This window comes from Hamadaea sp. NPDC050747, from assembly GCF_040654195.1.
In the GTDB taxonomy this organism is placed as follows: domain Bacteria; phylum Actinomycetota; class Actinomycetes; order Mycobacteriales; family Micromonosporaceae; genus Hamadaea.
Window position 1 is genome coordinate 1 of record NZ_JBFAHM010000023.1, and the last position, 57671, is coordinate 57671.

At 70.0% G+C, this 57671-nt stretch carries 49 protein-coding genes; 23 read left to right on the forward strand and 26 right to left on the reverse strand.

Going from position 1 to position 57671, the window contains the following annotated elements:
• Nucleotides 1-4256, reverse strand: a 4256-nt coding sequence (locus AB0H43_RS37020; protein WP_360007762.1) for a LamG-like jellyroll fold domain-containing protein, incomplete at its 3' end; no start/stop codon positions are given.
• A gap of 184 nt (nt 4257-4440) precedes the next feature.
• Here AB0H43_RS37020 and AB0H43_RS37025 point away from each other — a divergent pair.
• The 3 genes from AB0H43_RS37025 (at nt 4441) to lysS (ending at nt 7258) form a co-directional block, all read left to right on the forward strand.
• The gene (locus AB0H43_RS37025) at nt 4441-4896 is read left to right on the forward strand and encodes a MarR family transcriptional regulator (RefSeq protein WP_360007765.1); all 456 of its coding nucleotides are present in this window, start codon (nt 4441-4443) and stop codon (nt 4894-4896) included.
• Between the two features lie 2 nt (nt 4897-4898).
• Nucleotides 4899-5351 carry a hypothetical protein gene (locus tag AB0H43_RS37030; RefSeq protein ID WP_360007768.1) on the forward strand — a complete coding sequence of 151 codons (453 nt, stop codon included), beginning with the start codon at nt 4899-4901 and terminating at the stop codon, nt 5349-5351.
• Nucleotides 5352-5551: 200 nt separating this feature from the next.
• Nucleotides 5552-7258 carry a lysine--tRNA ligase gene (lysS, locus tag AB0H43_RS37035; protein WP_360007771.1) on the forward strand — a complete coding sequence of 569 codons (1707 nt, stop codon included), beginning with the start codon at nt 5552-5554 and terminating at the stop codon, nt 7256-7258.
• A gap of 75 nt (nt 7259-7333) precedes the next feature.
• Here lysS and AB0H43_RS37040 read toward each other — a convergent pair whose 3' ends face one another.
• The 6 genes from AB0H43_RS37040 to AB0H43_RS37065 form a co-directional block, all read right to left on the reverse strand.
• The gene (locus AB0H43_RS37040; RefSeq protein WP_360007774.1) at nt 7334-9529 is read right to left on the reverse strand and encodes a TIM-barrel domain-containing protein; all 2196 of its coding nucleotides are present in this window, start codon (nt 9527-9529) and stop codon (nt 7334-7336) included.
• Nucleotides 9526-10599 (reverse strand): glycoside hydrolase family 15 protein, encoded by a 1074-nt coding sequence (locus tag AB0H43_RS37045; RefSeq protein WP_360007776.1) that lies wholly within the window; start codon nt 10597-10599, stop codon nt 9526-9528. The genes AB0H43_RS37040 and AB0H43_RS37045 overlap by 4 nt, the downstream gene beginning before the upstream one ends.
• A gap of 72 nt (nt 10600-10671) precedes the next feature.
• Nucleotides 10672-11952, reverse strand: a complete 1281-nt coding sequence (locus AB0H43_RS37050; protein WP_360007779.1) for a sugar ABC transporter substrate-binding protein — start codon at nt 11950-11952, stop codon at nt 10672-10674.
• 52 nt (nt 11953-12004) lie between these two features.
• Complete coding sequence (locus tag AB0H43_RS37055; protein ID WP_360007782.1) at nt 12005-12817, reverse strand: carbohydrate ABC transporter permease; 813 nt, start codon at nt 12815-12817, stop codon at nt 12005-12007.
• A complete protein-coding gene (locus AB0H43_RS37060; RefSeq protein WP_360007785.1) occupies nt 12810-13691 on the reverse strand; it encodes a sugar ABC transporter permease in 882 nt (293 codons plus the stop codon). Before AB0H43_RS37060 ends, AB0H43_RS37055 begins: the two co-directional genes overlap by 8 nt.
• Nucleotides 13688-14893, reverse strand: a complete 1206-nt coding sequence (locus AB0H43_RS37065; RefSeq protein ID WP_360007788.1) for an ROK family transcriptional regulator — start codon at nt 14891-14893, stop codon at nt 13688-13690. Before AB0H43_RS37065 ends, AB0H43_RS37060 begins: the two co-directional genes overlap by 4 nt.
• A 265-nt stretch (nt 14894-15158) precedes the next feature.
• Here AB0H43_RS37065 and AB0H43_RS37070 point away from each other — a divergent pair, with 265 nt between their 5' ends.
• Nucleotides 15159-15854 (forward strand): HAD family hydrolase, encoded by a 696-nt coding sequence (locus tag AB0H43_RS37070; RefSeq protein ID WP_360007791.1) that lies wholly within the window; start codon nt 15159-15161, stop codon nt 15852-15854.
• Between the two features lie 9 nt (nt 15855-15863).
• Here AB0H43_RS37070 and AB0H43_RS37075 read toward each other — a convergent pair whose 3' ends face one another.
• The gene (locus tag AB0H43_RS37075; protein WP_360007794.1) at nt 15864-16592 is read right to left on the reverse strand and encodes a GrpB family protein; all 729 of its coding nucleotides are present in this window, start codon (nt 16590-16592) and stop codon (nt 15864-15866) included.
• A gap of 86 nt (nt 16593-16678) precedes the next feature.
• On the opposite strand from AB0H43_RS37075, the gene AB0H43_RS37080 reads away from it, so the two are divergent.
• Nucleotides 16679-17671 (forward strand): NAD-dependent epimerase/dehydratase family protein, encoded by a 993-nt coding sequence (locus AB0H43_RS37080; RefSeq protein WP_360007797.1) that lies wholly within the window; start codon nt 16679-16681, stop codon nt 17669-17671.
• A 274-nt stretch (nt 17672-17945) separates the two neighbouring features.
• Nucleotides 17946-19463: an ATP-dependent DNA ligase gene (locus tag AB0H43_RS37085; protein WP_360007800.1), complete on the forward strand. Its 1518-nt coding sequence runs from the start codon at nt 17946-17948 to the stop codon at nt 19461-19463.
• 148 nt (nt 19464-19611) lie between these two features.
• On the opposite strand, the gene AB0H43_RS37090 is transcribed toward AB0H43_RS37085, so the two are convergent.
• Entirely contained in the window at nt 19612-20784 is a 1173-nt protein-coding gene (locus AB0H43_RS37090; protein ID WP_360007803.1) for an ROK family protein, read from the reverse strand.
• A gap of 108 nt (nt 20785-20892) precedes the next feature.
• On the opposite strand from AB0H43_RS37090, the gene AB0H43_RS37095 reads away from it, so the two are divergent.
• The 4 genes from AB0H43_RS37095 to AB0H43_RS37110 are packed head-to-tail and all read left to right on the forward strand — an operon-like array spanning nt 20893 to nt 24849.
• Nucleotides 20893-22209: an extracellular solute-binding protein gene (locus AB0H43_RS37095; RefSeq protein ID WP_360007804.1), complete on the forward strand. Its 1317-nt coding sequence runs from the start codon at nt 20893-20895 to the stop codon at nt 22207-22209.
• Nucleotides 22194-23039: a sugar ABC transporter permease gene (locus AB0H43_RS37100; protein ID WP_360007807.1), complete on the forward strand. Its 846-nt coding sequence runs from the start codon at nt 22194-22196 to the stop codon at nt 23037-23039. Before AB0H43_RS37095 ends, AB0H43_RS37100 begins: the two co-directional genes overlap by 16 nt.
• Nucleotides 23036-23836: a carbohydrate ABC transporter permease gene (locus AB0H43_RS37105; RefSeq protein ID WP_360007809.1), complete on the forward strand. Its 801-nt coding sequence runs from the start codon at nt 23036-23038 to the stop codon at nt 23834-23836. Before AB0H43_RS37100 ends, AB0H43_RS37105 begins: the two co-directional genes overlap by 4 nt.
• On the forward strand, nt 23833-24849 hold the full coding sequence (locus tag AB0H43_RS37110) for an ABC transporter ATP-binding protein (RefSeq protein ID WP_360007811.1): 1017 nt from the start codon (nt 23833-23835) through the stop codon (nt 24847-24849). The genes AB0H43_RS37105 and AB0H43_RS37110 overlap by 4 nt, the downstream gene beginning before the upstream one ends.
• 57 nt (nt 24850-24906) lie before the next feature.
• Here AB0H43_RS37110 and AB0H43_RS37115 read toward each other — a convergent pair whose 3' ends face one another.
• Nucleotides 24907-25062: a hypothetical protein gene (locus tag AB0H43_RS37115; RefSeq protein ID WP_360007814.1), complete on the reverse strand. Its 156-nt coding sequence runs from the start codon at nt 25060-25062 to the stop codon at nt 24907-24909.
• Between the two features lie 62 nt (nt 25063-25124).
• A complete protein-coding gene (locus AB0H43_RS37120; RefSeq protein ID WP_360007817.1) occupies nt 25125-26006 on the reverse strand; it encodes a helix-turn-helix transcriptional regulator in 882 nt (293 codons plus the stop codon).
• Between the two features lie 77 nt (nt 26007-26083).
• Here AB0H43_RS37120 and AB0H43_RS37125 point away from each other — a divergent pair, with 77 nt between their 5' ends.
• Both AB0H43_RS37125 and AB0H43_RS37130 read left to right on the forward strand, forming a co-directional pair.
• The gene (locus tag AB0H43_RS37125) at nt 26084-27469 is read left to right on the forward strand and encodes an MFS transporter (protein ID WP_360007820.1); all 1386 of its coding nucleotides are present in this window, start codon (nt 26084-26086) and stop codon (nt 27467-27469) included.
• A gap of 23 nt (nt 27470-27492) precedes the next feature.
• Nucleotides 27493-28230, forward strand: a complete 738-nt coding sequence (locus AB0H43_RS37130; protein WP_360007823.1) for a PIG-L deacetylase family protein — start codon at nt 27493-27495, stop codon at nt 28228-28230.
• Between the two features lie 81 nt (nt 28231-28311).
• Here AB0H43_RS37130 and AB0H43_RS37135 read toward each other — a convergent pair whose 3' ends face one another.
• The 3 genes from AB0H43_RS37135 to AB0H43_RS37145 all read right to left on the reverse strand — a co-directional run bounded on the left by AB0H43_RS37135 (nt 28312) and on the right by AB0H43_RS37145 (nt 33861).
• On the reverse strand, nt 28312-31065 hold the full coding sequence (locus AB0H43_RS37135) for an AAA family ATPase (protein ID WP_360007826.1): 2754 nt from the start codon (nt 31063-31065) through the stop codon (nt 28312-28314).
• 95 nt (nt 31066-31160) lie between these two features.
• Nucleotides 31161-31334: a hypothetical protein gene (locus tag AB0H43_RS37140; protein WP_360007829.1), complete on the reverse strand. Its 174-nt coding sequence runs from the start codon at nt 31332-31334 to the stop codon at nt 31161-31163.
• A gap of 106 nt (nt 31335-31440) precedes the next feature.
• Nucleotides 31441-33861 carry a glycoside hydrolase family 3 C-terminal domain-containing protein gene (locus tag AB0H43_RS37145; protein WP_360007831.1) on the reverse strand — a complete coding sequence of 807 codons (2421 nt, stop codon included), beginning with the start codon at nt 33859-33861 and terminating at the stop codon, nt 31441-31443.
• A 98-nt stretch (nt 33862-33959) separates the two neighbouring features.
• Here AB0H43_RS37145 and AB0H43_RS37150 point away from each other — a divergent pair, with 98 nt between their 5' ends.
• Nucleotides 33960-34535, forward strand: a complete 576-nt coding sequence (locus tag AB0H43_RS37150) for a TetR/AcrR family transcriptional regulator (protein ID WP_360007834.1) — start codon at nt 33960-33962, stop codon at nt 34533-34535.
• 154 nt (nt 34536-34689) lie between these two features.
• Here the strand turns inward: AB0H43_RS37150 and AB0H43_RS37155 are convergent, their stop codons facing one another.
• The 4 genes from AB0H43_RS37155 to pseB all read right to left on the reverse strand — a co-directional run bounded on the left by AB0H43_RS37155 (nt 34690) and on the right by pseB (nt 38690).
• Nucleotides 34690-35721 (reverse strand): spore coat protein, encoded by a 1032-nt coding sequence (locus tag AB0H43_RS37155; protein WP_360007836.1) that lies wholly within the window; start codon nt 35719-35721, stop codon nt 34690-34692.
• Nucleotides 35718-36461, reverse strand: a complete 744-nt coding sequence (locus AB0H43_RS37160) for a glycosyltransferase family protein (RefSeq protein ID WP_360007839.1) — start codon at nt 36459-36461, stop codon at nt 35718-35720. The genes AB0H43_RS37155 and AB0H43_RS37160 overlap by 4 nt, the downstream gene beginning before the upstream one ends.
• 71 nt (nt 36462-36532) lie before the next feature.
• Nucleotides 36533-37657, reverse strand: a complete 1125-nt coding sequence (locus AB0H43_RS37165; protein WP_360007842.1) for an aminotransferase class I/II-fold pyridoxal phosphate-dependent enzyme — start codon at nt 37655-37657, stop codon at nt 36533-36535.
• Nucleotides 37658-37712: 55 nt separating this feature from the next.
• Complete coding sequence (gene pseB, locus AB0H43_RS37170) at nt 37713-38690, reverse strand: UDP-N-acetylglucosamine 4,6-dehydratase (inverting) (protein ID WP_360007919.1); 978 nt, start codon at nt 38688-38690, stop codon at nt 37713-37715.
• A gap of 260 nt (nt 38691-38950) precedes the next feature.
• On the opposite strand from pseB, the gene AB0H43_RS37175 reads away from it, so the two are divergent.
• Genes AB0H43_RS37175 through AB0H43_RS37195 form a run of 5 tightly spaced genes read left to right on the forward strand, consistent with a single transcriptional unit; the run spans nt 38951 to nt 43604 of the window.
• Nucleotides 38951-39190, forward strand: coding sequence for an acyl carrier protein (locus AB0H43_RS37175; RefSeq protein ID WP_253763631.1), 240 nt, complete (start codon nt 38951-38953; stop codon nt 39188-39190).
• On the forward strand, nt 39174-39944 hold the full coding sequence (locus AB0H43_RS37180; protein ID WP_360007844.1) for an SDR family NAD(P)-dependent oxidoreductase: 771 nt from the start codon (nt 39174-39176) through the stop codon (nt 39942-39944). Before AB0H43_RS37175 ends, AB0H43_RS37180 begins: the two co-directional genes overlap by 17 nt.
• On the forward strand, nt 39941-41326 hold the full coding sequence (locus AB0H43_RS37185) for an AMP-binding protein (protein ID WP_360007847.1): 1386 nt from the start codon (nt 39941-39943) through the stop codon (nt 41324-41326). The genes AB0H43_RS37180 and AB0H43_RS37185 overlap by 4 nt, the downstream gene beginning before the upstream one ends.
• The gene (locus tag AB0H43_RS37190) at nt 41323-42375 is read left to right on the forward strand and encodes an acyl-protein synthetase (RefSeq protein WP_360007850.1); all 1053 of its coding nucleotides are present in this window, start codon (nt 41323-41325) and stop codon (nt 42373-42375) included. The genes AB0H43_RS37185 and AB0H43_RS37190 overlap by 4 nt, the downstream gene beginning before the upstream one ends.
• Nucleotides 42372-43604 carry an acyl-CoA reductase gene (locus AB0H43_RS37195; protein ID WP_360007853.1) on the forward strand — a complete coding sequence of 411 codons (1233 nt, stop codon included), beginning with the start codon at nt 42372-42374 and terminating at the stop codon, nt 43602-43604. The genes AB0H43_RS37190 and AB0H43_RS37195 overlap by 4 nt, the downstream gene beginning before the upstream one ends.
• A 109-nt stretch (nt 43605-43713) precedes the next feature.
• On the opposite strand, the gene AB0H43_RS37200 is transcribed toward AB0H43_RS37195, so the two are convergent.
• From AB0H43_RS37200 to AB0H43_RS37215, 4 genes are read right to left on the reverse strand one after another with little or no spacing between them, the layout of a single operon-like run.
• Nucleotides 43714-44508, reverse strand: a complete 795-nt coding sequence (locus AB0H43_RS37200) for an SDR family oxidoreductase (protein WP_360007855.1) — start codon at nt 44506-44508, stop codon at nt 43714-43716.
• Entirely contained in the window at nt 44505-45389 is an 885-nt protein-coding gene (locus AB0H43_RS37205; RefSeq protein WP_360007857.1) for an aldo/keto reductase, read from the reverse strand. Before AB0H43_RS37205 ends, AB0H43_RS37200 begins: the two co-directional genes overlap by 4 nt.
• A gap of 8 nt (nt 45390-45397) precedes the next feature.
• Complete coding sequence (gene pseI, locus AB0H43_RS37210; RefSeq protein ID WP_360007921.1) at nt 45398-46438, reverse strand: pseudaminic acid synthase; 1041 nt, start codon at nt 46436-46438, stop codon at nt 45398-45400.
• A 5-nt stretch (nt 46439-46443) separates the two neighbouring features.
• Nucleotides 46444-46959, reverse strand: coding sequence for a GNAT family N-acetyltransferase (locus AB0H43_RS37215; protein ID WP_360007860.1), 516 nt, complete (start codon nt 46957-46959; stop codon nt 46444-46446).
• Nucleotides 46960-47080: 121 nt separating this feature from the next.
• On the opposite strand from AB0H43_RS37215, the gene AB0H43_RS37220 reads away from it, so the two are divergent.
• Genes AB0H43_RS37220 through AB0H43_RS37235 form a run of 4 tightly spaced genes read left to right on the forward strand, consistent with a single transcriptional unit; the run spans nt 47081 to nt 50517 of the window.
• Entirely contained in the window at nt 47081-48010 is a 930-nt protein-coding gene (locus AB0H43_RS37220; RefSeq protein ID WP_360007863.1) for an ABC transporter ATP-binding protein, read from the forward strand.
• Entirely contained in the window at nt 48003-48881 is an 879-nt protein-coding gene (locus tag AB0H43_RS37225) for an ABC transporter permease subunit (protein ID WP_360007866.1), read from the forward strand. The genes AB0H43_RS37220 and AB0H43_RS37225 overlap by 8 nt, the downstream gene beginning before the upstream one ends.
• Nucleotides 48878-49789 carry an ABC transporter ATP-binding protein gene (locus AB0H43_RS37230; RefSeq protein ID WP_360007869.1) on the forward strand — a complete coding sequence of 304 codons (912 nt, stop codon included), beginning with the start codon at nt 48878-48880 and terminating at the stop codon, nt 49787-49789. Before AB0H43_RS37225 ends, AB0H43_RS37230 begins: the two co-directional genes overlap by 4 nt.
• Before the next feature lie 14 nt (nt 49790-49803).
• Nucleotides 49804-50517, forward strand: coding sequence for an ABC transporter permease subunit (locus AB0H43_RS37235; protein WP_360007872.1), 714 nt, complete (start codon nt 49804-49806; stop codon nt 50515-50517).
• A gap of 75 nt (nt 50518-50592) precedes the next feature.
• Here AB0H43_RS37235 and AB0H43_RS37240 read toward each other — a convergent pair whose 3' ends face one another.
• The 4 genes from AB0H43_RS37240 to AB0H43_RS37255 form a co-directional block, all read right to left on the reverse strand.
• Nucleotides 50593-51981, reverse strand: a complete 1389-nt coding sequence (locus AB0H43_RS37240) for a GH1 family beta-glucosidase (protein WP_360007874.1) — start codon at nt 51979-51981, stop codon at nt 50593-50595.
• Nucleotides 51978-52802, reverse strand: coding sequence for a carbohydrate ABC transporter permease (locus AB0H43_RS37245; RefSeq protein WP_360007924.1), 825 nt, complete (start codon nt 52800-52802; stop codon nt 51978-51980). Before AB0H43_RS37245 ends, AB0H43_RS37240 begins: the two co-directional genes overlap by 4 nt.
• A gap of 83 nt (nt 52803-52885) precedes the next feature.
• Nucleotides 52886-53785, reverse strand: coding sequence for a sugar ABC transporter permease (locus AB0H43_RS37250; RefSeq protein WP_253763634.1), 900 nt, complete (start codon nt 53783-53785; stop codon nt 52886-52888).
• Between the two features lie 130 nt (nt 53786-53915).
• Nucleotides 53916-55187, reverse strand: a complete 1272-nt coding sequence (locus AB0H43_RS37255; RefSeq protein WP_360007877.1) for an extracellular solute-binding protein — start codon at nt 55185-55187, stop codon at nt 53916-53918.
• 327 nt (nt 55188-55514) lie between these two features.
• On the opposite strand from AB0H43_RS37255, the gene AB0H43_RS37260 reads away from it, so the two are divergent.
• The gene (locus AB0H43_RS37260) at nt 55515-57368 is read left to right on the forward strand and encodes a ricin-type beta-trefoil lectin domain protein (protein WP_360007879.1); all 1854 of its coding nucleotides are present in this window, start codon (nt 55515-55517) and stop codon (nt 57366-57368) included.
• The last annotated feature ends 303 nt before the right edge of the window (nt 57369-57671 follow it).

A 57671-nucleotide genomic window follows, 5' to 3' on the forward strand; every position in this document is an offset into this window, starting at 1 on the left:
GACGCGTTCTTGCTCGCCGCCACCTGATCGGCGACCTGCGCCGCGGTCAGCTGCGTCTTGTAGAACGCGAACTCGCCGATCGACCCAGGGAAGTACCCAGCGTTGTCGCCGTCGCTCCCCGTCCAGCCCGCCGACCACTTGCCCGCGCCCAGGTAGGCGTAGGTGGCGGTGGTCGCCACCAGCGCCGCGTTGCGCGTTCCGACCAGCGTCCCGTCCAGGTAGAGCGACTGGCTGCTGCTGCTCGCCGCCAAAGCCACGTGATGCCACTTGCCGTCGGCCACCGAGGCCGCGGTCGTCAAGACATTCGCGGCGCTCCCGGTCCAGAAACCGCCGCGCAGCTTGCCGTCCACACCCACGTACAGCGCCGGGGTCCAGTAACCGCTCACGCTCAGGTCGCCGTTCATCGGCATGCTTTGGTACGCGTAGAGCACGCCGCCCGCCGTGGAGCCCGAGGGCACGCTGAACCACATTGAGATGGAGTTCGGGCCGGTGGTGGGGACGTCGGTGGCGGGCAACTCCACATAGGAGGAGGTTCCGTTGAACTTGCCGGCCGTAGCGTCCGTGAACGGGCCGGTCGAGCCGAGGGTCACCGTGTTGTAGGTGCCGACTCCACCGTTGACCTCGTTGACCGCCTCGGTCACCCCGGACTCGTTCATCCGCAGGTAGTCGGCCGGGCCACCGGACAGCACCGACGCGGCGTACACCTGAGAGGAGCCGGCGACCGTCGAGGGGCTGATCTTCCAGGTTCCGTTGTGCTCGTCGATCACCTGCGTCACGACCCCGCTGACCGGGTCGTAGGTGATCTGAGCCGCCGTCGCACCCGACGGGCGGACGATCTTCGTCAACGGGTGCGCGGCCACCGAGGCCGCGCCGCGCAGGCTCGCCACATCGGCGGCGGTCAGCGTCCGGTCGAACAGCGCCACGTCGGAGATCGTGCCGGTGAAGTAGTTCGCGTAGCCCTCGCTGGAGGTGCCCGACTGGTGCGACTGGTCCGGCCAGGCGCCGCCGAGGAAGCCCGCCCCGATGTACTCATGCGTCGCGCTGTACGCGTCGATCAGCGTGATCAGCCCGCTGCGGGAGCCGACGACCTGCCCGTCGAGGTAGAGCGTCTGGGTGTTCCCGGCCGCCGCCAGCACCAGATGGTGCCAGGCGCCGTCGGTGACGGGGTTGGCCGAGACGATCGAGGCGTTCACGTTGTTCGTCCAGAACGCCGCCCGCAGCTTGCCGCTGCTGCCGATGTAGATGCCCGGCGTGTAGTTGCCCGCCGTCGTGCCGGCGGTGATCGGGTCCTTCTGGTAGCTGAACAGCACCGAGTCCGGGGTGGTCGTCTTGAACCACATGCTGACCGACTGGTAGCTCGCCGAGCTGACCAGCTTGCCGGGTACCTCCACATAGGAGGAGGTGCCGTTGAACGCGGCGGCGGTGGCGGCCGACCCCGGCAGCGGGCCCGGCTGGCCGAGCTGCACGTTGGCGTACGTCGCGGCGTCGGTGCCGCCGTTGTCGAGGACGTCGCTGGTCGCCTTCACCGCGCCGGCCGGCTCGGACAGTCGCCAGTAAGAGTGCGGACCCGCATCCAGCAATGCCGTCGGGTACTGCGATCCGGTGCCGTACTCGTAGGTCGTGCAGTGCGTGGCGTCGGTCGGCGGGCACACCTTCGTCAGCTGGTCGCCGCTGTACGCGTACGACCAGGTGGAAACCGTGCTGGCGTCCCCGGCGGTGGCCGGGTCGGTGAAGACCGTGGCGACGTGCGCCTTGCTCGCCCCCGCGGGCGTCGACCACGTCAGATGCAGCGCCCGCCCGGAAGCCGACGTGATCGTCTCCACCTGACCCGACGCGTTGTACGCCAACGTCAGCGTCCGCCCGGCGGCGTCCTTGATCGCCGTGATCGCATAGACCGCGTCGATACCGGCCGTGCCCGCGACCTGCCGGGTGAACAGATACGTCGTGCCGTCCTTGTCCACCAGCGAATAGCCGCCGGTGACCGCGGTGAACACCGAATATCGGCCGGATGGCGGGTTGAAGCTGCCGTCGGCGTTACGCCCGAACGCGACCTCCGTGCCCGTCGGGTAGGTGATGACGGCGGTCTTGCCGCTGGGGCTGGCCATCCGCTCGGTGATGTTGGAGTCGACCACTGTGGACCAACCGGCCCCGAACGCCAGCCCGGTACGCGGATCCCGGCTGTTGTACGACCGCTGCACCGCCAGCGCCGGACCGACCGTGGCCACCTGGGCGTCCATCGCCTCCGTCGTGTAATTGCCCGCACTGGGCTCGAACCCGCGACCGCCGCCGTCCTGCGACAGCCCGGACGTCACCAGCGGCTGCGGCGGCGGCGTCGACAACGGGAAGTAGTACGCCACGTTCAACGGATCCGGGCTGGTCGCCCAGCCGTCGTACGACACGACCCACCAGTAGTAGGTCTTCGACCACTGCAACTTGCCGTCCGGCACCGTCCAGCTCGACGACGACGTCCACCCGGAGGTGGCCACCAGCGCACCCGACGCGTCGTTGACCTTGTAGTTGTACTGAACCGCCGCCTTCGGCCACACGTCCGGGTCGTGGCCCTTGGCCAGCAGCTCCGGCGTCAGCGTGGTCGCCTGATAGTCCCGCGGCGGATACTGCGAGTCGATCTGCGGAGCGATGTTCGGGGTGTAGGTCACCGACAGATACGGCGCACACGTGTGCCCGTCACACACCGCCCCGGACGGCCCGTTCCGCGACGTGAACCGCTTGAAGTCCGTCGTCTCGGTCTGCGAGGCGGAGATGCCCAGACCATTGTTGGTCAGCGTCCCGTTCAGCCAGCCGTCGAGGGTCGCCTTGGTCAACGGCACCGTCACCCACGAACCCACAGCCCGGTTGCCCGCCGTGTTGGCACACGCCTCCGAGTAGTTCGTCGGGGTCGCGGTGCCGATCTGCGAGCCGAAGGCCGGGCCGGTATAGCTCACGCTGCCGTAGCGGGCGGTGTCGACCTCCCAGGAGGTCGTGATCGGATGCACCGTGAACGGCTGCGCCGAGCAGCTGCCCTGCCATGTGAGGAACAGCTTGAGGCTGGCCGACGTGATCCGCAGCCCGGCGAACGTCCCGGCGAAGTCGGTGAAATGCATCAGCGCCTTGGCCCGGTGCGCACCGCTGTCCCAGGTGCCGACGGCCAGGTCGTCCTCGCCGGAGTGGTCGACGTCGTTCCCGTAGTACACGAAGGTGTCGCCGGTCGTCGCGAACTCCGTCGTCGGATCGATCGTCACGGGATAGACCCGCTCGGGCGCGTTCAACCACCGCTCGTCGACGCTGACCTTCAGACCGATCCCGCCGTCCACCTGAACGAGTTCGTAGCGCACGGCGTTCGACGTCGTGAACTCACCGGTCGCCCGATCGAACCTCGAATCGTGCATCAGGCCCGGCGGAATACGGCCCTTGACCGTCCCCTTCTCGTCGGCGAGCACCACACCGCCGCTGTCGTCCAGCGCCGGCGTAAGCCCGCTCAACCGAAGCGGGAACACCCACTCGGTCGTGCTGCCCCGCTCCCGCAGGACGATCGACTCCTTGACCCCGCTCTCCCGCGACTCCAGCACCAGATCCGTGCCCGGAAACACACCGGGATACGTCACCGCGTACGCCCCGGTCTGCGCCGGAACCGCAGCCGCGCCCAGCAGCGAATAGCCGAACCTGAGACCGTCGAACGACGCCGAGACGAGCTGCCGGTCGTCAGCCCGCTTCGCGAACTGCAGACCCAACCGGTTCGCCCGCTGCCCCAGCCGATCCCCCGCCGGAGTGACCTGGGCGTCGATCTTCTGCCAGGCGCCCTTGCCGTCCTGGTAGTTGACCGTGCTCTGGGAGACTTCCCGGGTGTAGCTGCCGTCGGGGTTGGCGAACAGATCCGAGCCGGCGGTGGACCCGTCGGCCTTCCGGGTGCTCTTGCCGGGTGCGTACCCCCGGGTGCCGGGCGTCGTGATCTGTTGCGTCTTCCCGTCCTGCCGTTCGGCGGGCGTCTTGTCCGGAGCCCGGCCCGCCCCGCCGGACGCCTTCGTGTCGGCGTACCCGACGTAATGGCCCTTCCCGGCCGCCGACCCACTCTCCTGCGCCGGACCGATCGGATGGCCGTCGGCGAAGGCGGACGGCGCGGTCAACCACGACCACAACCAGCTCACCTTCAGATCCACCGGGCCGAAGATCGTCGCGGGCTGCGGAGTGGCGGTGACCAGCAGCATCACTGCCGTGAGGAGGAATCCCGCGAGTACGCGGCGGCGGCCAGGACGGTCCATCGTGGACTCCTCTCGACGGCCCTCCGAGTGGAGGTGTCTGCGAGTGTCCTGTAAACCTTTCCATTTAGCAATAGGTCGATGTAAGGCCTTCACGTCGTTGGCACATGACGCGTTTCTTCTTCCCGCCGAGGTCTGTCGTCGCCATTAGTTGCCATGGCTATAGTTGCCATATAAAGTATCTGGCATGGCGTACGACGACACCGCGACCGGACGGCTCCTCTGGCAGGTCACGACGAGGTGGCGGACGGCCGTGGACCGCGCGATCGCACCGCTGGGTCTCACCCACGCGCAGTACGCCCTGCTCGGCTCGCTCTACAGCCTCACCCGCGCCGGGCGGCAGCCCAGCCAACGGGAACTGGCCGACGCCGCCGGGCTCGAACCGATCTACGTCTCCAAGCTCATCCGGAGCCTGGAGGCCGCCGGCCTGGTGACCCGTGAGGCGCACCCGGCCGACACCCGGGCCCGGCAGCTCGGCCTGACCGACCAGGGCACGGAGTCCTTCCTGGCGGCGGTAAAGATCGTGCACGCCCTCCAGGACGAGCTGACCGCGCCGATCGGCGGGTCCGGCTCCGAGCGCAACCGGGAACTCATCCGCACCCTCCGTGCTCTCCTCGGCGGGGGGCAAGCCAACGAGGAGTGATCATGACGCAGTCCACGCCGACGCTGACCGGTCAGGACATCGCCGAGGCCCAGGGCGCGCTGCGCGCCCTGCTGGAGACGATGCTCGCCGGCACCGACGCCACCGCCAACGAATTCATCGCCCTGCGAGTCCTGGCCGTTCGCGGGCCCTATGAGGATCCCGCGGTTCTGCACGACTTCCTCGCCGCTCAGCGACAGCTCGACCTCACCCCGGCCGAGGCGGCCGAGCTGCTGGCCGGGCTCGAGGAGGCCGGGCTGGCCGAGGGCACCGCCCGAGCCGCCGGACCGGCCCGGATCACCGCCACCGGCACGGCCGTCCTGGCCCGGCTGACCGAGCTGACCAGCCCGGCCACCCGGCAGGTCTTCGGTGACCTCGACCCAGCAGACCTGGCCACGGCGCATCGCGTCCTCGCCGAGGTGGCGCAGCGGGCCGACCAGCTGCGCGCCGAGATGTGACGCCGGCCGAGACGTGACCAAGCCGGCCCGCACGCTAACCCGTGTGCGGGCCGGCAGTGTGACTTGGCGGCCCGCACGGCTAACCCGTGTGCGGGCCGGCAGTGTGACTTGGCGGCCCGCACGGCTAACCCGTGTGCGGGCCGCCGGGCCCATCAGGAACAATGGACCGGCAGCGTTTACGTGGGAGAAGGACCGGACGAATGACGCAGAGCACGACCGAAGCCGACTGGGTGTCCCGTTTCGCCGACGAGGTGATCGCCGCGCACGAAAAGCGTGGCTCCCAGAAGCCGATCGTCTGCGCGTCCGGGCTCAGCCCGTCCGGCCCGGTCCACCTCGGCAACCTCCGTGAGGTGATGACCCCGCACCTGGTCGCCGACGAGATCCGCCGCCGCGGGCACGACTGCGTACACGTCTTGTCGTGGGACGACTTCGACCGGCTGCGCAAGGTGCCGCACGGCATCGACCCGGCCTGGGAGGAGCACATCGGCAAGCCGCTGTCGGCCGTGCCGGCCCCGCCCGGGAGCGCGTACTCGTCGTGGGCGGAGCACTTCAAGGCCCCGATGAAGGCCGCCCTCGCCGAGATGGGCATCGAGGTACGCGAGATCAGCCAGACCGAGATGTACACCTCGGGGGCGTACCGGGAGCAGATTCTGCTGGCCATGCGGGAGCGGGCCAAGATCGACGCCGTCCTCGGCCGCTACCGGACGAAGAAGAAGGCTCTGGTCGATGAGGCCACCGATGAGAACGAGCGGGAGCAGGCCGAAGGCTCCGGCGCCGCCAGCGAGGACGACGGCGGCACCGCCGCGGGCTACTTCCCCTACAAGCCCTACTGCTCGGCGTGCGACCGCGACCTCACCACCGTCACGGCATACGACGACGACACGACCGAGCTGACCTACACCTGCCAGTGCGGGCACGGTGAGACCGTGCTGCTGTCCCAGTTCAACCGGGGCAAGCTGGTCTGGAAGGTCGACTGGCCGATGCGGTGGGCGTACGAGGGGGTGGACTTCGAGCCGTCCGGCGTCGACCACTCCTCGCCCGGCTCGTCCTTCGTCGTGGGTACGCAACTCGTCCGCGAGGTCTTCGACGCCGACCCGCCGATCGGCCCGATGTACGCCTTCGTCGGCATCTCCGGCATGGCGAAGATGAGCAGCTCGAAGGGCGGGGTGCCGACGGCGGCCGACGCTCTCCAGATCATGGAGGCCCCGGTCCTGCGCTGGCTGTACGCCCGCCGCCGCCCGAACCAGTCCTTCACCGTCGCGTTCGACCAGGAGATCCACCGGCTCTACGACGAGTGGGACGCCACGTCGCGCAAGGTGGCCGACGGGTCCGCCACACCGGCCGACAGCCTCGCGTACGACCGGGCCGTCCGCACGGTCAGCGCCGGTCGCCTCCCGCTGACTCCGCGCCCGTTCACCTACCGGACGCTGGCCTCGATCGTCGACGTCACCACCGGCCACGACGAGCAGACCCTGCGTATCCTGCGCGACCTCGACCCGGCGAACCCGATCGAGTCCCTCGACGAGGCCCGGCCCCGGCTGGACTGCGCCGACCACTGGGTCACCACTCAGCTGGCCCCGGAGGAGCGCACGATCGTCCGGGACGAGCCGGACGCCGAGCTGCTCGACTCGCTGGACGACGGTCAGCGCGAGTCGCTGCGGCTGCTCGTCGCCGGCCTCGACGACAACTGGTCGCTGGACGGCCTCACCACGCTCGTGTACGGCGTACCGAAGCAGCTGCTCGGCCTGCCGATGGACGTCAAGCCGACGCCCGAGCTGAAGGTCGCCCAGCGGACCTTCTTCGCCCTGCTCTACCGCCTGCTGGTGAGCCGGGAGACCGGCCCCCGGCTGCCCACGCTGCTGCTGGCGGTCGGAGCCAAGCGCGTACGCACCCTGCTCGGCGGCTAACGCCGCGGCGCTGGATCAGGGTTCGCGGTCGAATCTTGACCCAAGATTCGACCTGGAACCCTGATCCAGCGCTGATCAGGAGAGACGACGGTAGACGGGGATCTCGTCGAGCGGCACCGCCCGGGTCACCACGGCGGGTCCCGTGTGGCGTACGCCGGTGAAGTAGTCCTCCCATTCCCCGGCCGGCAGGTAGACCTGCCATTCGGTGACATCGGGCGACGTCACCGGGGCCACGAGGAGGTCGTCGCCGAGCCGCCATTGCTGCGGCCAGTTCCAGATCTCGGGGTCGCCGGGGTGGTCGAACAACAGCGGGCGCATCAGCGGGCGTCCGGTCTCGATCGAGCGAGCCGCTTGTGCGGCGAGGTAAGGCACGAGTTCTTCGCGGAGCTGCGCGAACCGCCGGTAGACCTCGACGACGTCGGCAGAACCCGTGCGGGAGGCGATGTTCCACGGCGTCCGGTCGACCGAGGGTTCGCGGTGGTGGTTGAACTCCGAGTGGTACTGCATGATCGGGGCGAAGCAGGCCGCCGCGGCCGACCGCAGGTACAGCTCGGGCTCCGGGATGTCGCCGGAGAACCCGGCCAGATCCCAGCCCCAGAAGAAGATTCCGCCGACGCCCGCGGTCAGACCGGCCGTGATGGACGCACGGAACGCCTCCCAGGTCGAGTTCTCGTCGCCCGCCCAATGCGCTGGGAAGGCGGCCGCGCCGGTGAAACCCGCGCGGCTGAAGGTGACGCCGTCGGTCCCGCTCTCCCGCATCAGGTCGTGGTACGCCTCGGCGTACCGCACCGCGAAGAGGTTGTTGGCGGCGTCGCCTCGGCTGCCGTCGAAGTACCGGAGGTCGTGGCCCCAGGCGTGCTCGCCGCCGTCGGTCTTGAACCCGTCGATGCCGAGGTCTTCGAGCAGGTAGCGGCGCTTGTCGAGCCACCAGCGCCGAGCGTGCGGGTTGGTCCAGTCGGGCAGGAGCGCTCCTGGGAACCACCAGCCTCGGTTGCGGTGAGGACTGCCGTCGGCCTCCTTGATCGCGTACTCGCGGTCGATCATGGTGGCCGCGTCGGCGGCGACCTGCTCGGCGGCCGACTTCGAACCGGTCAGGTCACCCCGATCGGTCGGCACCAGCGGGATCTGCCAGAGCAGCACCTTGACGCCGGCCTGGTGTAGTTCATCCACCATGCCCTTGGGGTCTGGCCAGGCGCCGTCGGCCGGGAAGGTGAAGTCGTCCAGCCGGTGCGGAGCCCCGTCGGCGTGCGGCTCGTAGGAGGCGTCGCGGAACGCCACGAAGGTCGCCTCGTCACTCCACGCCTCGATGACGATCGCGCCGACCGGAATCTGCTCGGCCAGGCTGCGGCGTACTTCGGCGAGGACCCGCTCCTGGGTGTTCCACTCGTTGCCGCTCATCCACGGCCGGAAGATCCACTCCGGCGGCTGCGGCGGTAGGCCGGTCTCCGCCAGAAAATCCCGCACGATCGACCCGGGTTCACCGCGATAGAGGCGCAGGCCCAGGACCGGATCGGCCGGATCGATCTCGGCCTCGACGATCAGCTTGCCGGGATCTGCGGCGCCGACGTCGTACCAGGTGCGGCGGGTGGTCTGGACGTGGAAGCCCCAGTCGCCGCCCGAGCCGCCGGTGACGATCGCGAACGGCATCGGGAGGTAGGTCCGGTGCCCCTGGCGTTTGTACTGCTCGAAGACGGTGGCGTCGAGCACTTCGCCGCGTTGGTCGAGGGCGTGGTAACGCTCGCCGAAGCCGACGACGTGCTCATCGGCCGACAGCCGCAAGGCGAACCGTGCCCGACGGGGTCCGTCCGACCCGACGAGCCACTCGACGTCTTCCACAGTGGATCCGGAGCCCGATACCCGCAGCGTGCCGCCGGATGGCTGCCACGTCAACGGGAACACCGGGAACGGTCCCAGCCGTGACCCGCCGCCTTCGACCTCATAGGACGTGTCGGCCGCCGACGTCACGGTCGCGACGAAGACCGTCCGGCCGTCGGTGTCGGGTACGGCGCTGGCCGCCTCGGTGAGATGGCCGGCCGCACCGGCGGGGGGCGCGGGCTGCGCCCCGAAATCGCAGACGACCGAAGCCGGATCGACCGGCTGGGCCGGCAGCCGCGTGCCGTCGGCGAAGACGATGTGCACAGCCGGCACGGACGGGTCGGCCAGGACGCGGATCTCGTAAGCCTCGCCGGAAAGCGGCCGGGCCGGCACCCGCTGGTCGAGGTCGTACCGGTAAGGGTGCTCCGTGCCGAAGGGGCGATGGGACAAGGTCACAGCGACTCCCCGAGTTCCAGGGCCAGGATCACGAACAGGGCGTGGGACCACAGCAGAGGCGTGGCGACCGGTCCCCACTTGGCGGTCCACTCGGCGATGTACGCCGGGTCCTGCGTATTCCCGCTGACCTGTTCCGGCAGCCAGCCCTCGGCCGTCGCCTGGTCGGTCACCCAGGCCAGTCGTTCCCGGGCCAGGTCTGCCCGCCCGGTACGCGCCTCGTGCCAGCCGAGCCACGCGGTGAGGATCAGCCACTCGCCGCCGCCGTAGAAGGTGTCGCCGAGGTATCGGTAGACCCCGGCGCGACGCAGCTCTGTGCGTACCCTCTGGTAGGTGCCTTCGGCGACCTCCGGCGTGACCAGCCCGAAGGGAGTGAGACACGCGAGCAGACTGCCGTCCACGGCGGTGGAGCCCAGCCACTTGACCAGCGAGCCGTTCACGGTGCCCGGACCGGCGATCAGCTCGCGCAGCCGCGCGAGCATCCGTGCGGCCGCCTCGGCCCGATCCGCGTCGAGGAGGCCGATGGCGAGTACCGCTTCGAGGCCCGCCGCGACCGAGCCGAGGGTGGCGACGTGCTGATGCTCGGAGTGCTCCTCCCACCAGTCGTAGCAGGCGTCCGCGCCGAACGTCGCCAGATAGTCCACAGTGATCTCGACGGCCTCACGGTAGGGGGCCGGGTCGATCTCGTGCCGTCGCGTGTGTTCCACCAGCGCCCACAGCCAGGTGCCGTAGCCGTCGAGCTGGTAGTCCCACCACGGCTCGTCGCCGTCCCCGCCGTCCAATGTGTAGCGAGTCGGGAGCATTCGCCGGGGATCGATCTCCTCGCCGCGGCGGGCCGCCTGGACCAGATCGGCCACGTGCCCGGCCCGAGCCGTGATCACCCGGGCGCACCAGCCGTGGAACGCGTCCGCGCTCTCGGTACGCCCGGCCCGGCTCATCGCCTCGGCGATGAACGAGCCGTCGCGCAGCCAGCAGTAGCCGTAGACGGGATAGGTCGGACTGGCCGGGTACGCCCCGCCGGGATGCTGGTGGCGGGCGATGAGGTCGACGCTCGCCCCGACAGCGGTCTGCACGGTGTTGCTCCTCGTTAAGCTAGGGCGGGGACGCGGCTGAGGTCTAGACAGCCGCGCCCCCTTTCGAAGCAGTTACTTGATCAGCGCGGTGACCGCGGCGGCGGCCTCGTCCAGCGCCTGCTGCGCGGTCGCCTGGCCGGACGCGGCCTTCTCCAGGGCCTTGGTGACCAGGTCCTGCATCTGCGCTTGCTGGTCGCCGATGACCGGCGGCAGCGCGACGGCGTTCAGTGAGTCGAAGACGGCCTGCCGGTTCGCGGGCGGCGTCTGCTTGAGGTAGCTGTCGAAGGCCGCCTGATCGTTGACGGCCGGCAGTTCCCAGCTCGACGCGAGCCGCGTCTGCACGGTCGTCTCCGAGGTGCTGAGGAACCGGGCCCACTTCCAGGCCGCGGTGCCCTTCTTCGTCTTCGCCGACACCGCGGTGGCGTTGAAGAAGACCGCGCTCGCCTTCTGCGCCTTCCCGGGTTCCACGACGATGTCGTAGCCGAGGTCCTTGGCGTCGGCCAGCGAGCTGAACATCCAGATGCCGCTGTGCCACATGGCGAGCTTGCCCGACTTGAACAGGGCGGTGTCGTAGTCGGCCTTGCCGCCGATCTCGGCCACCGTCGGCTGAACCTTGCCGGGCTTGCCGAGCAACCACTGCGCGGCCTCCAGGCCCTTCGCGTCGTTGAAGGTGGCCTTCTTGCCGTCCTCGGACAGGAAGGAGCCGCCGTTCTGGGCGAGCGCCTTGTAGAACTCGTAGAAGGTGACCGGCTGGTAGTCGCCATAGACGCCCTTGGCCTTGTCGGTCAGCTTCTCGGCGGCCGCCTTCTCGTCGTCCCAGGTCCACGACGCCGTCGGGTACGCCACCCCAGCCGCGTCGAACAGCTTCTTGTTGTAGAAGAGCACGACATCGGAGAAGGTCGAGGGCATGCCGTACTGCTTGCCCTTGAGCTGGAAGGCTTGCAGCGCCTTGGGGTAGACCCGGTCGGCCTGGTAGTCGGCGTCGGCCTTCGCGACGTCGTCCAGCGCCAGCAGCGCGCCGGCCTTGGCGTACGTCACGAAGTTCTCGTAGTTCAGCTCGAAGGTGTCCGGTGCGTTGCCACCGGCGATCGAGGTCTGGAGCTTGGTGAAGTAGTCGGCGTACGCGGCGGTCTGGACCTCCACCGTGATGCCCGGGTTCTGCTTCTCGAACTCCGCCTTGAGCGCGTCCAGCTCCTTGAGGTGGTCGGGCGCGGCCGAGAACGTGAAGTAGGTGATCTTGCCGGTGGCGGACTCCGCCGACGTGCCGGAGTCGCCACCCCCGCAGGCGGCGAGCAGACCGGCCACGGTCACTGCCGCGGCGGCCGCCGCCAGGAGGCGTCGGGTAGTTCTCATCGAATCTCCAACTGGTGAGGGACGGGTACTTCTTGGTGCGGTGTACGCGTGGTCAGCCCTTCATGCCGGTGAAGGCGATCCCCCGGACCACGTAGCGCTGGGCGAAGACGTAGAGGACGAGGATGGGCACGATGCTGGCCGTCGACCCCGCCATGACGACGTTCCAGGCCGGGCCGTAGCGGCCGAGGAGCAGCGACAGGCCGACCGGCAACGTCGTGTGCGCCTCCGTCTGCGCGATCACCAGTGGCCAGAGGAAGGCGTTCCAACTCGCCATGAAGGCGAACACGGCGAAGGTGGCCAGGGCCGGACCCACGAGGGGAAGCAGCACCCGCCAGAACACCCGGAACGGACCCGCTCCGTCCACATAGGCGGCCTCGTCCAGCTCCCTCGGCAATGCCATGAAGGCCTGACGGAGCATGAACACGCCGAAACTGGAGACCGCGGTCGGCAACAGGAGCCCGGCGTACGTGTCGACCAGGCCCAGCGAGCGCATCTCGATGAACAGCGGCACGATGATCACCTGCATCGGGATCATCATCGTGGCCAGATACAGCACGAACAGGGCGTTGCTTCCCTTGAACCGCAACCGGCTGAAGGCGTACGCCGCCGTCGCGCTCGTGAACAGTTGCAGCAGAGTCGACACGATCGCCACGCCGAGGCTGTTCGCGGCGAACCGCCAGAACGGGAAGGCGCTCGCCAGCCTCGCGTACGGGTCGGTGGTGACCGGATCGGGCAGCAGCCCGGCGTCGGCGTTCCCCAGTTGCGCGTCGCCGGTCAGCGAGGTGGCCAGCATCCACAGGAACGGGCCGATCATCGCCGCCGCGCCCAGCGTCAGCAGCGCGTACCGCAGGACTCGTCTAGTCATACTGCACCCACCTGCGCTGCAGTCTCAGCTGCGCGACCGTGACGACGAGGATGATCCCGAACAGCACGATGCTCATCGCGGAGGCGTAGCCGACCCGGCCGTAGCTGAAGGCGTACCGGACGATCTGCTCGACGACGACGCTGCTGGCGCCACCGGGGCCGCCGCCGGTCATCACCCAGACCTGGTCGAAGACCTGGAACCCGTTGATCAGGCTGATCACCGTCACGAAGAACAGCGACGGGCTGAGCAGCGGCAGTGTGATGCTGCGCAGCCGACGCCACGCGGACGCCCCGTCGAGGTCGGCCGCCTCCAACAGGTCCTTCGGAATGGCCTGGAGGCCGGCGAGCAGGATGACCGAGACGAACCCGACGTCCTTCCACACCGAGGCCAGAATGACCGACGGCATGGCCCAGGTGGGATCGGTCCACCAGCCCGGCCCGTCCACGCCGATCAGCCCGAGCGCCTGGTCGACCAGCCCGCCCGCCGGGTTGAGCAGCCATTTCCAGAGCAGCGAGACCGCTACCCAGCTGCTCACCACGGGCAGGAAGAACATCGCGCGGTACAGCGTCATCGCGGGCAGCTTGGCGTTGAGCAGCAACGCCACCGCCAACCCCAGGATCAGGACGAGCGGCAGATAGCCGGCGAGGTAGAGCAGCGTGTGCAGCAGCGCGGCGTGGAAGTCGGCATCCTTGGCCAGCTCGGCATAGTTGTCCAGGCCGACGAAGCTCGGCACGCCGATCAGGTTCCAGTCCTGCAGGCTCACCCAGACCGTGCCGATCATCGGCCCGATCCAGAACGCCAGCAGGGTCACCAGGCTCGGCGCCAAGAAGATCGCGGCGACGCCCGCGTTTCGCCATCGCCGTCGCGCGCTCACGCCGTCGCCTCCACCGAGAAGGCCGCGAGCCGCGACCGGACCGCGTCGGCCTGCGGGTCCGCGTTGAAGGTGAAAGGGGTACGCAAAACGAGAGCGGCCGCGCCCAGGGCCCACTTGGTGTCATCCCAGGGATCGACGTGCACCGAGATCCGGTCGGCGAACCCGGGGAACACGCCGTCGGTGAAGGCGGGCTCGAATCCGGCGGCCAGGTGCGGCCAGGCCCGGCTGCCCTCGCCGCTGACCAGGATCGCCTGCGGGTCGAGGACGACCGAGAGGCCCGCGACGGCGAGACCGAGCCGTCGGCCGGCCTCCGCGTAGATCTGCTTGGCCTTCGCGTCCCCCTGGTCGGCGGCGGTCCGCAGATCGTCCGCCGTCGTGATCCTCGCGTCGTCGGCCTGGCGAACCAGGGCGTCGTCGGAGAGGTAGGTCTCCAGGCAACCACGTCGCCCGCAATGACAGGGCAGCCCGTGCTCGGGATCGACCGGCAGGTGGCCCAGCTCTCCCGCCGCACCGTGCCCACCCCGGCGAAGGTCACCGCCGGAGAACACGGCCGCGCCGACACCGCGGCCCAGGGTGACCGTGAGGAAGTCCTCATAGGGACGGCCCAAGCCGTAGAGGTGCTCATAGGCGGCGAGGGTGTTGACGTCGTTGTCCACCAACACCGGTACGCCGACCAGCTGAGACAGGTAGTCGGCCAACGGCATCCGCTTCCAGCCGAGCAGCTGCGCCTGCACCAGCCCGGTGCCGATGTCGACGAATCCCGGGATGCCCACTCCGACGCCGAGCAAGGTCGGGCCGGCCACCGCGGCGATGCGCGGCGCGAGCAGCTCGGCGAGGGCGTCGAACGGATTCGCCTTGAGCGCGTCGACCGGAGCGGAGAAGGCGTCGAGCACCGTCCCGTCCAGATCCGCGTGCACGCCGGTGACCTGCCCGGCCGCGACCTTGACGCCGATCGCCGACGCCGCTGACCCGGCCACCGCCAGCAGCTCGCCCGGCCGGCCGCCCCGCGAGGCGTCGTCGTCGACCTTGTGCAGCACCCCCGCCTCGATGAACGACCGGGTCACGGCCGTCACCGTGGGCGGGCTGAGCCCCAGCCGCCGGGCGATGTCCGCCCGGGAGATCGGCCCGTGCCGCCCGACCAGCGCCAGGATCGCCGTCCGGTTGACGTCCCGCAGCCGGGGGCCGGAGGTCGCCGAGACCATTCGAGCACTTCCTTCCGAGACTATGTTTCGTCGCTGAATTAACGTAGGCGCGCTGGTCCGCCGGTGTCAAGACGTCCGTTCGTCCACCTGCGGCTCGCCGCCAATCGTCCGCTGGACTCGCCGCCAGTCGCGCGCTGGACTCGCCGCCAGTCGCGCGCTGAACTCGCCGCCGTGCGCTGGATCAGGGTTCCCGGTCGAATCTTGGCCGATAATTCGACCGCGATCCCTGATCCAGTGGTGATCTTGGGGCGTGCGACCATGGCGCATGCGCGCGATCGTCTTCGACTACTACGGAACCCTGTCGAACCCGGCCGGCGAGAGCGAGCGCCGCGAGCTGTACTCGCGTACCGGTGAAGTGCTGGGGATCGACGGCGGCGTCTTCTGGGCCGCGATGGTCGACAGCTTCCGCGAACGGATCGTCGGCGCGTACGGAGACACTCGGGCCACCCTGCTCGCCATGGCGCGCCACTGCGGGATCGAGCCCTCCGACGAGGTGCTCACTGCGGCACTCCAGGCGCAGCTGGACGGCGCTCGGCAGACGCATCGCCCCCGCCCGGACGCGGTGAAGACGCTGACCGCGTTGCGGGAGCGAGGATTCCGGCTCGCGCTGATGAGCGACTGCAGCAGCGAACTCGTCGAGGACTGGCCGAACAACCCCTTCGCGCCGCTGATCGACGCGCCCGTGTTCAGCTGGCGCGAACAAGTCCGCAAACCGGCGTCGGCGCTGTACGCCGCGGCTGCCTCCCGCCTAGGCGTGACGCCCGCCGACTGCTGGTACGTCGGCGACGGCGGCGGCCGCGAACTCCGGGGCGCGTACGACGCCGGGATGCGGCCGGTCCTGGTCACGAACGCCGCGCACCCGGAGGCCGCACAGCATCGGGCCGACCCGGACGAGCACATCCCGGATCACTCGGTGGACGACCTGCCCGAACTGCTCGACCTCTGCGGCTGGGCCGCCTAGGCGCAAGGCCTAAGGCAGCCAGCCGGTCTCGGCGGCCCACTGCTCGGCCACGCCGATCACCAGGTCGACCACCGGGTCCTTCACATCCGTGTACGCGATCCGATCCGGGACGCTCTCCGCGAGCACTCGCTTGAACTGGGCGTACGCCGGGACTGCGGACGGGTGCGCCCGGAACCAGTCCCGGAACAACAACGCGAGGCGTTCATTCGGCGAGCCCGCGACGCGTACGTGGAGATTCACGTCGCCCGCCGGATGCTCCCGTCGTCGCCAGAAGCGCTTCGCCCACCGAGCCGGATCGTCGGCGCTCCCGGCCGGCACGTGGTCCTGATTGAACGACGTCCGCTCGAAACCGAGCATGGCCAGCGGCCCATGGAACGCCTCGGCGACGGAGTCGAGGTCGTCGACGCTGACCTGCAGGTCCAGGAGGTCCTTCGCGGCCATCCCCGGGATGGCGGTGCTGCCGATGTGCTCGATCCGCAACGCTTGCGGGCCAAGGCTTCCGGCCAGTTCGCCGATCAGCGTCCGAGCCCGAGCCGGCCACCGGTCGTCGTAGTCCACGACGACGGCCCGGTCACGCGGAAAGGTGATCGCCTGGGCGACGACGACCCGGTCCCCGTCGAACGTCAGCGCCGGCGAACCGTGCAGCCGGTAGCCGTCGGCCAGGGCCGCGCTCACCCGCTCGCAGAACGCGGAGTCGTCAGGTCCGGTCAACACCCGATACGGCAACGGCTGGCTCATGACAGCAAATGGTATCGGCCGGCCGATCTTGCGCTGTCGGCGAACTGCCTTGGGCGTACCAGGTGGTGGGGTGTTGAGTGGGCCGCATGGAGATCCTTGTTCTGGGCGGCACGGCCTTCCTCGGCCGGGAGTACGCGCGCCAGGCGGTGGCCCGCGGGCATCGCGTGACGTGCCTGGCGCGCGGCGAGAGTGGCGCGGTGGCCGAAGGTTCGACGCTGGTCGTGGCGGACCGGAGCGAACCGGGAGCGTACGACGCCGTTGCCGACCGCGAGTGGGACGCGGTGCTGGAGGTGTCGTGGCAGCCCGGAATGGTACGCGGCGCGCTGGCGGCGTTGGCCGGCAAGGCGAAGCACTGGACCTATGTCTCGTCCGGCAACGCCTACGCGTCCTTCGGTACGCCCGGCGCCGACGAGTCGTTCCCGTTGCGGGAAGCCACCGAGTCGGACGTCGTGGAGCAGGAACTCTACGGCGAGGCGAAGGTCGCCTGTGAGCAGGCGTCGCAGGAAGCGCTCGGCGATCGGCTGGTCATCGCGCGGGCCGGATTGATCGGCGGCCCCGGCGACCGCAGCGATCGAGCGGGCTACTGGGTCGCACGGGCGGCTCGCGCCCCCGAGGAGCCGCTGCTGGTGCCGGGCACCCCCGAGGTGGCGACCCAGGTCGTCGACGTACGCGACCTCGCCGCGTTCTTGCTGGACAACGTGGCTTCGCGGACGACGGGCGTGTTCGACACGGTCGGCCCGATCGTCCCGTTCGCGGAGTGGATCGAGCTGTGCCGGCAGGTCGGCGGGCACACCGGACCGGTCGTGCCGGCACCGGCCGACTGGCTGCTGGCGCAAGAAGTCGGCGAATACATGGGACCCGAGTCGCTGGCGATGTGGCTCGTCAACCCCGACTACGCGGGATGGTCCCGGCGTACGGGGGCGGCCGCGATCGCCGCCGGGCTGACGCACCGGTCGCGCGCCTCGTTCCTCTCCGATGTGCTGGAGTGGGAACGGTCGCTGGGGCTCGACCGGGATCGGCGCGCAGGGCTGAGCGCTGAGCGGGAACGCTCGCTCATCTCTTCCCTCGCTGCGGGCTGAGCGCGCAGGACGGGCGCTTGCGCGTTATCCGGGATAACGTCCCCTTCCCGTCGCCGCGAGACCGCGTTATCCCGGAACTTGCGCAAGCCCGGGCGCGGGCGGGCGGGCGCGAGCGGGCGGGCGCGAGCGGGCGGGCGCGAGCGGGCGGGCGGGCGCGAGCGGGCGGGCGGGCGCGAGCGGGCGGGCGCGAGCGGGCGGGCGCGAGCCCGGGGGCGCGAGCGGGCGTACGGGCGATTCGGGGGCGGGTGTCGTACGCCGGTGACACCATGGGGACGTGCTGTTCGCAGAGGTGGCCGCGACGTCGGAGGCGGTGGCGGCGACGTCCGCCCGCAAGGCCAAGATCGAGCTGCTGGCGAAGACGCTGCGCGGGTTCGCTCCGGAGGAGGCCGCGCCCGGCGCCGCGTTCCTCGCCGGTGAGCTGCGGCAGCGTACGACCGGGGTGGGGTGGGCTTCGCTGCAGAAGCTGCCACCACCGGCCGAGGTCGCGACGCTGACGGTCGGGCAGGTGGCGGCCACCGTCGACCGGCTCGCCGGGATCAGCGGCGCGGGTTCGCAGGCGCGGCGTAAGGACGAGGTTCAGGCCTTGTTCGGGGCGGCGACCGCCCCCGAGCAGAAGCTGCTGCGCGGGCTCTTCACCGGCGAGGTCCGGCAGGGGGCGCTCGCGGGGATCCTGGCCGACGCCATCGCGCAGGCCGCGGATGTTCCGGCCGCGGCGGTACGCCGTGCGCTGCTCCTCAGCGGGGATCTCGCGATCGTCGCCGCGACCGCGTTGCAAGGCGGTGCCGCCGCGCTCGGCGAGTTCACCCTGTCCGTCGGCCGTCCGCTCGCCCCGATGCTGGCTCAGTCGGCGGCCGGGGTCGACGAGGCGCTGACCGTCACCGGCGTCCCCGCGATGGCCGACGTCAAGCTCGACGGCGTACGCATCCAGGTGCACAAGTCGGGCGACGAGGTGGCCGTCTTCAGCCGCAGTCTCGACGACCTGACCGCCCGGCTGCCGGAGATCGTGGCCGCCGTCCGCTCGCTGCCCGCTCGCGAGCTGGTGCTCGACGGCGAGGCGCTGGCCTTGGACGAGCAGGGGCGGGCGCACCCGTTCCAGATCACGGCGTCGCTGGCCGCGACCCGCTCGGGCGCGCCCGGCGGATTGGTCGCGAAGTTCTTCGACCTGCTGCACGCCGACGGCCACGACTACCTCGACGAGCCAGGGCACCGGCGCTGGGCGGCGCTCGCTTCCCTGCTGCCGGAGGAGCTGCTGATCGACCGGCAGGTGGTCACCTCGACGGCCGACGCGGAAGCATACTTCGCACGCGCTGTTCGCGAGGGCAACGAAGGGCTGGTCGTCAAGGCCGTCGACGCGGCATACGACGTCGGCCGGCGGGGCGGTGCGTGGGTCAAGGTGAAGCCCCGGCACACCCTCGATCTCGTCGTGCTGGCCGTCGAGTGGGGCCACGGGCGTCGGTCCGGACTGCTGTCCAATCTGCATCTCGGCGCGCGGGATCCGCGTACGGGGGGCTTCGTGATGCTGGGCAAGACGTTCAAGGGGCTCACCGACGAGATGTTGCGCTGGCAGACGCAGCGGTTCCTCGAGCTGGCCGTCGACCGCGGCGACTGGGTCGTCACCGTACGCCCGGAGCAGGTCGTCGAGGTGGCCTTCGACGGAGTGCAGACGAGTCCTCGCTATCCGGGTGGGGTGGCGCTGCGGTTCGCCCGGGTGCTGCGCTATCGGGACGACAAGCGAGCCGACGAAGCGGACACGATCGACGAGGTGCTGCGCATCCACGCCGGCGCCGCGTAATCCGCTGTTGGTCGGCGAGGCCCATGATCAGGGGAACTTTCATGTCGCTATAGCGACGTGGAATTGACCATGATCATGCGACGACCCCGCGACCGAGCGACCCCGCGACCGCGCGACCGAGCGACCGAGCGACCCCGCAAGCCCGCGATCATAAGGCGAGGGCGTCGACGGCGTCCGGTGACAGCACCCGGCGTACGACCAGTTCGACGAGTCCGGCCGTCCCTGCTTCCGTCTCCGGCGGCGAAGCCACTACCCGTAGCTCCCCTACGCTGTGCGGCATCGCCACCGCCCGGACGACTTCATCCACTGTCGACACAACGGCGGGCTGCGCGCCGATCGAGCCGCCCAGCACGAGCGTACGCGGGTTCACCAGAGCGATCAGCGAAGCGAGCACTTCACCGACCCGGCGCGCGGCGACGACGGGCGAGGCGCCTTGGAGGGCGTACCCGGCGGCGAAGGCGGCGAGGCAGCCGCGCCGCCCGCAGCGGCACAGCGGACCGGACGGGTCGACCCGGATGTGCCCGATGTCCCCGGCCGCCCCGTCGGCGCCGGTGAGGCATCGGCCGTCGACGACGACGCCCGCACCGATCCCGCTGGACCACTTCACGCCGAGCACCACGCCCTCGGAGCCCAGCGCCACGCCCCCGGACCCGGAGGCGAGGGAGAGCTCCGACCTGGAGGCGAGGGAGACCTCCGACCCAGACGCGAGGGAGACCTCCGACCCAGACGCGAGGGAGACCTCCGACCCAGACGCGAGAGAGAGCGCCGAGCCGAGCGCGAAGGCCCGCGCGTCGTTCTCGAACACGACGGGGACATCCCAGAGCCCTCGCATCCGCGCAGCGGGAAACGAGGGCAGCACCGTCGACGGCGACGGCAGTCCGGTCAGGGGCGAGATCGGCGCGGGCAGCCCGACCCCGACTCCGATCAGCCGCTCCCCTTTCCTGAGGCCGAGGTCGGCGGCCGTCTTCGTCAGTACTGACACCGCTGAAGCAGGCGAGCGCGCGGCGAGGTCCAGCGCGAGCGAGGCGGACCGCAACGGCCGCCCGTGTACGCCGCTGTAGCAGACCCGAGCCCGGGTATGCCCGACGTCGAAGGTCAGCACGACCATCGACCGGTCGTCGAACCGGATGAGTTGGGCCGGGCGGCCGCCTTCGGACCGGGTCGGCCCGGCTTCGTGGACGAGCCCGGCCGCGAAGAGGGGAGCCAGCCGCTCCAGCAGTGTCGGCCGCGACATCCCGGTGGCGTCGAGCAGTTCTCGCCTCGTCCAGTGTGGACGCGTACGGATCAGGGCGAGGAGGTGACCGGGTCCGCCCACCGACATGTGTTCACCTCTTGACAGCTATGTGAACGATTTGGACACTTGCGTCAGCCCGTTTGACAAAACCCCCATGAGGGTACCGGCGACCGCCGGGACGACCTAGGGAGTGCCATGAGCAACGAGGCCAGAGCCACCCGCCGTACGCTGCTCCAAGCCGCGTTGGCCGCACCAGTGCTGGCGGCGTGCGGAGGAGTGTCCACAAGCGGCGCCGGCGGCGCGGGTTCGGTGAACTTCCTCTCGACCCAGTTCACCCCGGTCGAGGAGCGCCAGCGGTTCGAGAAGATCCTCGCCGACAAGGTGACCAGCGCCAAGGTGGGCTACAACCCCGTCGACAACTCCACCTTCGCCACCACTCTGCGTACCCAGGTGGAAGCCGGAAAGGTGCAGGTGAACCTGGTCGGCGGGCTGCACGGTGACCTGGCGCCGCTCGGCGACAAGCTGATGGACCTGGACGATCTGGCCGGTTCCCTCGCGGACCGGGGGTTCGCCGCGGACCTGATCGAGCTGGGCAAGCTCGGCGGGACCACCGCGAAATACATCCCCTGGATGCAGGCCACGTACATGCTCGCCGTGAACAAGAAGGCCTTGCAGTGGCTGCCCGCCGGGGCGGACGTGCAGAAGCTGACCTACGACCAGTTCCTGAGCTGGATGACGGCGGCGAAGGCCGGTAACGGCGGCAAGCCGGTGTTCGGCCTGGGCGCCGGGCCGAAGGGGCTTTACCACCGGTTCTTCCAGGGCTTCCTGCTGCCGAGCTTCACCGGTGGGCAGATCACCACGTTCCGCAGCCCCGAGGCGGTGACGGCGTGGGAGTACATGAAGGAGCTCTGGGGGCAGACCGCGCCCGCGTCGACCAACTACGACTTCGTCCAGGAACCGTTGCAGCGCGGCGAGGTGCTCGTCGGCTTCGACCACGTCGCCCGGCTCGCCAGCGCGCCGAAGGACAAGCCGGACGAGTGGCTCATGGTGCCCGCGCCGAGCGGCCCGAAGGGGCTGGGCTACATGCTGGTCATCGCCGGGTTGGGCATCCCGAAGGGTGCGCCCGACGCCGACAAGGCCAAAGAGGTCATCCGCACGCTGACCACGCCGCCGGTCCAGACCGAGGTGTTGCGGCAGAACGCGTTCTTCCCCGTGGTGAAGGCCGATCTGCCGGGTGACCTGCCGGCCGCGATCGGGCTGGAGGCCAAGGCGGTCGCCGCGCAGCAGTCCGCCACGGGTGCGATCGTGTCGCTGCCGCCGGTCGGGCTCGGCGCCAAGGACGGCGAGGTCAGTCAGATTTTCAAGGACACGTTCAAGGCGATCTGCCTCGACGGCAAGCCGGTGAAGGCGACCCTGGACGCGCAGGCGACCAAACTCAACGGGATCCTCGACGAGCTGAAGGTGAACTGCTGGAAGCCGGATCCCACCGGGTCGCCGTGCCGGGCGGCGTAAGGCCGCGTGGGCCGCTCCTGCTCATCGCGCCCTCGCTGATCTTCCTCACGGCGCTGTTCGCCTGGCCGCTGGTCGCGGGCATCGGCCAGGCGCTGACCGGCCCGGACGGCTTCACGCTGGCCAATGTGCGCCGCATGCTGGACGACGCGTACTTCTGGCCCGCCGCACGCAACACGGCGCTGCTCATCGTGGTGCTCATCCCGCTGCAGTTCGCGCTCGCGATCGGGATGGCGCTGCTGCTCCGCGCCCGCCCGCGGTTCGCGGGCGTCTACTTCTACATCTGGGTCATCCCGCTCGCGATCAGCGATCTGGCCGCGGGCCTCGTCTGGCTCGCGGTGTTCACAGATCGGGGCTACCTCAACTCCGCGCTGGCCCATCTTCAGATCGAGGGGTACGCCTGGCTCAGTTACCAGCATCCGGTCACGATGTTCCTGGCGGTGGTGGTGGCCGAGCTGTGGCGGTCGACCTCACTCGTCTTCGTCATCGTGGTGGCCGGGATGCAGGGGATTCCGCGGGACTACGACGAGGCGGCGGCGGTCTTCGGGGCGAGCTATTGGCAGCGGCTGCGCAAGGTGATCCTGCCCCAGTTGCGGCCGAGTCTCCAGGTGGCGTTGATCCTGCGGACGATCCTGGCGCTGGAGACCTTCGCCGTAGCGCAGGCGCTGACCGGGCGCAACCTGCCGCTGCTCGTGGGCGAGACGTATCAGTGGTACAGCGTGCTCCAGAATCCGAACGTGGCGACCGCGATCGCGCTCGTCATCCTCGCGCTGTCGATGCTGGCGGCGTTCGGCTATCTGCGGGCGCTCCGAGAGCCGGGTGGGCAGCCGTGAAGCGTACGTGGGGAGTTCAGCTCGCTTGTCTCGCGGTCACCGCGTTCTTCGGCATCCCGCTGTATCTGATCGCACTGGCCGCCTTCGCCAGCCGCGAGTCGCTCGACCGGTTCCCGCTGCCACTGCTGCCGACCGAGGTGTCGGCCGAGACCATCACGACGTTCCTCGGCTCGACCGGCGTCGTCGGCGGCTACCTCAACTCCCTCATGGTCGGGCTGAGCACGGTCGTGCTCGCGCTGCTGATCGGCGTCCCCGCCGGGTACGCCCTGGCCCGCTACGCCTTCCGGGGACGTGACCCCTATCAGCTGTTCCTGCTGCTGACCCGGGCGCTGCCGATCGTCGTCCTGTCGGTGCCCCTGGCCCGGATCTTCCTCCAGACCGGCCTCTACGACACGACGTACGCCGTGACCCTGCTGCACACGGCCCTCGCCCTGCCCACGACGGTGCTCATCACGTCGGCCGTCTTCGTCGGGGTGCCCCGGGAGCACGAGGAGGCGGCCCAGGTCTTCGGGGCGTCACCGCTGCGGGCCTTCGCCCGGGTGGTGCTGCCGCAGGCGCTGCCCGGCATCGCGGCGGTCGCCATGTTCACCTTCGTCCTGTCCTGGAACGAGGTCCTGGGCGCGACGATCCTGACGCTCAACCAACGGACGCTGCCCGCGCACGTGCTGACCACGCTGTCGGACTCGCCGCTGGCGTACCGCTTCGCCGGTGGCCTGGCCCTCGTCCTGCCGGCGATCCTCTTCGTCGCCGTGATGCGCCGCTACCTGCTCAACATGTGGGGGACCACGCTGCGATGAAGATCACGATCAGCGATCTCGTGAAGACCTATCCGGGCCAGGCCCGACGGGCCACCGACGACGTCTCCCTAGAGGTCGCCGACGGCGAGTTCCTGGTGCTCGTCGGGCCGAGCGGGTGCGGGAAGACCACTCTGCTGCGGATGGTCGCCGGACTGGAGACACCCGACGCGGGCACCATCCACATCGGAGATCGGGATGTCACCGGAGTGGCCGCCCGCCACCGGGGAATATCCATGGTCTTCCAGTCGTACGCGATCTTCCCGCACTTGAAGGTACGCGACAACATCGGCTTCGGGCTGGCCATGCGCAAGGTGGACCCGGCCGAGATCCGTCGCCGGGTCGACCAGGCGGCCGAGTTGCTGCAGCTGACCGAGGTGCTCGACCGGTTCCCGGCTCAGCTGTCCGGCGGGCAGCGGCAGCGGGTGGCGGTGGCCCGCGCGGTCGTGGTCGACTCGGGCGTCCTGCTGATGGACGAACCTCTGTCCAACTTGGACGCGTTGTTGCGCCTCCAGTTCCGAGCCGAACTCAAGAAGATCGTCCGCGAGATCGGCACCACCACGCTTTACGTCACGCACGACCAGGCGGAGGCGATGTCGCTCGGCGACCGGGTGGCAGTGATGCGCGACGGCCGGATCGCCCAGCTGGGCCCACCGCTGGAGGTCTACGACGCGCCCGCCGACCAATTCGTCGGCGGATTCCTCGGCTCACCGCCGATGAACTTCCTCCCCGGCCCCGCCCTCGGCCACGCCCCCGACGTCCTGATCGGCGTACGCGCGGAGAAGGTCGCCGTCGACGCCGAGCGCGCCGACGACACGGTGCCGGCGACGGTCGAGGTCGTCGAACCGACCGGGGCTTCGATGCTGCTCACCGTGCTGCTCGACGGGCACCGCCTCAAGGTGTCCGCGCCGCCCACCTTCCAGACGTCGCCGGAGCAGCAGATCTGGCTGCGTTTCGACCCCGCGTCGTTGCGCTTCTACGACCCCGAGACCGGCCTCGCCTTGCTGACACGCTGAAAAAGCGGGCGGCGTCCCGCGAGGGAACGCCGCCCGCTCACAGGGAGACGGGCCGCACTACCAGTAGTGCCGGCGGCCGGCCACGGGGCGGCCGACCGCACCGAGCAGGTAGAGGACAGCTCCGACCACCAGCAGGATGATGCCGAGCGTCTGCAGGATGCCGACGTGCAGCAGCCACCCCAGGAGAAGCAACACCACACCAGCGATAAGCATCGGGTTCCTCCTTCGATGTCGACGATGGAGTACCCGGAACGCGAGATTTCTACACGGCGCGGCTAGACCAGGGCGAGTTCCTGGAACTTCGGCAGCACGATCTCCTCCGGCGTCACCGACGCCAGTTTCTCCATCGCCCGTTGAGCGTCGTCGTCCATCGGCGTGTAGACGCTGAACCGCACCTTTCGCTGGTCGCCTAGGTAGGAGTGGACGACTTCGGCGCGGATGGTGCCCGCCTCGTCGTGGCGCAGAGTTTTGAGGACGCCGTCGAGGCTGGCGACCTCCTGCCGCCGCCAGATCTCGGCGAACTCCGGCGAATGCGCCTCGACCAGTTTCACGAGCCGCTGCCAGCCCGGGTCGGCGACGTCGGCCGCCATCGCCACGCGCATCTTCGCGACCAGCCGCGGCGCGGTCTCCGCCCAGCCGCCGATGATCGTGCGCATACGCGGGTTGGCGAAGAAGAGCAGCAGAGAGTTCTGGTACTCGTCGGGCAGGCTCCGGTAGTCACCGAACATCGCCATGTAGGAATGGTTCGAGGCCAGAATCTCCCAGCGCGGCCCGACGACGACCGCCGGATAGGGATCGACCTGGCTCAGCATCAGCTCCACGGCCCGGCCGACCTTCGGCTCCCGCGTGGCGGGGTGCGGCTCGTTCAGCTCGGCCAGGGTGAACAGGTGCTGGCGCTCGGCGTCGTCCATCCGCAGCACCCGGGCCACCGCGCCGAGCACCTGCGTCGACACGTTGATCGGCCGGCCCTGCTCCAGCCAGGTGTACCAGGTCACACCGATGCCCGAGAGCATCGCGACCTCCTCCCGGCGCAGGCCGGGCGTACGCCGCCGCAGGCCGTCAGGAAGCCCCACCATTTCCGGGGTGGTGCGCTCTCGACGGGATCGAATGAACTCACCTAGGGCTTGTCTGCGCTGCTCTTCCCGACCCTGGTTCACCCGGATAGCCTAGCAGCCGCGGTACCAGTATCACCGGGCTCTAGGTACCAGGCTTGAGCGCGTACCAGGGTGATCGTATGACCACTGCGACGCTTCCCGCCGCCACCGCCGTCACCCGGCCGACGGCGCCGTGGCGGGCACTGCCGATCTTGTTGCTCGGCGCGTTCCTGCCCATCCTCGACGCCTTCATCGTCAACGTCGCCCTCCCGACCATCGGGCGTACGCTCAACGCCGGTCCGGCAGCACTGGAGCTGACCGTGTCCGGCTACGGCGTCGCGTACGCCTGCACGCTGGTGGCCGGGGGTCGCCTCGGCGACCGCTTCGGCCGCAAGCGGATGCTGCTCATCGGCATGAGCGCGTTCACCATTGCCTCGGCCGCCTGCGGGCTGGCCCCGACCGCCGGTGCGCTGATCGCCTTCCGAATTCTCCAAGGACTGGGCGCCGCTCTGCTCTTCCCGCAGGTACTGGCCTCGATCCAGGCCGGTTTCGAGGGCGCCGACCGGCAGAAGGCGCTCGGCCTGTTCGGGTCGATGGCCGGGCTGGCCGGCGCGGTCGGCCAGATCCTCGGCGGCGCGCTGCTCGCCTGGGACGTCGCCGGACTCGGCTGGCGGCCGCTCTTCCTGATCAACGTGCCCGTCGGCATCGCCGCCGTCGTGCTCGGCCGGCGGTTCGTCCCCGAGTCCCGGGCTCCCCGCGCGACCGGCATCGACGTGTGGGGCGCGCTTCTGCTGGCCGCCACCATCGCACTTCTCCTACTCCCGGTCACCCTTGGGCGTACCGAGGGATGGCCATTGTGGACGTGGCTGAGCCTGGCCGCGGTCGTGCCGGCCGCGGTGGCGTTCTTCTGGACCCAGGCCCGGCAGGAACGGCGCGGCGGCAACCCGCTGTTGCCGCCGAGCCTGCTGAGCCTGCGCCTGGCCCGGCGCGCGCTGCTCGCGATCCTGCTGTTCGCCACGCTCATCGGCGGCTTCCTGTTCACCGTCGCCGTGACCCTGCAGATGGGCCACGGATTCGGGCCGATGGCCGCCGGGCTGGCGATGGGGCCGTGCGCGATCACGTTCCTCTACGTCTCGCTGCGCGTCGGCCGCTGGGTCAGCCGGTACGGCGTCCGGGTCCTGATCGGCGGTGCGCTGATCTTCGGCCTCGGGATCGTGGCGTTCGCCGCCGTGATCAAGTACACCGACCACCTGACCGTCATCGAGGCGGCGGTGCCGCTGGTGGTCGTCGGAGTCGGCTGGGCGATGGTGCTGTCGCCGGCGATCGGCTTCGTGCTGTCGGGGCTGCCCGCAGATCGCGCGGGGCTGGCCGGGGGCGTGCTGTCGACGGCGATGCAACTGGGCCTGGCGCTCGGCGCCTCGCTTCTCGGCTCGCTCCTGTTCGCCACGAGTCAGCTGGTGGCCCTGGGCTGCTGTCTGATCCTGGCGGTGTCGACCGCGATCGCGTACAGCCGCCTGCGCTCATGATCGCGCGGAATATGCTGGCAGGCATGAGCTTTCCACCGTCCGCACCGCCGATCGAGGACGTCAAAAAGGTCCTCTGCGTGTTCGCCCACCCCGACGACGTCGACTTCGGCAGCGCCGCCACCGTGGCACGCTGGGTCGACGAGGGCCTCGAGGTCGCGTACGTGCTGGTGACCCGGGGTGACGCCGGCGGCTTCGACGACACGCCCCGCGGTGAGATGCCCGGCCTCCGCGAGGCCGAGCAGCGGGCCGCGGCCGCGGCGATCGGCGTCACCCAGGTCGAGTTCCTGGAAGGCTACTTCGACGGCAGGCTCACGCCGTCCCTGGAGCTGCGGCGCGACCTCGTCGCGGCCATCCGCCGCCACCGCCCGGACCGCATCCTCACCAGCTCGCCGCTGCGCCGGTGGGAGCGGATCTCGGGCCCGAGTCACCCGGACCACCTGGCCGTGGGCGAGGCCACGACCTGTGCGGTCTACCCGGACGCCCGCAACGAGTTCGCGCTGCCCGAACTGATGGCGGCCGGGCTGGAACCGTGGACCGTCCGGGAGGTGTGGTACTCGGGCGGCCCCAACCCTGACCACGCCATCGACGCCACCGACTACTTCGACCGCAAACTCGCCGCCCTCCACGCACACGCCTCGCAGACCCGGCACATGGAAGACCTCGAAGGCATGCTGCGCGGCTGGATGGGGACGACGGCGGAGGCCGCCGGGCTGGCGGAGGGGCGGCTGGCGGAGGCCTACACCATCATCCGCACCGAATAGCGTGATCATCGCGTCAGCCATGCTGGTTACTCGGGCATTTCGCCGCCGGAAGCAGCATGGCTGGCGCAATGATCACGCGCGTCAGCGGGTGAGCGCGCCCGCGACCTCGGTCCGCGAGGCGACGCCGAGCTTGTGCAGGATGCTCGAAACGTGCACAGCCGCGGTCTTCGGCGAGATGTAGAGCCGCCGGGCCAGCTCGGCGTTGGTCAGCCCTTCGGCGACGAGGAGGGCCACTTCCCTTTCGCGGGGCGTCAGCGGCACCACGCCGTTGGCGGCCGCTCGGCTCTGCGCCGGGGCCAGGCCGAGCTGCGCCCGGACCTGGTCGAGCTGGGCGACGCGCCAGCCACCCCAGCGACTCAGCAGGTCGGCCGCCTTGTCGGCGAGTTTCGTCGCGGCGGCGGTCTGCCCGGCGGCGAGCAGCCGGCGGGCGGCGAGCGTGTGCGCCGTTCCGCGTACGCTCGGCGGCAGGATCGCCGAGTCGAACACCGCCCGGTAGCCGCGCAACGCGCGGTCGTCGTCGCCGGCGAGTTCGGCCAGTTGCGCCGTCACGAGTTCTCGCCAGTCGTCCCAGAGTTGCCCGTCGAGCATCACGTCGCCGAGGTGGCGTACGCGATCGCGGGGCAGCCCTGCGTACAGGGCGGCGGTGATCAGATCGTGCGCTTGTTCGCCGCTACGCCAGGGCTGCTGTGCCAACGCCGCCAGGACGACGTCGAGCAGGTCGATCGCCCGGTCGTCACCGGAGCGGCAGGCGAGGTGGAACTCCAGCCCGGGCAGGACCAGCGGCGACAACCCGGGCTGGGAGCGCAGCTCGGCCAGGATCGCCGTGACCCGGCGGAGTTCACCGGCTTCGAGGCTGAGCCCGGCGAGGAAGACGGAGTGGTAGTCGGCACGCCGGCCCCGCAGCGCGTAGCCCCGGTCCCGCGTACGTCCCTCGTCGAGGGCGGCGATCCCGGCGGCGAGGTCGCCCTCCCGCATCGCGATGCGCGCCCGCCCCTGGAAGTACGCCGCCACGGCGAGCGACTCGAACCCGGCCCGCTCGGCGTCGACGCGCATGCGTTCGAGCACTTCGGCCTGGTCGGCGAGGGACTCCGAAGGCGGCATCTGCACAAGGTTGTAGAGGGCGCGGGCGGACAGCACCCACTCCCCCAGCTTCTCCGCCTCGTCGATCAGCCCGGCCAGGATGGCGCGCCCCTCTTCGGCCGTCGCGGGCTGCTCGGCGAGCGTCGAACCCTTCTCGACCAGGGCGGCCAGGCGTACGGCGGGCAGGTCGAACTCGGCCGCCAGGGCGAGCGCCCGGTCGGACCAAAGCAGCGCCTCCTCGACCCGGTCGCGCAGCATCGCCGACTGGGCGACGGCGGTCATCGCCCGCGCCTGGTCGGCTCCCGGCGGCAGGGTCGCGAGGAGTTCCTGGATCTCCGTCGTCCACGACTCCATGCCGGCGGTGTCGTCGGACTCCCAGGCCAGCCGGATCAGCAGGTAGAGCGCGTCGGCGCGATCGGTCGAGGTGGTGGCCAGATCGCGCCACTTCCGCGCGTACTCCGCGGCGTCGTCGAGCAGCCCGGCCAGCCAGGCGGCCCGGGCGGCCGCGCTGAGCAGTTCGAGGTCGTCGCCCTCCTCCTCCAGGCCCATCTCGGCCAGCTGCAACGCCTGGTACGCCGATCCGATGGACAGGTAGAGAGCGGCTCCCCGCCGGGCGGCGGCGACCATGTCGTCGTAGCGTCCCGCGGCTGCGGCGTGGTGCGCCACCAGCGCCGGGTCGACCTCGTCCGCCGAGAGCAACGCCTCCAGGGCGGCCTCATGGAGGCGGCGGCGTTGGCGGCCGAGCATCTGACCGGTGATCGCCTCGCGCAGCAACGCGTGCCGGAAGGTGAACTCGTCCTCGCCCGACTCCACCAGCACGCCGCGCTGGACGAGTTCCCGTAGGACGTCGATGAGGTCGTCCTCACCGGCTTTGGTGACCGCCGCGAGCAGGTCGAACGGGATGCGGTGACCGAGCAGGGCGGCCGCCTCGAGGATGCGCTGCCCCGCCGGGTCGAGCCCGGTCGCCTGACGACGGAGCACCTCGGCGAGGCTCCACGGCAGGGGCTGCTCGCTGACCGCTTCGAGATCCTGCCCCGCGTATGCCCGCAGCAACTCCTCCAGGAAGAAGGGATTGCCGCCGGTGCGGTTGTGCAAGGTGACGGCGGTTCGATAGGACACGGGCCGCCCGCCCGCGATGGCCAGCATGGCCGCGGTCTCCGCGGTGGTCAGCCGCTCCAGTCGCAGGTGCGTCACGGCATGCCGGCGTTCCATCCGCTCCAGCAGCGCTGACACGGGATGACGGCTGGTGACCTCGCCCGGACGATAGGTCCCGATGAGCACATGGGCGCCGGGCCGGTCGGCGAGGCGCTCGAACAGAGCGGCGCTCTCGGAATCGGCCCAGTGGAGGTCCTCGAAGACGAGGACCGACGGGGCGTCGCCGACCAGCCGGGAGACGATGTCCAACCCCGCGTGCAGCCGCTCGACCGGGCTGCGGCCGGGGTCGACCAACGCGGCGACCTCCGCGTCCACCCCGAGCACGCCCCGGGAGGCCAGCCACCCCGCCCCGTCGATCGCGTCGAGCAGCAGCTCATAGGGCCGGGCGAGGGAACCCGGCTCGGCGTGGCCGACCAGCACGACGGTGCCCTCCGGCAGCGTCGGCAGGAACTCCTGGATCAGCCGGGTCTTGCCGATGCCGGGCTCACCACCGACGATCGCGACCTGCGGACGGCCGGACGCGACGAGACGCGTCAATTGACGCAGCTCGTGGTCTCGGCCGATCATGCTCTGGCTCGCGCCGTCGCGCAGGAAACGCACGCCACCAAGATACCGGCGACGTGGGACAGGCCCTAGACCGTTGTGAGCCGCCCCTCGGTGGAGGAGCGGCTCACAGCAGACGGTCTCCGGCGCGATCACTTGTGAGATCGCTCCGCGCGCTTGCTCCGGCTCCTGCGAGCCCGGGCGAGGACGCGGGTGCGGTCGGCCTCCGCGATCAGCTCCTGCTGGTGGAGCTTGGCCATGTCGAACAGGGTGTCGGGCGAGGTGAACATCTTCGGCTCCTTGGTGATGTCTTGTTCTTTCGTCACCACCTATGTTCCGCTGGTAAGGAGTCAAAGCCATCAGGAGCGATGACGTATCTTGCCCGGACCGGCCTACCTACCCCTCCCGGAGCCCGCCTAGGTATACCTAGGCTCAGGATCGGCGGACCTCGGCGACCAAGGGGCGGACGGCGCTGCTCGGCCCGGCCTCCACCCGATAGTCGCCGGGCGGCGTACGCCAGCCGCCGTCCCAGCTCTGGAACGCCCGCTCGGGCAGGTCGACGGCGACCGTGACGGTCTGGCCGGGCTCGGCGGCGACCGACGCGAAGCCGGCCAGCCGGCGTACGGGCCGATCCGGGTCGGGCTCGGACGGACCGACATAGACCTGGACCACCTCGCGCCCAGCCCGGGAGCCGGTGTTGCGTACGGTGACCTTCACCGTCCCGTCCTCGATGGACAGCGACTCGTACGCCCACGTCGTGTACCCGGAGCCGTGGCCGAACGGGTAGCGCGGGGCGACCCCCGACCGGTCCCAGGCGCGGTATCCGATGTAGACGTCTTCCGCGTAGTCGAGGACCCCGTTGTCCGGCGTCGTCGACAGGACCGGGCAGTCCGCCGCGACGACCGGCCAGGTGGTGGGCAGCCGGCCACCCGGTTCGGCCCGGCCGAACAGCACGTCGGCGAGGGCGTGGCCGGCTTCCTGGCCGGGGAACCAGGTGAGCAGCACGGCCGCCACCTCGTCCGCCCAGGGCAGCTCGACCGGCGATCCCGCGTTGACCACGACGACGGTACGCGGATTCGCCGCCACGACGCGGCGGACCAGTTCGTCCTGGCGACCGGGCAGGGCGAGGCTCGTGCGGTCGAAGCCTTCCGACTCGACCTCCTCGGTGGTGCCCACGACGACGATCGCGACGTCGGACTCGGCGGCGACCCGCTCGGCCTCGGCGAGCAGTTCATCGGCGGTCGCGATCGGGTCGGCGTGGCCGAGGAGCAGGGCGACCACGGGAAACTCCTCCGCCATGGCCACCTGGTGGCGGAGGCTGACCTCGACGGTCTCGCCCGCCGCCAGCTCGATCGGGAAGCGCCGCTCCGGCGGGGCGAGGAAGAGCGCCGCCAGGTCCATGTTCTCGGGCACGATCGCATCGTCGAAGAGGGGTTTGTCCGCCACCGCCAAGGTGAACTGCCCGACACCCCGGATCGCGAGGTGGTGCGTACCGGTGGCTTCGGGGGTCAATCGGCCGGTGAGGTCCACCGTGGCCAGCTTCGCCGGGTCGACGGCCGCCGGCATCTCCATCCACACCCCGATTGCCGCCGGCAGCGTCTCGACATGCAGCGTCCGGCCGTCGGCGTCCCGGAACGTCGCCGTCAGGTCCGCCCACTGCGGACCCGTCGCCGCCGGGATCTTCTCGCGCGGGTCCGCGCCGATGGCGTACGTGAGCTTGGTGGTCTCCGGCAGGGCGGCGGTCAGCCCGTCCAGCGGGGAGACGACGTGCGCCGGGAAGACCTGGGCGCTGCCGCCGCCGAGGATGCGCGCGTCCTTCGCCAGGACGCCGAGCAACGCCACGCGGCCCACGGACGGCAGCGGCAGGATGCCGTCGTTCGAGGCCAGCACGAAGGACCGGCCCGCGATCTCCCGGGCGAGCGCCTCCCCGTCGATCGGGGCGGGCCGATCCGCGACGGCCACCGCCGGGGCCACACCGTCGAGCGCGCCGACTCGGGCGGCCAGGCGCAGGACGCGGCGTACGTGGTCGTCGATCAGCTCCTCGGCGACCGCGCCCGACCGCACCGCGTCCACCAGGCGGGCGCCCCACGGGCTGCCCGCACCGGGCATCGCCAGGTCCAGGCCGCCCCGCACGGTCGCCTCGGTGTCCCGGGCGGCGTACCAGTCGGAGACGATGAAGCCGTCGAACCCCCACTCCCCCTTCAGCACGCCGTTCTGCAACTCGTCGTGCTCGGTCATGGTCACGCCGTTGACCTGGTTGTACGCCGCCATGACGCCCCACGCGCCCGCGTCGACGATGGTCTCGAACGGGGCGAGGTACAGCTCGCGCAGCGCCCGGTCGGAGACCTTGTTGTCCACCGTGAACCGATCGGTCTCGGCGTCGTTGGCGACGAAGTGCTTGACCGTGGTGCCGACGCTGTGCGCCTGCACCCCCTGCACGTACGCCGCCCCGATGGCGCCGGTGAGCAGCGGATCCTCCGAGTACGCCTCGAAGTGCCGGCCGCCGAGCGGGCTCCGGTGGAGGTTCACGGTCGGGGCGAGCAGGACGTGCACCCCCTTGCGGCGGGCTTCCTGACCGAGCAGCTGCCCGGCGCGGCGGGCCAGCTCGGTGTCCCAGGTGGCGGCCAGCGCCGTCGGGCTCGGCAGGGCGATCGACGGATCCTCCGCCGTCCACCGCGTTCCGCGTACGCCGATCGGCCCGTCGCTGACCACCAGCGAGGCGAGCCCGATCTCGGGGACGCCGGGCACGGTCCAGCTGTCCTGCCCGGACAGGATCTTGACTTTGGTCTCCAGGTCGAGGCGGCTGAGTGCCTCCTCGACGGCGGCCTCACGATCGGTACGCAGCGCTGACATACGGCCTCCCTCGGGTTGGAGCCATCGTGCACTAACTACCGAGTGATCGGTAGGCAACGTTATTGTTTCGAGATCTTTGCGGCGGCTATCCTGCCTCCATGACACACCCTCGGCGCAGGCTGAGACCCGAACAACGGCGAAGCGAGATCCTGGACGCCGCCCTGGAGGTCTTCGCCGAACGCGGCTACCGCGGCGCCACCCTGGCCGCGGTCGCCGACAAGGTCGGCCTGACCCAGCAGGGCCTGCTCCACTACTTCCCCAGCAAGGACGCGCTGCTGATCGAGGTGTTGCGGCGGCGCGACGAGATCGACTCCGGCGCGTACACGCCGTCCGGCAACGGCCTGGAGATGATGGAGAAACTGGTCGCCCACAACGCGACGCTCCCGGGGCTGGTGCAGTCGTTCACCGTGCTCTCCGCCGACAGCGTCACCGACAACCACCCGGCCAAGGAGTTCTTCACCGAGCGTTATCGGCGTACGCGGGAGACGCTCGCCGAGTCGATCCGCCGGGAGTTCGGCGACGACCTGCCCGGCGGGCTCACCCCCGAGCAGGCGGCCGCCCTGCTCGTCGCAGTCATGGACGGGCTGCAACTCCAGTGGCTGCTCGACCCCGACGAGGTCGACATGGCCGCCGTCTTCCACGCCTTCGCCGGCCTCCTGCGCTCCGCCCCCTGACGCTCCGCTCCAATCGTTCCGCCGCCCGAGGTGGATCAGGGATCCCGGTCGAATCACGCTCCAAGATTCGACCGGGATCCCTGATCCAGCGCCCAAAGACGGCAGCGCGGCAGAGGGCAGCGCGGCAGGGGGTAGCGCGGCAGGGGGTAGCGCGTCAGAGCAGCGCGAGGAAGGCGTCGGCGACGCGCTCCCGGCCCCGCCCGTCGACGACGGCCATCGCCCGCGTGGACAGCTCCGTGCGTACAAGCGGGGTGGTCAGAAGCTCGCGGAGCACGACCACCGCGGACTCGGCGGCGGGCGACGCGGGATCGGCGAGGTCGCTGAGCAGGCCGATGCCGGCGGTGAGCCCACGGGCCATGACCCGCTCGTAGCCCAGCCACTGGTTGTCGACGACCCAGACCATCGCGGCCGCCGCACCCAGGCACAGCAGCTCCCAGGTGGAGGTGCCGGAGGCGCTGACCACGACGTCGGCGGCGGCGATGTGCTCGGGCAGCCGGTCGGTCGGGTCGATGATCCGCAGCTCCTGGCCCGGCCCCGGGGTCAGCTGCGCCAGCTCCTTGCGAAGCTGCTCGGAGCCCGCGACCACGGTGGCGTCGACGGGGACCCCGGTCGCGAGCACCAGCCGGACGACGACCGGCGCGGCCCCGAACGCGTCGGTGCCGCCGAAGAAGGCCAGCAGCTTCGGCCGGCCCTCTTGGGCGGACTTGGGCCGCTCGGGCCGCAGGCGCCGCACCGAGTCGCGCAGGAGCACGTAGTTCAGGCCCGCGAGGCGCGGCACGCTGGTCGGCACCTCGGCCAGCTCCGCGTCCAGGTTCTGGTCCAGGAACAGGTCCGGTTCCTGACCGCGGGTCTCACCGTCCACAATCGCCAGGACTGGTACGCCGGAAGCCCGGACCGCGCCCGCACACTTCGGGTCGAGAGTGTACGAGTCCACGACGAGCCCGCTCAACTGGAGGTCCCGTACGGCCGCCACCAGATCGGCCGGCGTCTCCGGGCCGGGCAGCAACGGCAGGTCGCGTTCGCGCAGCTCCCGTTCGGCCCAGCCCACGCCGCCGACGTCACCGAGGAACACGACGCGTACGCCGCGCGAGGTGAGCTCCTCGGCCAGCGCGATACCCCGGACCAGGTGCCCGACGCCCGTCGTGGGGCCGGCGTCGCACCGGATCCCGATCCGGATGTCGCTCACCCCTGATTCAGAGCCTTCTGCTCGACGTGGGCGTTGATCTGGGCGACCTCCGGGTTGGCGGCGAGCCACTCCACCATCTTCTGCAGCGAGACGCTGGTGTCGCCGAAGTGCGCCACCGCCTCCTCGACGAGCCGCCAGTCGTCCTCGGTGTCGACGGTCAGCCGCAGCGACGATCGGTCCGGCGGCAGGGTCAGGCCCATCACGCGGAACTGGTCCGGGTTCGAGTACGCGTACGACGTGACGTGGATGCGGTGGAAGCCCTCGGCGATCTGCCCGATGCGCCGCAGCGTAGCGGCGTCGATGATCTCGACGTCCATCCCGAGCGGCAGCATCCGCTTGATCGAGGTGCTGAGGTAGTCGAGCCCCGGCACGCTGCGGAACACCCGGCAGGCCAGCGCGACGATCTCGGGGTCGATCAGCGGATTGTCGGCGGAGAACCGCATGACGGCGTCCGCCGGGTGCTCGTCGAGCGCGCCGATGAACCGCGTTAGCACGTCGTCGACCGGACCCCGGTACGCCGCTACGCCCAGCCGCTCGCACTCGGCGACGATCTCATCGTCGATGTCCTCGACGGTCGTCGCGACGACCACCTTGTCCAGCGCGCCGCTCTCATGGGCGGCCCGCACGACCCGGCCGAGCACCGTGCGCCCGGCCAGCGTCTTGAGGACCTTGCTGGGCAGCCGGGTGGAACCCATCCGCGCCTGGATGATGCCGACGACGCCGACGCGACCTGCGCTCACCCTTCCTCCTGCTCCTCGCCGTTCCGACGGGTTACCCGCCTGTCTTTCCGGTAGTCACGCTCGCACGGGGGTCAGCCGAGGATCGTACGCAGAGCTTCCACGACCCTATCCTGATCGTCTTCGGTCAGCGCCGGGAAGAGCGGCAACGACAGCTCCTCGGCGTAGAACTTCTCCGCGTTCGGGCACATCCCCCGCCGGTAGCCCAGTTCCGCGTACGCGGGGTGCCAGTAGACCGGGATGTAGTTGACCTGCACCAAGATCCCGGCCGCCCGCAGCTTGTCGTAGACCTCCCGGCGGCGGCCGTCGAGCACGCGCACCGGATACAGGTGGTACGCCGGGTCGACCCAGTCGCGTTCGACCGGCAGCCTCAGGCCCGGCACGTCGGCGAGCAGCTCGTTGTAGCGGGCGCGCAATGCCGTCCGGCGAGCCTTGAAGGCGCCGAGCCGGGTCAGCTGGGCTCGGCCGAGCGCGCAGAGCACGTCGGGCAGCCGGTAGTTGACGCCGAACTCCTGGACCTCGTAGTACCAGCCGCCGTCGGTCGGATTCGCGAAGTCCTCCTCCTCGCGAATCATGCCGATGCCCTTGAACCGGCGCGCCCGCTTCATCAGCTCCGGATCGGCCGCCGCGACCCCGCCGCCCTCGGCGGTGGTGAGGTTCTTGGTCGGGAAGAAGGAGAAGGTCGTCAGGTCGGCCAGCGAACCGACGAACCGGCCCTTGTAGGTGCCGCCGATCGCGTGGGCGGCGTCGGCCAGCACCAGGGCCCCCACCTCGTCGGCGACCTTGCGCAGCTCGTCGTACTCGGCCGGGTGACCGGCGTAGTCGACGGCCGCGATCACCTTCGTCCGCTCGGTCGTCATCGCGGCGGCGGCGGCCGGGTCGAGGTTGGCCGTGTCCTCCTCGACGTCGGCGAAGAGGACCTTGGCCCCGAGGATCGTCGCGCACGAGGCGGTCGCGACGAACGTCATCGGCGTGGTGACCACCTCGTCGCCGGGCCGGATCCCGGCCGCGGCGTACGCCACGTGCAGCGCGGCGGTGCCGTTGCTGACCACGGTGACCGGTACGCCGCCGGTCCACTCGGCGAGATCCCGCTCGAAGGCGTCGACCTGAGGCCCGGTCGTGAGCCAGTCACTACGCAGCGCCTCGGTGACGGCCGCGATGTCGGCGTCCTCGATGGTCTGCCTACCGTACGGGATCATCGCGCCTCCTGGGCCTAGAGCTGCGTCAGCTGGCTTCGAGCTGCGGGACGGCAGGTCAGGCCTGGATCCCGAGGATCTCGCGCAGCTGCTCGACCGACAGCCACATGTCGTTGTTGTCCGACCGGTAGTTGAAGTCCTCGGCGACCGGCTCGGCGTCGACCGGCGGGATGTAGCCCCACTCGGCGATCGTGGGCTGCACGACATAGCGGTCGGTGAGGCGTACCGTGCGGTGCGCGTCGTCGATCGCGATCATCTCCTCGTGCAGCTTCTCGCCGGGGCGGATGCCGATCTCGTGCGTCGCGCTGCCGGGAGCGACGGCCTCGACGAGGTCGCCGATCCGCATCGAGGGGATCCGCGGCACGTAGAGTTCGCCGCCGTTCATCAGGTCGAACGAGTCGACGACGAACTGGACGGCCTGCTCCAGAGTGATCCAGAACCGGGTCATCCGCTTGTCGGTGATCGGCAGGCTCTCGCCCTCGGCGGCGAGCTTGCGGAACAGCGGGACGACCGAGCCCCGGCTGCCCATCACGTTGCCGTAGCGGACCACGGAGAACCGGGTCGGGTAGGCGGCCGCGTAGTGGTTGGCCGAGACGAAGAGCTTGTCGGCGACGAGCTTGGTCGCGCCGTAGAGGTTGATCGGGCTGGAGGCCTTGTCGGTCGAGAGCGCGACGACCTTCTTCACCCCGTTGTCGATCGCGGCCTCGATGACGTTCTGCGAGCCGGCGACGTTGGTGCGGACGAACTCGAACGGGTTGTACTCCGCCGTGTCGACCTGCTTCAGCGCGGCGGCGTGCACGACATAGTCAACCTTGTGCATCGCCCGGGTCAGCCGCTCGCGGTCGCGAACGTCGCCGATGAACCAGCGCAGCCGCTCGTCGTTGCCGAACATCTGGCGAACCTCGTACTGCTTCAGCTCGTCCCGGGACAGGATCACCAGGCGAGCCGGGTCGAGGTTGTCCAGCGCGTAGCGCAGGAATGCCTTGCCGAATGAACCCGTCCCACCGGTGATGAGGATGGACGAACCCCGCAGCACGCTCACAATACGCTCCTTGCCGTCTTCATTAACCCAAGCCGCATTATCCGAGGTCAACCCGGATCGGTCCACCGAAGGCGGCCGCGTGGCTCGCGCGCGGCACCTTCTACCCCGCTGCGGCCCGTGCCAACATACACGGCGTACCCCCTGGTGGGGGAAACACCGTCCGGGCGGGGCGGCCGCCGGTCTGGGCTAAACTCGCCGAGCGCCGTCCGCGCTTCTCGCGGGCACCGCTGTGGCTTCCTGGAGGGACGTAAGTGATCGAGATCGACCGGCTGCGCAAGGTCTTCCGCTCCTCGCTCGAGTTGCCCGAGGACTACGACGTCGACGGCCTGGAGTACCGCGGGATCGAGAAGTGGGACTCGCTGGCCCACATGTCCCTGGTCGCCGCGATCGAGGACGAGTTCGACGTCATGATCGACACCGATGACGTGATCGACATGAGCTCCTTCGGCAAGGCCCGCGAGATCCTGGGCAAGCACGGTGTCGAGTTCGCCTGAAGTTCACTCGCCGGACTCCGGCGCCCGTGTGGCGCTCGTCACCGGCGGGTCGCGCGGCATCGGCCGAGCGGTCGCCGAGCGGCTGGCCGCGGACGGGTACGCCGTCGCCGTCCACGCGAGCACGGTCGCGAACGCCCAGGGCGTCGCGGACGAGCTGGCCGGCCGGTACGCCGTGCCGACGCTGGCCGTCGGGGCGGACGTGAGTGACCCGGCCGCCGTGAAGGCCGCCGTGCGGTCGGTGTTCGAGCAGTTCCGGCGGCTGGACGCGCTGGTCGTCGGGGCCGGTACGCACGAGGCGGGCCTGCTCGGCATGCAGTCCGACGCCAGTACGCAGCGTCTCTTCGACGTCAACGCGGTCGGCGCCGCGCATACGCTGCAGCACGCGACCCGGCTGCTGCGCCGCGGCCACTCCCCCGCCGTCGTCCTGATCGCCTCGGTCATGGGCCGGGTCGGCGGGGCGGGTCAGGCGATCTACTCCGCGACCAAGGCGGCCGTGATCGGGCTGACCCTGGCCGCGGCCAAGGAACTCGGGCCGGCCGGCATCCGGGTCAACGCGGTCGCGCCGGGCTTCATCGAGACCGACATGCTCAGCACCCTCGACGAGGCGGGCCGGGCCGAGGTCGTCGCGGCCACCCCGCTGAACCGGCTGGGCCGCCCACAGGACGTGGCCGACGCGGTCGCGTTCCTGCTCTCCCCGCAGGCCTCGTTCGTCACCGGACAAGTCCTCGGCGTCGACGGAGGCGTACTTCGATGATCAGCTTGGTCGGGCCGGGCGCCCGGCTGGTCGACGCCGCCACCGGCGACGTCCTGGCCGGCGAGGAACTGGCGGACCGGGTCGCGGCGGCGGCCGAGCAGGCGGCGACCTGGCCCGGGGTGCTGTTCGCACACTTCCCGGCCACGATCGACGCCGTCGTCGGCTACCTGGGCGCGCTCCAGGCCGGCCGGCCGATCTGTCTGCTCGACCCCGACCTGCACGCCGATCTGCGGGACCGCCTCGTGGCCCGGTTCGAGCCCGGCGCGATCACGAACGGCAAGGGCGACCTGCCGCCCGGCTACCACGCCGAGGGTGACGTCTGGCTCCGGGACGAGCCGTCGGCGGTCACCCCGCACGCCGACCTGGCGCTGCTGCTCACCACCTCCGGCTCGACCGGTGACCCCAAGCTCGTCCGGCTGACCCCGACCGCGGTGGAGTCCAACGCCCGCGCGATCGCCGCGGCGCTCGGCATCGACGGCGGCGAGGTCGCGATCACCAGCCTGCCGCTGTTCTACTCGTACGGGATGTCGGTGCTGAACTCGCACCTGATCAGCGGCGCGACGGTGGTGGTGTCACCGCGGACGTTCCTGGAACGCGAGTTCTGGAACGACGTGAACACCTATGGCGTCACCGGTCTCGCCGCCGTCCCGTACCAGTACGAGATGCTCAAGCGGCTGCGCTTCGACCCGGCCAAGTACCCGTCGCTGCGTACGCTGACGCAGGCGGGCGGGCGGCTGAAGGCCGAGCTGATCGTCGACTTCCACGGCCGCATGTCGGCCGTCGGCGGCCGGATGTTCGTCATGTACGGGCAGACCGAGGCCGGTCCCCGGATGACGACGCTGCCTTCGGCGTACCTGCCGGCCAAGGTCGGCTCGGTGGGCCCGGCCCTGCCCGGCACCGAAGTGCTCATCCGGACCGACGACGGAGCCGAGACCGCCGAGCCCGACGTCGAGGGCGAGGTCATCTTCCGCGGCCCCAACGTCATGATGGGGTACGCCACCACCGCCGCCGACTTCGCGGGCGGCGACGAGCTCGGCGGCCGGTTGTCGACCGAGGACCTGGGAAAGCTCGACGCCGACGGCCATTTGTGGATCACCGGGCGGCTGAAGCGGATGGGCAAGATCTTCGGCATCCGGGTCAACCTCGACGATGTGGAGCGGCTGCTCGTCGACAGCCCGCCGGTGGCGGCCATCCCCGGCGACGACCGGCTGACGGTCTTCGTCGAGTCCGATGAGGAGCAGTGGCCGGCCAAGATCAAGGCTCGGCTCGCCGAGGCGCTGGGCATCCACTCCAGCGGCTTCGACGTGCGCAGCATCACCGCTCTGCCGCTCCTGGCCAACGGTAAGGTCGATTATCGGAAGCTGGCGGAGGAGGGCGCGTGAGCGAGGAAGTCTTCACGCTGAAGCAGCCGGAGAAGGACGAGCGGCTGCTGGAGCAGCTGAGCGCGCTGACCCGGCACCACCGCGAGAACAGCCCTGAGTACGACCGGATCCTGCGGGCCAGCGGCCAGGCGCACGACTCTTACGCCAGCGTCTACGACCTGCCGTGGCTGCCGGTGCGGATGTTCAAGAACCACCACTTGAAGAGCATCCCGGAGGACCAGGTCGTCAAGGTCCTCACCTCCAGCGGCACGACCGGCGACGTGAGCCGGATCTACCTCGACCGTGACGCCGCCGCCGCGCAGACCCGGATGCTCTCCCGGACGCTGCAGACCGTGCTCGGCCCGAAGCGGCTGCCCATGCTCATCGTCGACAGCCGCGGTGTGGTCGCCGACCGGCGCAGCTTCAGCGCCCGCGGCGCGGGCATGCTCGGCCTGATGAACTTCGGCCGCGAGCACGTGTGGGTGCTCGACGAGAAGGGCGAGCCCGACGTCGAGGTGCTCAAGCAGTTCCTCGCCAAGCACGGCGACCAGCCGTTCCTGATCTTCGGCTTCACCTTCATGGTGTGGCTCTACCTCTACGAGGCCGCCCGCGACGCCGGGCTGGACCTGTCCAACGGCATCCTGATCCACTCCGGCGGCTGGAAGAAGCTGATCGACCGGGCCGTGGACAACACGGAGTTCCGCCGCCGCCTCGCCGAGGACGTCGGCCTCACCAAGGTGCACAACTTCTACGGCATGGTCGAGCAGATCGGCACCGTCTACCTGGAGGGGCCGGACGGCGGCGGGCTCTACTGCCCCGACTTCGCCGACGTCATCATCCGCGACCCGGAGACCTGGGAGGTCGCCCCGGTCGGCACGCCCGGCCTCATCGAGGTCACCAGTACGCTGCCCACCTCGTATCCGGGACACGTCCTGCTGACCGAGGATCTCGGTGTGGTGCACGGCGTGGACGACGGTGCCTGGCCAGGCAAGCGGTTCAGCGTCCTGGGCCGGCTCCCTCGCGCCGAGGCACGTGGCTGCAGCGACACCTTCACTGGAGGCGACCGATGAAGATCGAGGTACGCTTCCCGGCCGGTCCGCAGGCCGAGATCGACGACGTCATCGCGGGGGTGACCGCCGAACCCGAGGGCGGCCGGCTGGTTCCCGGCGATCCCCGGGTCGTCGACTTCCTCACCGCGCTGGCCCGGCGGCTGCTGGCTCCGTCGATCGCCCGGCGCCACCCCGAGCTCGGCTCGCTCGGCTTCTTCCTGCGCAAGACCGAGATCCGCAAGACGCTGGAGCATCTGCGTCGCGAGGGCGACGACGCGCTGGTCTTCCCGCGCGGTCTGGTCTTCCACGTCCCACCGGCCAATGTGGACACGATTTTCGTCTACTCCTGGGCGCTGTCGGCGCTCGCCGGCAACCCCAACATCATCCGGATCTCGTCGCGGGCCGCCGGTGCGGCGCTGACCATCCTGGAGACGCTGAACGAGTGCCTCGCCGAGGCGCATCCGGCGATCGGCCAGACCCAGCGCATGATCACCTACGGTCACCAGGACGAGGTCACCGCGGCGCTCAGCGCCGCCTGCGATCTGCGCGTCATCTGGGGCGGCGACCGTACCGTCCGCGACATCCGGCGGCACCCGCTCGCGCCGCACGCCCGGGACGTCACGTTCCCCGACCGTTCCTCGTACGCCGCGATCTCCCTCGCGGGCTGGCAGGCCACCGACGCCGCGGGCCGCAAGCGGGCCGCCGAGGGACTCGTCAACGACGTCTACTGGTTCGACCAGGCGGCGTGCTCCTCCCCGATGGCGATCTACCTCGTGGGCGACCCCTCGCTTGCCCCGGCGGTCAAGGCCGAGCTGCTCTCGCTCGTCGCGGCCGGCGCCCGGGCGCAGGGATTCGCCGTCGACGCCGCGATGGCGGTGGAGAAGCGCGTCTCGACGTACGGCCTCGCCGCTCTCGGCAAAGCCACCGCGTTGGACCTGGCCGACAACACCGTCACCGGGGTCACGCTCACCGGCCCGGACGCCGTGCCGCACGACTGGCTGGGCGCGGGCGTCTTCCCGTTCACCACGGTCGGCTCGCTCGCCGAGATCGCGCCGCTGATCACCCGGAAGGACCAGACCTTCAGCCACTTCGGCTTCACCCGCGAAGAGCTGCTGGACTTCGCGCATCTGCTCGGCGGGCGCGGCGTGGACCGGATCGTGCCGTTCGGGCAGGCGCTGAACTTCGCCGGGGTGTGGGACGGCTATGACCTCATCCGCGAGTTCAGCCGCCTCGTCACCGTCGCCGCCTGAGCCGCGCCGTCGCCAAGATCATCGCGTTTTCCGGGAAATCGTCCCCATTCCGGTGACGCGAGGGGACGTTATCCCGGATAACGCAAAAATGAGCCGCCGCCGCGCCCGTTCACCAGGCGGTCCAGCCGCCGTCGACCACGACGTTCGCGCCGGTCGTGTAGCTGGACCGCGGTGACGCCAGGAACAACAGCGCGGTGGCGATCTCCTCGGGCGACCCCACCCGCCCCAACGGGGAGTGCTCGCCGAGCGCTTTGAGGAATTCCGGGTCGCCCCCGCCGGGGAATGCCCCTGGCGTGAGGGCGTTGACGCGTACCCCTTGGGGGGCGAGCTCGACCGCCGCGTAGCGGGTGAGTTGCAGCAGGCCTGCCTTGACCGCGCCGTAGTAGGGCGGGTTGACCTGCTCGGGGCTCGCGTAGAGCGAGGGGCGCGGACTGACCAGACCGTACATCGACGACACGGTGATGACCGCGGGCGACGAGTCGGCGGCCGCGCGGACCAGCAGGTCACGGGTGGCCGCGAGCAGCCGCTGGAACGCCGCGAGGGCGAGGTCGGCGGCCTGGGTGAAGTCTTCCGTGCGGGCCGTGGCGAGGGTGCCGCCGCGCCCGACGTGGGCGTTGTGCACCAGAACGTCCACACGGCCGGGGCCGACGCTCAGCGCCACCCCGAGCGCCTGCACGTCGTCCGGGTCGGTCACGTCGCAGCGGGCCGCGACCGCCGAGAGCCCGTCGGCCAGCAGCTCCTCCGTGAGGGCGTCCAGCCGGGTCTGGTCGCGGCCGACCAGCCAGACCTGCGCGCCCGCGGTGGCCAACGTCCGGGCCATGACCCGGCCGAGCCGCCCGGTCGCGCCGGTCACGACCGCGATCTTGCCGGACAGGCCGAACAGAGACTCGGGCGTCAGATTCATCGCGCGCTCCCCCACGTGCTCGGGTCAAGCAGCTGCGCGGGCAGCTCCGGCAGCCGATCCAGCAGCATCTCGCGCTCGGCCGCCGCGAGCCCCGGCCGGCTCGCGAGCCGCACGTTCTCCTCGATCTGGTCCAGCGTCTCGGCCCCGATCACGACCGAGGTCACCCACGGCAGCCCCAAGGTGTACGCGACGCAGAGGCCGGCCCGGTTGGGAAAGCGCAGGTCGGCCGCGACCTCGTCGAGGGTCGCGACCACGGCGTCCCGCTGGGTGTCCGGGACGTGCGGCCAGCGGGCGGCGGTCCCGGCGGCGAGCAGTCCTTGCAGGTAGACGCTGCGAACGGTCACGACGACGTCGCCGCTGAGCGCCTCGGCGACCTGCGGCGTGAGCCAGCGGCGGTCGAGCACGTTGCACGGCAGCTGGACGTAGCCGAGGTCGGACAGCCGGGCGACGGCGAGCAGTTCGGCCGGATTCTGCACGGAGACGCCGATCCGGTCGGCCTGCCCGGCGTCCTTCACCTTCCGCAGCCCGTCCCAGGCCTGCGGGACGTCGGCCGCCCGGTGCAGCAGGAAAGTGGCCGACTTCTCGCGCAACGCGGTCAGGCTGGCCTGAACGCCCGCCGGCACATCGGTCTCCCCCGGTGCGAGCTTGGTGATCACCTGCGGCTTGACCGACGCCGCACCGATCCGCGCTTCGCTCTCGCCGTACGCCCGCGCAGTGTCCACATGGGTCACGCCGAGGTCGGCCGCGCGGCGGAGGAGGGCGTCGACCGCAGCCTGATCGAGATCGCCGGTCGTGTTGGCGATCCCGTACGCCATCCCCAGCTGGGCCGCGCCGAGAACCAGGGCGGACTGGCGATAGCCGCCCTGGTCGCGTACGGGCAACGGGGTGCTCAGATGAGGTCCCAGCTCAGCGGGGTGCCCTTGGCGGCGTCGCGGGTGAAGGTGCGGCCGAGGACCTTGTCGATCTCGATCGGGGGCAGGCCGTTGGCGGGCCGGATCGAGCGGACGTTGGCCGGGGTGACCGGGTCGCCGGCCTTGACGTCCTCCACGACGTAGAGCGAGCGGCGGAAGCGCAGGCCTTCCTTCTCCGACTCGGTCGGGCCGATGTGCGTGGAACCGAGGGCGAGCCAGGCGCGCTCGGATTCGTCGACCAGGGCGCGCATCTCGGCCGGGGTCATGGAGAACGCCGAGTCGACGCCGCCGTCCTCGCGGGCCAGGGTGATGTGCTTTTCGATCACGGTCGCGCCGAACGCCACCGACGCGATCGGTACGCCGATCCCGAGCGTGTGATCGGACAGGCCGACCTGGACGTCGAAGGTCTCGGCCAGGATCGGGATGCGGCGCAGGTTGGAGTCCTGCGGCGGCGACGGATACGACGCGGTGCAGGCCAGCAGCACGATCTGGGTCGCGCCCGCGCCACGGGCGGTGTCCAGCGCGTGCGCGATGTCGGCCACGCTGGCCATACCGGTGGAGATGATCAACGGTTTGCCGGTCTGCGCGGCCAGCCGGATCAGCGGCAGGTCGACCAGCTCCGACGAGGCGATCTTGTACGCCGGCGCGCCCAACGATTCGAGAAGTTCGATCGCGGTCGGGTCGAACGGGGCGGAGAACACGGTCAACCCGTGCGACGCGGCCCGGTCGAAGATCGGCTTGTGCCACTCGAACGGCGTATGCGCCTTCTGGAACAGCTGGTACAGCGACTCGCCACCCCACAGATCGTGCCCGGCCGAGATCCGGAACTCCGGGGTGTCGACGTCGATGGTGATCGTGTCCGGCGTGTATGTCTGCAGCTTCAACGCGTGCGCGCCGGACTCGGCGACCGCGTCGACGATCTGCAACGCCCGGTCCAGGGAACCGTTGTGGTTGCCCGACATCTCGGCGATGATGAACGGCCGATGCCCCGGCCCGATCAGATGGTCACCGATCTTGATCTCGGTCACTTCCTCTTCCCCTTCTTCCGGTCGGCGGCGCTCAGCTCGGTCCAGACCACTTCCTGCGGAACCCCGTCGACCTCGCGCTCGTAACGCCGGGTCTCGGTGAACCCCATCCGCTTGTGCAACTGCAACACCGGGGTGTTCCAGGCGAGCGTCTCGCCGCCGATCAGCTCGGCCTGGAGCACGTCGAAGGCGTACTCGACGGCGTCGGACTCCAGCTGCACCCAGGCGGGCAACAACTCGCCCCTGGCTTGGAGCGTCTGGTTGTCGAGGTAGAACCCCCAGACAACGCCCTCCTCTGCCGCGTTCCGGGCGTCGAAGCTGACCACCCCGGCCGGCGTACCCCGCCACTCGAAGATCAGCACCCGCCGCTGCGGATCCTGGGCGACGGCAGCCCACCACCCGGCGTGCTCCTCCGGGCGGATCTCGTGCGTCGTGAAGCTCACCTTGCGTACTTCGGGGTGATTGCGCCAGGTCAGGACGAGGTCCCGGTCGGAATCGGTCGCGTCGCGCAGCACCCGACGATCCTAGCCCGGTGGGTTGTTCCGCCTCGTCGCCGGGCCGACGCGCACCCCTAGGGGCGGAAATCGGTAACTCGCCGGATCACAGGACTCCCAGGATGCGTCTAGGTTGACGACCGTGACACTGATCGCGACCGAGTCGCTCACCAAGCGCTACGCGAACGGCGTACTGGCGCTCAGCGAATTCACGGTCCAGGTGCAGCCCGGCGTCGTCGGCCTCGTCGGGGCCAACGGGGCCGGCAAGTCGACGCTGATCAAGATCCTGCTGGGTCTGGTCGAGCCGACCGCCGGCGGCGTACGCGTGCTGGGCCTGGATCCGAAGACGCAGGCGGAGAAGATCCGCGCCCGAGTCGGCTACATGCCGGAGCACGACACGTTGCCGCCAGACCTGGCCGCGGCCGAGTTCGTGACGCACATGGCCCGCATGAGCGGGCTGCCGAAGGTCGCCGCGCGGGAGCGGGCTTCCGAGGCGCTGCGCCACGTCGGCCTCTACGAGGAGCGGTTCCGCCAGATCGGCGGCTACTCCACCGGCATGAAGCAGCGGGTCAAGCTGGCCCAGGCGCTCGTGCACGATCCCGACTTGCTGCTCCTCGACGAGCCGACGAACGGGCTCGACCCGGCCGGGCGGGACGCCATGCTCGGCCTGATCCACCGGATCGGCAGCGAGTTCGGCATCTCCCTCGTCGTCTGCTCGCATCTGCTCGGCGAGGTCGAGCGGATCTGTGACTCGCTGGTCGCGATCGACGGCGGCCGGTTGTTGCGTGCCGACAGCGTGGCGACCATGACGACCGTCAGCGACGTGCTGGCCGTCGAGGTCTCCGAGGGGCAGCCGGAACTCGCGGCCGCCTTGCGCGCCCAAGGGCTGCCGGTCCGCGAGGAGTCGCACCTCATTCTCGTGCCGTTGTCCGGCGACGGCACCTACGACCAGATCATCGGCGAGGTGGCCCGGCTGGATCTGCCGTTGCACCGGCTCGACCTGCGCCGCCACCGGATCGCCGAGCTGTTCGCGACGGCCTCCCCGAGTGTTCAGGAGGCCGCCGATGTCTGAGTCGGGCGTCATCCACGACATCGGCTACCAGCGCTACTCCGGGCCGCGGCTCGGCCGCGGGTATGCCGTCCGCTCGCTCTACGTGCACAGCCTGCGGACCGCGTTCGGGTTCGGGCGCAGCGCCAAAGCCAAGATCTTCCCCTGGTTCGCCGCCGGGATCGCGCTACTCGTGGCCGTGATCGTCACGGCGGTACGCGCACAGGCGGGCCGTCCGGTGCTCTCCTACACCTCGTACGCCGACGCGATCTCGGTTCTCGTCGTGCTGTTCTGTGCGGTCATCGGCCCTGAGCTGGTGTCCCGGGATCTGCGTTCCGGCGTCCTGCCGCTCTACTTCTCCCGGCCGATGACCCGGGCGGACTACGCGCTGGCGAAGCTTGCCGCGACGGTGTCCGCCGCCTGGCTGCTGCTGGCGATGCCGCTGACCATCATGTTCCTCGGTGGAGCGTTCGGGGCGGGCGGCGCGAAGGAGATCTGGACCGAGATCGGCCGGTACGCCGCCGGCCTGGGCTACGCCGCGCTGTACGCGCTGCTCTTCGGCGCGATCGCGACGCTGGTCGGGTCGCTGGCCAGCCGCCGGGCGGTGGCCGCGGCGATCATCGCGGGCTTCTTCCTCATGACCTCCGCGGTCGCCGGGGTGGTCTCCGGCATCGCCTTCGCCACGGACAGCACGACGTTGCAGCACGCGTTCGGTCTGCTGAGCCCGGCGACCCTGCTCCAGGGCGTTCACGCGTGGGCGATCGCCGATCAGCCGGGCGACCTGGAAACCATCCCGGTGGGCGACCTCGGCCCGATCTACGGCCTGGTCCTCGTGGCCGCCCTCGCCGTGTGCACCCTCCTCCTGCTGGCCCGCTACCGGAAGGTGGCCCGATGAAGGTCGAACTCGACGGCGTCTCCAAGTGGTACGGCAACCTCGTCGCCGTCAACGACATCTCGATGGTCCTGGCGCCCGGCGTGACCGGCCTGCTCGGGCCGAACGGCGCGGGCAAGACGACCGTGCTGCACATGATGGCCGGTTTCCTCGCCCCGTCCCGGGGTCAGGTGCTGGTCGACGGGCAACCGTCGTGGCGCAACCCGCCCGTGTACGCCAAACTCGGGCTCGTCAGCGAGCGGGAGGCGGTGCACGGCTTCCTCACGGCGTACGAGTTCGTGCTGGCCAGCGCCAAGATGCAACGGCTGCCCGACCCGGCCGCCGCCGCGCGCCGGGCGCTGGACCTGGTCGAGATGACCCCGGCGCAGGACCGGCGGATCGAGACCTACTCCAAGGGCATGCGGCAGCGGACCCGGGTGGCGGCGGCGCTGGTGCACGATCCGGCGGTGCTCCTGCTCGACGAGCCGTTCAACGGCATGGACCCCCGGCAGCGACTGCACATGATGGAGTTGCTGCACCGGATGGGCGAACAGGGCCGCACGGTGCTGTTCAGCTCGCACATCCTGGAGGAGGTCGAGCAGGTCTCCGGCACGGTGCAGGTGATCGTGGCGGGGCGGCTGGCCGCCTCGGGCGACTTCCGCAGCATCCGGCGGCTGATGACGAACCGCCCGCATGTCTTCACCATCCAGTCCAGTGACGACCGCCGGCTGGCGGTGGCGCTGATGGGTGAGGCGTCGGTGGCGGGCGTCGACGTCGACGCGAAACTCGGCCTGACGGTACGCGCGTCCGACTACGGGACGTTCACCCGCTCGCTGCCGAAGATCGCCCTGTCGACGGGCGTCCGGGTGCACCGGCTGATCCCCGCCGACGAGTCCCTGGAGAGCGTCTTCTCCTACCTCATCGCGGCCTGATTGCGGAGTACGCCATGAATCTCACCATCGCATCGATCACCTTGCGTGGTCTTCTCGGCCGCGCCCGGTTCCTCTGGCTGCTGCCGCTCCCCTTGGTCATGCTCGGCCTGGCCTGGCTGGCCAAGGCGCTCGGCGCGGATGCCGACGACTGGACCGGGCCGATCGTCGGCGGGCTCGGCATCGCCGTCGTGCTCCCGGTGATGGCCCTGATCGTCGGGACCGGCGTGCTCGGCTCCGAGATCGACGACGGGACCGTCGTGCACATCCTGACCAAGCCGTTGCCCCGCTGGGAGATCATCCTCGCCAAGCTCGCCGTCGCCACCGGGGTCACCGCCCTGGTCGCCGGGGTGCCGCTGTTCCTGGTGGGCCTGATGGCCGACGGCGTACGCCTCGGCCTCGGGCTGTTCGTCGCCGCCGCGGCCGGCGCGCTGGCGTACTGCGCCTTGTTCCTGGCGCTGAGCCTGCTCACCCGGCGGCCGGTGCTCGTCGGGCTGGCGTACGTGCTGCTCTGGGAGGGTCTGCTGGGCAACCTGCTCAAGGGGACTCGGCTGCTGTCGGTCCAGCAGAACGTCGTCGCCCTCGCCGACGCCGTCTCCGGATCGGATCTCGTCAAGGGGACCATCTCGACACCGTTCGCGATCGGCGCCGTCGCCGTCTTCGCGATCGGCGGAACGTGGCTGGCGATCGACCGGCTCCGCTCGTTCAGCGTCGCGGGCGAGACCTCCTGACGCGACGGCAGACGACGGGGGGCGGCGTTCTCGCGAACGCCGCCCCCCGTTCTGTTACCCCCTCACAGGGAACCTTTAGAGAGAGTTCGTCGAGATCACGCGGCGGTACCAGCGCGCGCTCTCCTTGAGCCGCCGCTCCTGGGTGGCGTAGTCCACGTGGACCAGACCGAACCGCTTGTCGTAGCCGTACGCCCACTCGAAGTTGTCCAGCAGCGACCAGGCGAGGTAGCCCCGCAGGTCGACGCCGTCGGTGACGGCCCGGTGCGCCGCCCGCAGGTGCGAGGCGAGGAACCCGATCCGCTCGGTGTCCTCGATCTCGTCGCCCACCACGACGTCCGGGAAGGACGCGCCGTTCTCCGTGATGATGATCGGCGTCTTCGCGTAATCCCCGCCGAGCCGCTTGAGCAGCACGTGCAGGCCATCCGGATCGATGGGCCAGTCCATCCCCGTCCGGGGCAGGTCGGGGTCGAGGAACTCCACGCCCTCGGTCCCCGGGAACTGCGCCGAACCCGGCGCTCCCACCTTCGCCGCGACCAGCGTCGGCATGTAGTAGTTCACGCCCAGGAAGTCGATCGGGGCGTTGATCGTCGCGAGGTCGCCCTCCTGGATGTGCGTACCGCCGGTGAACCGCTCGACGACCTCCAGCATGTCGGCCGGGTAGCGGCCGAGCAGCAGCGGGTCGAGGAAGATCCGGTTGTGCAGGCCGTCCACCCGCGCCGCCGCCTCGACGTCGTGGCGGTCCCGGGCGTCCCGGGGGAACACCGGGCTCAGGTTCACCGTCACCGACACCTCGCGGGCGCCGGCCGCGCGCAACCGGCTCGCCGCCAGGCCGTGGCCCAGCATCAGGTGGTGCGCGGCCCGGAACGCGGCATCCGGTTCGGTACGCCCCGGAGCGTGGTTGCCGGAGGCGTACCCGAGGAACGCCGAGCACCACGGTTCGTTGAGCGTCGTCCACGTCGGTACGCGGTCGCCGAGCCGGTGGAACGCCGCGATCGCGTAGTCGGCGAACGCTTCGGCGGTCCCCCGGCTCGTCCAGCCACCCCGGTCCTCCAGGATCTGCGGCAGATCCCAGTGATAGAGGGTGGCCATGGGGGCGATCCCGGCGGCGAGCAGCTCGTCGACGAGGCGGTCGTAGAAGTCCAGCCCTCGCGGGTTCATCGGGCCGGTGCCGTCCGGGATCACCCGGGGCCAGGCGATGGAGAACCGGTAGGTGCCCACCCCCAGCTCCCGCATGATCGCCACGTCGTCGGCGTACCGGTGGTAGTGGTCGCACGCGACGTCGCCGGTGTGCCCGCCGTCCACGAGTCCCGGCGTACGCGAGAACGTGTCCCAGATGGACGGGGTGCGCCCGTCCTCGCGGGAAGCGCCCTCGATCTGGTACGCCGCCGTCGCGACGCCCCAGCGGAAGCCCACCGGGAAGGTGACGGAGGCGGAGGCCTCGGTGCGGTCCTGGGTCGTTGTCATCCTTTGAGGGCTCCTTGCATGATTCCGTGGATGATCTGCTTGCCCAGCAACGCGAACACGACGATCAGGGGCATCGTCGCGAGGGCGGCGCCGGTCAGGGTCAGCGAGTAGTCGGTGATGTATCCACTCGCGACGGTGGACAGGGAGACCTGGACGGTGGGGTTCTCCGGGGTGAGGACGACCAGGGGCCAGAAGAAGTCGTTCCAGGCGTTCATGAAGGTCAGCATGCCCAGTACCGCCGCGGCCGGCCGGGCGATCGGCAGGACGACGTGCCAGAACAGGCCCAGGGTGCTGCACCCGTCGACCCGGCCGGCCTCGAGGAGTTCGGTCGGCACCGCGGACGACAGGAACTGCGACATGAAGAAGACGCCGAACGCGCTGACGAGGCTGGGTGCGATCACCGCGTACAGGGTGTCGATGAGCTGCCACTTGGCCATCAGGATGTACAGCGGGATGACGCCGAGCTGGCCGGGCACCATCATCGTCGCGATGACCCCGACGTAGAGCGCGGGCCGGCCGCGGAAGCGCAGTTTGGCGAAGGCGAATCCGGCCAGCGACGAGAACAGCACGACGCTGAAGGTGATGACCGAGGAGACGATCACCGAGTTGATCAGCGCCTTGCCGAACGCCACGGTGTCGAAGACCCGGCGGATGTTCTCGACGAGGTGCGTACCGGGGAACAGCGGCGGCGGCACCTGGCCGAGCGCCGAGTTGTCCATCGAGGCGACGATGAGGCTGTAGTACAGCGGGAACGCCGAGAAGAACAGGAACGCGATCAGGGTCAGGTAGGTCAGCGGGTGCGCCCGCCGGATGAACCCGATCGGGCGTACGCGGGTCTTCTGCTTGTAGACCTCGCTCACCGGGCGGCGGGTCCGGGGCGGGACGGTGGGCGTCGTGGTCGACATCAGGCCCTCCGGATGCGTCGGGTGAGCAGGAAGTTCAGCATCGCGGCGAGGACGATGACGAGGAACATGAGCCAGGCGGTCGCCGAGGCGTAGCCGAAGTCGAACCGGCCGAAGCCGGCCTGGTAGAGGTAGAGCGCCAAGGTCTGGAACTGCCCGTCGGAGCCGCCGGTGAGGCCGCCGCCGCCGAACAGCAGCGGTTCGGCGAAGACCTGGAGACCGCCGATGGTGGAGACGATGACGGTGAAGATGATGGTGGGCCGGATCGACGGGATGGTGATCCGCCACAGGCGCTGCATCGAGGTGGCGCCGTCGAGGATCGCGGCCTCGTGCAGCGAGTCCGGCACGGCCTGCATCGCCGCGAGGTAGATCAGCGCGTTGTAGCCGGTCCAGCGCCAGATGATCATCGCCGAGATGGCGATGTGGGAGGTGGCGGTGCCGGCCTGCCAGTCGATGTGGCCGATGCCGAACTGGCCGAGCACCCAGTTGATCATGCCGTAGTCCCGGCCGAAGAGCTGGCCGAAGATGATCGCGACGGCGACCACGCTGGTCACGTTGGGCAGCAACAGCCCGGTACGCCACAGCGTCTGGCCGCGGAGCCGGTTGTTGAGGATGTGCGCGAGCAGGATGGCGAACAGCAGCTGCGGAACGGTCGAGATGACCCAGATCGACGCGGTGTTGCCGAGCGCGTTCCAGAACAGCGAGTCCGCGAAGAGAGCCTTGTAGTTCGCCAGGCCGACGAAGGGATGCTCGTCTTCGAGCAGACTCCAGTCGTGCAGCGACACCCAGGCCGTGTAGACCAGCGGGAACGCGCCCAACAGTCCGAACAGAAGGTAGAACGGCGAGATGTAGAGGTAGGGCGACGCCTTCACATCCGCCCGGTGCAGCCACGATTTCACCAGGGGCTCCTCGGGTGTTTCAACGGGACGACCTGCGGGATGACCGGCCCCGGTCCGGGCGTCTGGACCGAGGCCGGAGCCGGGGGAACCTCTCGGGTGAGCCGCCAGAAGTTCAGTCCGGTCAGGGGTGGCGTCAGACGATCTTCTTGATCTCCTCCAGCGCCTGCTTCCAGGCGGCGTCGGGCGTCTGCTTGCCCTGCTCCACACGGGTCAGGCCGTTCTGGATGGCGGTGTTGATGTCACCGGCCTTCGGCCCGAGGTACTGCGCCTTCATCGTCGTGATCGACTCGGAGAAGATCTTGCCGACCGGCGCGTTGTTGAAGAACGGGTTCTTGAAGTCGGTGATGACCGGGTCCTGGTACAGCGTGACGGTCGACGGGAAGTTGCCCGCCTTGCGGAAGACCTTGGCCTGCTGCTCCGGGCTGGTCAGCCACTTCGCCAGCTCGTACGCCTCCTTCTGGTGCTTGCCCTGCTTGGGCAGGGTCAGGAAGGAGCCGCCCCAGTTGCCGCCGCCGCCGGGGATCTTGGCGATGTCCCACTTGCCGGCCGCGTCCTTGGCCTGCTCCTGGATGTACGCCATCATCCAGGACGGGCAGGCGATGGTCGCGAACCGTCCCTTCTGGAATCCGGCGTTCCAGTCGGCCGACCAGGCCGCGATCTTCGCCGACAGACCCGCGTTGATCGCCTCGACGGTCTTGTCGAACGCGGCCCGCACCGACGGGTTGGTCTCGACGATCACGTTGTCCTGGTTGTCGTAGAGGCCCTGGTCGAACTGGCCGAGCACCGAGCGGTACATGACGGTCGGGCCGTCCATGAACGCGGAGTTCGGGATCTTCGCGGCGGCGTACTTCTTGCCGGCCGTGATGTAGCCGTCCCAGTCCTTCCACAGCGCCGAGACCTGGTCCCGGTCGGTGGGCAGGCCCGCCTTGGCGAACAGGTCGGTCCGGTAGCACATCGCCAGGCCGCCGACGTCGGTGCCGAAGCCGATCTGGGCGCCGTTCTTGCCGACCGAGGTCTGCCACTTCCAGTCCGGCCACTGCGACTTGATGTCGTTGGCGCCGAGGTCGATGAGGTTCACGAACTTGTCGGGGGTCGCCTTGAACTGGCCGATCCAGCCCTCTTCGATCGCCTCGATGTCGGCCGCGCCCTGCCCGGTGGCCAGGTGCGCCGCGAGATTCTTGTGATGGTCCTCCGCCTTGGTGACCCGCTCGGTGATCTCGATGTCCGGGTGGGCCTTCATGTATTCGGCGTAGAGGTCCTTGTATCCGAACTCGCCGAACGTCGCGACGACGAGCTTGACCTTGCCGCCACTGCCGGAGCTACCGCCGTCGTCGCCACACGCGGCGACCGCGGTGAGCAGTGCCACGGAGAGCGCCGCGGCACCGATTTTGTGCAGGTTGCGCATCAACTCCACCCCTTCACGGGCGCGTTCAAGAGGAACTCTGCGGGGGAGGCCCGGGGAGCTGGTGGCGCGTGATAGAGCGCTCTCCGGGCTTATTTCGTGATGCGATTTAAGGCCCGATCGCTCGACGTGTCAAGCGTTGACTTCTTCGGAACACCGTGTTTACAGTTCCGCTCACAGAAGGTTCCATCGATGGATGTCGGGCAGGACACCGCGATGGTGACTGGGTGGCGGGCCCGCGAGCTGCGGGTTTCCTGCGAGGTACGCCGTGCCTGCTGCGCGGGACGGCGGAGGCCGTCACCGCCGAATCCCCCGCAGAAAGGCACATCCATGTCCCCACGCACGCCCCGCTTGGCGGCGCTCGCAACGCTGGCCCTCGCCGCCGGGTTGCTCGGACCCGTCCCGGCGCAGGCCGCCGGAGAAACCGTGAACGTCTGGCTGACCACCACATCGGACTCCGGCGGCCGCACCGTCACCCGGGGGCTGCAGCAGCAGACGCCGGTGGCGTACGCGGCGAGCAGCCCGGCCGGCAGCCAGACCGTCACCGTCAACGAGAACGTGACCTACCAGCAGTTCGAGGGCGCGGGCGCGTCGTTCACCGACACCGCGGCGTACCTGCTCGACGGGGGCGTCATCAGCACGGCCACCCGGGACGACGTCATGCGCAAGCTCTTCTCCCCCACCGACGGGATCGGGCTGAGCTTCCTGCGCAACCCGATGGGCGCCTCCGACCTCGCCCGGTACAACTACTCCTACGACGACACCTGTTGCGACCTGAACGACTTCTCGATCAGCCACGACCTCGCCGACGTCGTGCCGCTGACGAAGCAGGCGCGCCAGCTCAACCCCAACGGCGTCAAGCTGATGATGGTGCCGTGGAGCGCCCCGGCCTGGATGAAGGACAACAACAACTTCATCGACCAGGGCTGGCTGATGTCGCAGTACTATCCGGCGTACGCCCAGTACTTCGTCAAGACGCTGCAGGCGTACGAGGCGCAGGGGATCCACGTCGACTACATCTCGGTGCAGAACGAGCCGACCTGCTGCGGCGCGGGAACCACGTACGCCTCGATGAACTGGAACGGCAGCGGCCTGCAGTACTTCATGAAGACCAACCTGTGGCCGGCGCTACGGGCGGCCGGGTTGACCACGAAGACGCTGGTCCTCGACTACAACTGGGGCAACTACAACGACCTCGGCTCGGTCCCGCTGGCCGACTCCGCCGTACGCGGCGACTCCCTCTTCGGCGGCATCGCCTGGCACGGCTACGGCGGCGACGTCAACCTGCAGACGACGATCCACAACCAGTACCCGGGCGTCAACGCGTACATGACCGAGCACTCGGGCGGCACCTGGATCGCCAATCAGCAGACCGAGGACATGCTGAACATGATCGACTACACCCGGAACTGGGACCGGTCCTGGGTGAAGTGGAGCCTGGCGGTCGACCAGAACCACGGCCCCCACTCGGGCGGCTGCGGCACCTGCACCGGCCTGATCACCGTCCACAACGGAGACTCCCGTAGTGGGCAGGTCGACTACACGATCGAGTACTACACCATGGGTCACCTGACGAAGTTCGTGAAGCCCGGCGCGGTACGCATCGACTCCACCGCCAACAGCTCGGTCCCGAACGTCGCCTGGAAGAACCCGGACGGCAGCAAGGCGCTCATCGCGTACAACAACACGGGCAGCACGCAGACGCTGAAGGTCACCTGGGGCGCGCAGTCGTTCACCTACAGTCTGCCCACCAAGACGTCGGCCACCTTCACCTGGTCCGGTACGCAGTCCGGCGGCGGTACGCGGGTCGGCGCGATCACCGGATACGGCGGCAAGTGTGTGGACGTGGCGGCGGCGAACTCCGCGAACGGCACCCAGGTGCAGCTCTACACCTGCAACGGCACGAACGCGCAGCAGTGGACCGTCGGCACCGACGGGACCATCCGGGCGCTGGGCAAGTGCCTGGACGTCTCGGGCGGCGGCACCGCGAACGGCACCAAGGTGCAGATCTGGGACTGCAACGGCTCCGGCGCCCAGCAATGGACCTACACCGCCGGCAACGACCTGGTGAATCCGCAGGCGAACAAGTGCCTCGACGCCACCGGGCCGAGTTCGGCCGACGGCACCCCGCTGCAGATCTGGACCTGTGGCGGAACCGCCAACCAGAAGTGGACCCTCCCCTGACGTAGCACCCGGCAAGATCATTGCGTCAGCCATGCTGTATCAACGGGCATTTCGCCTCGCGAAACAGCATGGCTGGCGCAATGATCACGCGAAAGCGGCGCGCGAAAGCGGCGCGCGAAAGCGCCGCGCGAATGACAGTGGCGCCCGCCGACCGGTCCGAAGGCAGAGACCGGTCGAGCGGGCGCCGTTTCGTCGCGTGCGACCACCTCGGGGCGAGGTGACACCGAGATATCTACACGCCTCTACTTTGAGACTTATTTCATATCATAAAATCAAGGTCTGGGGCATGCTGAGACGTTCCTC

Coding starts and splice junctions, on each gene's coding strand:
- AB0H43_RS37025 (WP_360007765.1), top strand. CDS start 4,441: ATGGCGTACGACGACACCGCGACCGGACGGCTCCTCTGGCAGGTCACG.
- AB0H43_RS37030 (WP_360007768.1), top strand. CDS start 4,899: ATGACGCAGTCCACGCCGACGCTGACCGGTCAGGACATCGCCGAGGCC.
- lysS (WP_360007771.1), top strand. CDS start 5,552: ATGACGCAGAGCACGACCGAAGCCGACTGGGTGTCCCGTTTCGCCGAC.
- AB0H43_RS37050 (WP_360007779.1), bottom strand. CDS start 11,952: ATGAGAACTACCCGACGCCTCCTGGCGGCGGCCGCCGCGGCAGTGACC.
- AB0H43_RS37055 (WP_360007782.1), bottom strand. CDS start 12,817: ATGACTAGACGAGTCCTGCGGTACGCGCTGCTGACGCTGGGCGCGGCG.
- AB0H43_RS37065 (WP_360007788.1), bottom strand. CDS start 14,893: ATGGTCTCGGCGACCTCCGGCCCCCGGCTGCGGGACGTCAACCGGACG.
- AB0H43_RS37070 (WP_360007791.1), top strand. CDS start 15,159: ATGCGCGCGATCGTCTTCGACTACTACGGAACCCTGTCGAACCCGGCC.
- AB0H43_RS37075 (WP_360007794.1), bottom strand. CDS start 16,592: ATGAGCCAGCCGTTGCCGTATCGGGTGTTGACCGGACCTGACGACTCC.
- AB0H43_RS37080 (WP_360007797.1), top strand. CDS start 16,679: ATGGAGATCCTTGTTCTGGGCGGCACGGCCTTCCTCGGCCGGGAGTAC.
- AB0H43_RS37090 (WP_360007803.1), bottom strand. CDS start 20,784: ATGTCGGTGGGCGGACCCGGTCACCTCCTCGCCCTGATCCGTACGCGT.
- AB0H43_RS37095 (WP_360007804.1), top strand. CDS start 20,893: ATGAGCAACGAGGCCAGAGCCACCCGCCGTACGCTGCTCCAAGCCGCG.
- AB0H43_RS37110 (WP_360007811.1), top strand. CDS start 23,833: ATGAAGATCACGATCAGCGATCTCGTGAAGACCTATCCGGGCCAGGCC.
- AB0H43_RS37115 (WP_360007814.1), bottom strand. CDS start 25,062: ATGCTTATCGCTGGTGTGGTGTTGCTTCTCCTGGGGTGGCTGCTGCAC.
- AB0H43_RS37125 (WP_360007820.1), top strand. CDS start 26,084: ATGACCACTGCGACGCTTCCCGCCGCCACCGCCGTCACCCGGCCGACG.
- AB0H43_RS37130 (WP_360007823.1), top strand. CDS start 27,493: ATGAGCTTTCCACCGTCCGCACCGCCGATCGAGGACGTCAAAAAGGTC.
- AB0H43_RS37145 (WP_360007831.1), bottom strand. CDS start 33,861: ATGTCAGCGCTGCGTACCGATCGTGAGGCCGCCGTCGAGGAGGCACTC.
- AB0H43_RS37150 (WP_360007834.1), top strand. CDS start 33,960: ATGACACACCCTCGGCGCAGGCTGAGACCCGAACAACGGCGAAGCGAG.
- AB0H43_RS37165 (WP_360007842.1), bottom strand. CDS start 37,657: ATGATCCCGTACGGTAGGCAGACCATCGAGGACGCCGACATCGCGGCC.
- AB0H43_RS37185 (WP_360007847.1), top strand. CDS start 39,941: ATGATCAGCTTGGTCGGGCCGGGCGCCCGGCTGGTCGACGCCGCCACC.
- AB0H43_RS37195 (WP_360007853.1), top strand. CDS start 42,372: ATGAAGATCGAGGTACGCTTCCCGGCCGGTCCGCAGGCCGAGATCGAC.
- AB0H43_RS37200 (WP_360007855.1), bottom strand. CDS start 44,508: ATGAATCTGACGCCCGAGTCTCTGTTCGGCCTGTCCGGCAAGATCGCG.
- AB0H43_RS37225 (WP_360007866.1), top strand. CDS start 48,003: ATGTCTGAGTCGGGCGTCATCCACGACATCGGCTACCAGCGCTACTCC.
- AB0H43_RS37230 (WP_360007869.1), top strand. CDS start 48,878: ATGAAGGTCGAACTCGACGGCGTCTCCAAGTGGTACGGCAACCTCGTC.
- AB0H43_RS37235 (WP_360007872.1), top strand. CDS start 49,804: ATGAATCTCACCATCGCATCGATCACCTTGCGTGGTCTTCTCGGCCGC.
- AB0H43_RS37240 (WP_360007874.1), bottom strand. CDS start 51,981: ATGACAACGACCCAGGACCGCACCGAGGCCTCCGCCTCCGTCACCTTC.
- AB0H43_RS37255 (WP_360007877.1), bottom strand. CDS start 55,187: ATGCGCAACCTGCACAAAATCGGTGCCGCGGCGCTCTCCGTGGCACTG.
- AB0H43_RS37260 (WP_360007879.1), top strand. CDS start 55,515: ATGTCCCCACGCACGCCCCGCTTGGCGGCGCTCGCAACGCTGGCCCTC.